Annotated in this window: 53 protein-coding genes and 6 pseudogenes (2 of these 59 cut by a window edge); 42 read left to right on the top strand and 17 right to left on the bottom strand. The window is 31.8% G+C overall.

The features are described 5' to 3' along the window. The 5 genes and pseudogenes from ACZDYH_RS23750 to ACZDYH_RS23730 all read left to right on the top strand — a co-directional run. Window positions 1-334: the 3' portion of a hypothetical protein gene (locus tag ACZDYH_RS23750; protein ID WP_000535577.1), read on the top strand. It extends 23 nt beyond the left edge of the window; 334 of the gene's 357 nt are visible here — the last part of the coding sequence; its start codon lies off the left edge, out of view; its stop codon occupies window positions 332-334. 105 nt (window positions 335-439) lie between these two features. Then, on the top strand, window positions 440-973 hold the full coding sequence (locus ACZDYH_RS23745; RefSeq protein WP_000990082.1) for a GNAT family N-acetyltransferase: 534 nt from the start codon (window positions 440-442) through the stop codon (window positions 971-973). A 45-nt stretch (window positions 974-1,018) separates the two neighbouring features. Then, on the top strand, window positions 1,019-1,588 hold the full coding sequence (locus tag ACZDYH_RS23740) for a nucleoside/nucleotide kinase family protein (RefSeq protein ID WP_000513268.1): 570 nt from the start codon (window positions 1,019-1,021) through the stop codon (window positions 1,586-1,588). Continuing rightward, window positions 1,581-2,357 carry an alpha/beta fold hydrolase gene (locus tag ACZDYH_RS23735; RefSeq protein WP_000237651.1) on the top strand — a complete coding sequence of 259 codons (777 nt, stop codon included), beginning with the start codon at window positions 1,581-1,583 and terminating at the stop codon, window positions 2,355-2,357. Before ACZDYH_RS23740 ends, ACZDYH_RS23735 begins: the two co-directional genes overlap by 8 nt. Next, window positions 2,324-2,572: pseudogene (locus tag ACZDYH_RS23730) on the top strand (DinB family protein); the annotation flags it as partial. The gene ACZDYH_RS23735 and the pseudogene ACZDYH_RS23730, both read left to right, overlap by 34 nt. A 350-nt stretch (window positions 2,573-2,922) precedes the next feature. On the opposite strand, the gene ACZDYH_RS23725 reads toward ACZDYH_RS23730, so the two are convergent. Next, the gene (locus ACZDYH_RS23725; protein ID WP_000376554.1) at window positions 2,923-3,060 is read right to left on the bottom strand and encodes a DUF3956 domain-containing protein; all 138 of its coding nucleotides are present in this window, start codon (window positions 3,058-3,060) and stop codon (window positions 2,923-2,925) included. A gap of 165 nt (window positions 3,061-3,225) precedes the next feature. On the opposite strand from ACZDYH_RS23725, the pseudogene ACZDYH_RS23720 reads away from it, so the two are divergent. Continuing rightward, window positions 3,226-3,336, top strand: a pseudogene (locus ACZDYH_RS23720) (DinB family protein); the annotation flags it as partial. Window positions 3,337-3,398: 62 nt separating this feature from the next. Here the strand turns inward: ACZDYH_RS23720 and ACZDYH_RS23715 are convergent. The 3 genes from ACZDYH_RS23715 to ACZDYH_RS23705 all read right to left on the bottom strand — a co-directional run bounded on the left by ACZDYH_RS23715 (window position 3,399) and on the right by ACZDYH_RS23705 (window position 6,433). After that, window positions 3,399-4,415: a D-alanyl-D-alanine carboxypeptidase family protein gene (locus ACZDYH_RS23715; RefSeq protein ID WP_197324116.1), complete on the bottom strand. Its 1,017-nt coding sequence runs from the start codon at window positions 4,413-4,415 to the stop codon at window positions 3,399-3,401. Between the two features lie 175 nt (window positions 4,416-4,590). Next, the gene (locus tag ACZDYH_RS23710) at window positions 4,591-5,748 is read right to left on the bottom strand and encodes a sensor histidine kinase (RefSeq protein ID WP_001243307.1); all 1,158 of its coding nucleotides are present in this window, start codon (window positions 5,746-5,748) and stop codon (window positions 4,591-4,593) included. Further along, a complete protein-coding gene (locus tag ACZDYH_RS23705; RefSeq protein WP_001038807.1) occupies window positions 5,738-6,433 on the bottom strand; it encodes a response regulator transcription factor in 696 nt (231 codons plus the stop codon). The genes ACZDYH_RS23710 and ACZDYH_RS23705 overlap by 11 nt, the downstream gene beginning before the upstream one ends. Before the next feature lie 192 nt (window positions 6,434-6,625). Here ACZDYH_RS23705 and yqeK point away from each other — a divergent pair, with 192 nt between their 5' ends. The 6 genes from yqeK (at window position 6,626) to ACZDYH_RS23675 (ending at window position 13,071) form a co-directional block, all read left to right on the top strand. Continuing rightward, window positions 6,626-7,234: a bis(5'-nucleosyl)-tetraphosphatase (symmetrical) YqeK gene (gene yqeK / locus ACZDYH_RS23700; protein WP_000882449.1), complete on the top strand. Its 609-nt coding sequence runs from the start codon at window positions 6,626-6,628 to the stop codon at window positions 7,232-7,234. Window positions 7,235-7,247: 13 nt separating this feature from the next. Further along, on the top strand, window positions 7,248-7,922 hold the full coding sequence (locus ACZDYH_RS23695) for a DUF3885 domain-containing protein (RefSeq protein WP_001176116.1): 675 nt from the start codon (window positions 7,248-7,250) through the stop codon (window positions 7,920-7,922). Continuing rightward, window positions 7,919-8,656: a 5'-methylthioadenosine/S-adenosylhomocysteine nucleosidase gene (mtnN, locus tag ACZDYH_RS23690; protein WP_001987381.1), complete on the top strand. Its 738-nt coding sequence runs from the start codon at window positions 7,919-7,921 to the stop codon at window positions 8,654-8,656. The genes ACZDYH_RS23695 and mtnN overlap by 4 nt, the downstream gene beginning before the upstream one ends. Window positions 8,657-8,799: 143 nt before the next feature. Beyond that, window positions 8,800-9,648 carry a GNAT family N-acetyltransferase gene (locus tag ACZDYH_RS23685; RefSeq protein ID WP_474887308.1) on the top strand — a complete coding sequence of 283 codons (849 nt, stop codon included), beginning with the start codon at window positions 8,800-8,802 and terminating at the stop codon, window positions 9,646-9,648. A 191-nt stretch (window positions 9,649-9,839) separates the two neighbouring features. Beyond that, window positions 9,840-10,214, top strand: a complete 375-nt coding sequence (locus ACZDYH_RS23680) for a hypothetical protein (protein WP_474887306.1) — start codon at window positions 9,840-9,842, stop codon at window positions 10,212-10,214. A gap of 175 nt (window positions 10,215-10,389) precedes the next feature. Beyond that, window positions 10,390-13,071, top strand: coding sequence for a M4 family metallopeptidase (locus tag ACZDYH_RS23675; protein ID WP_474887304.1), 2,682 nt, complete (start codon window positions 10,390-10,392; stop codon window positions 13,069-13,071). A gap of 332 nt (window positions 13,072-13,403) precedes the next feature. Here ACZDYH_RS23675 and ACZDYH_RS23670 read toward each other — a convergent pair whose 3' ends face one another. After that, complete coding sequence (locus tag ACZDYH_RS23670) at window positions 13,404-14,630, bottom strand: AraC family transcriptional regulator (RefSeq protein ID WP_474887302.1); 1,227 nt, start codon at window positions 14,628-14,630, stop codon at window positions 13,404-13,406. Between the two features lie 591 nt (window positions 14,631-15,221). Between ACZDYH_RS23670 and ACZDYH_RS23665 the strand changes: the two genes are divergently transcribed. The 7 genes from ACZDYH_RS23665 to ACZDYH_RS23635 all read left to right on the top strand — a co-directional run bounded on the left by ACZDYH_RS23665 (window position 15,222) and on the right by ACZDYH_RS23635 (window position 25,868). Then, complete coding sequence (locus ACZDYH_RS23665; protein ID WP_000719304.1) at window positions 15,222-16,883, top strand: SpaA isopeptide-forming pilin-related protein; 1,662 nt, start codon at window positions 15,222-15,224, stop codon at window positions 16,881-16,883. Window positions 16,884-16,970: 87 nt separating this feature from the next. After that, a complete protein-coding gene (locus ACZDYH_RS23660; RefSeq protein ID WP_204311123.1) occupies window positions 16,971-17,774 on the top strand; it encodes a class C sortase in 804 nt (267 codons plus the stop codon). Window positions 17,775-17,952: 178 nt separating this feature from the next. Further along, window positions 17,953-20,190 (top strand): SpaA isopeptide-forming pilin-related protein, encoded by a 2,238-nt coding sequence (locus ACZDYH_RS23655; protein WP_458869523.1) that lies wholly within the window; start codon window positions 17,953-17,955, stop codon window positions 20,188-20,190. Between the two features lie 159 nt (window positions 20,191-20,349). After that, window positions 20,350-20,910 carry a class I SAM-dependent methyltransferase gene (locus tag ACZDYH_RS23650; RefSeq protein WP_006929239.1) on the top strand — a complete coding sequence of 187 codons (561 nt, stop codon included), beginning with the start codon at window positions 20,350-20,352 and terminating at the stop codon, window positions 20,908-20,910. Window positions 20,911-21,150: 240 nt separating this feature from the next. After that, window positions 21,151-21,630: an SRPBCC family protein gene (locus ACZDYH_RS23645; RefSeq protein WP_000559843.1), complete on the top strand. Its 480-nt coding sequence runs from the start codon at window positions 21,151-21,153 to the stop codon at window positions 21,628-21,630. A 79-nt stretch (window positions 21,631-21,709) separates the two neighbouring features. Further along, entirely contained in the window at window positions 21,710-24,880 is a 3,171-nt protein-coding gene (locus tag ACZDYH_RS23640) for an ATP-binding cassette domain-containing protein (protein WP_163093424.1), read from the top strand. A gap of 175 nt (window positions 24,881-25,055) precedes the next feature. After that, window positions 25,056-25,868, top strand: coding sequence for a MerR family transcriptional regulator (locus tag ACZDYH_RS23635; protein WP_139849657.1), 813 nt, complete (start codon window positions 25,056-25,058; stop codon window positions 25,866-25,868). A gap of 71 nt (window positions 25,869-25,939) precedes the next feature. Here the strand turns inward: ACZDYH_RS23635 and ACZDYH_RS23630 are convergent, their stop codons facing one another. Then, complete coding sequence (locus ACZDYH_RS23630) at window positions 25,940-27,166, bottom strand: MFS transporter (protein WP_163093423.1); 1,227 nt, start codon at window positions 27,164-27,166, stop codon at window positions 25,940-25,942. Between the two features lie 341 nt (window positions 27,167-27,507). Then, window positions 27,508-28,224, bottom strand: coding sequence for an SDR family oxidoreductase (locus tag ACZDYH_RS23625; RefSeq protein ID WP_139849659.1), 717 nt, complete (start codon window positions 28,222-28,224; stop codon window positions 27,508-27,510). A gap of 350 nt (window positions 28,225-28,574) precedes the next feature. Here ACZDYH_RS23625 and ACZDYH_RS23620 point away from each other — a divergent pair, with 350 nt between their 5' ends. The 5 genes from ACZDYH_RS23620 (at window position 28,575) to ACZDYH_RS23600 (ending at window position 32,550) form a co-directional block, all read left to right on the top strand. Further along, on the top strand, window positions 28,575-28,913 hold the full coding sequence (locus ACZDYH_RS23620; protein ID WP_000365529.1) for a winged helix-turn-helix transcriptional regulator: 339 nt from the start codon (window positions 28,575-28,577) through the stop codon (window positions 28,911-28,913). A gap of 133 nt (window positions 28,914-29,046) precedes the next feature. Next, window positions 29,047-29,799 carry a class I SAM-dependent methyltransferase gene (locus tag ACZDYH_RS23615; RefSeq protein WP_139849660.1) on the top strand — a complete coding sequence of 251 codons (753 nt, stop codon included), beginning with the start codon at window positions 29,047-29,049 and terminating at the stop codon, window positions 29,797-29,799. Between the two features lie 136 nt (window positions 29,800-29,935). Further along, on the top strand, window positions 29,936-30,769 hold the full coding sequence (locus tag ACZDYH_RS23610) for an alpha/beta fold hydrolase (protein ID WP_474887295.1): 834 nt from the start codon (window positions 29,936-29,938) through the stop codon (window positions 30,767-30,769). A 117-nt stretch (window positions 30,770-30,886) separates the two neighbouring features. Continuing rightward, the gene (locus ACZDYH_RS23605; RefSeq protein WP_233936370.1) at window positions 30,887-31,681 is read left to right on the top strand and encodes a VOC family protein; all 795 of its coding nucleotides are present in this window, start codon (window positions 30,887-30,889) and stop codon (window positions 31,679-31,681) included. 116 nt (window positions 31,682-31,797) lie between these two features. After that, the gene (locus tag ACZDYH_RS23600) at window positions 31,798-32,550 is read left to right on the top strand and encodes an aminoglycoside phosphotransferase family protein (protein ID WP_409531979.1); all 753 of its coding nucleotides are present in this window, start codon (window positions 31,798-31,800) and stop codon (window positions 32,548-32,550) included. A 78-nt stretch (window positions 32,551-32,628) separates the two neighbouring features. On the opposite strand, the gene ACZDYH_RS23595 is transcribed toward ACZDYH_RS23600, so the two are convergent. Further along, a complete protein-coding gene (locus ACZDYH_RS23595; protein WP_002006075.1) occupies window positions 32,629-32,955 on the bottom strand; it encodes a hypothetical protein in 327 nt (108 codons plus the stop codon). Here ACZDYH_RS23595 and ACZDYH_RS23590 point away from each other — a divergent pair. Then, on the top strand, window positions 32,946-33,758 hold the full coding sequence (locus ACZDYH_RS23590) for an AraC family transcriptional regulator (RefSeq protein ID WP_231691984.1): 813 nt from the start codon (window positions 32,946-32,948) through the stop codon (window positions 33,756-33,758). The two genes, ACZDYH_RS23595 and ACZDYH_RS23590, sit on opposite strands and share 10 nt — an antisense overlap. Window positions 33,759-33,772: 14 nt before the next feature. Here ACZDYH_RS23590 and ACZDYH_RS23585 read toward each other — a convergent pair whose 3' ends face one another. Beyond that, window positions 33,773-35,464: a M3 family oligoendopeptidase gene (locus tag ACZDYH_RS23585; protein WP_474887291.1), complete on the bottom strand. Its 1,692-nt coding sequence runs from the start codon at window positions 35,462-35,464 to the stop codon at window positions 33,773-33,775. Window positions 35,465-35,634: 170 nt separating this feature from the next. Here ACZDYH_RS23585 and ACZDYH_RS23580 point away from each other — a divergent pair. The 3 genes and pseudogenes from ACZDYH_RS23580 to ACZDYH_RS23570 all read left to right on the top strand — a co-directional run bounded on the left by ACZDYH_RS23580 (window position 35,635) and on the right by ACZDYH_RS23570 (window position 38,006). Next, window positions 35,635-36,227 (top strand): annotated as a pseudogene (locus ACZDYH_RS23580) (DUF4030 domain-containing protein). A 70-nt stretch (window positions 36,228-36,297) separates the two neighbouring features. Next, window positions 36,298-37,668 carry an aminotransferase-like domain-containing protein gene (locus ACZDYH_RS23575; protein ID WP_071740587.1) on the top strand — a complete coding sequence of 457 codons (1,371 nt, stop codon included), beginning with the start codon at window positions 36,298-36,300 and terminating at the stop codon, window positions 37,666-37,668. A gap of 20 nt (window positions 37,669-37,688) precedes the next feature. Further along, window positions 37,689-38,006 (top strand): annotated as a pseudogene (locus ACZDYH_RS23570) (hypothetical protein). A 132-nt stretch (window positions 38,007-38,138) separates the two neighbouring features. Here the strand turns inward: ACZDYH_RS23570 and ACZDYH_RS23565 are convergent. Together ACZDYH_RS23565 and ACZDYH_RS23560 are read right to left on the bottom strand one after the other, a co-directional pair. Next, a complete protein-coding gene (locus ACZDYH_RS23565) occupies window positions 38,139-39,572 on the bottom strand; it encodes a 4-hydroxyphenylacetate 3-hydroxylase family protein (RefSeq protein ID WP_086403826.1) in 1,434 nt (477 codons plus the stop codon). A gap of 18 nt (window positions 39,573-39,590) precedes the next feature. After that, entirely contained in the window at window positions 39,591-40,034 is a 444-nt protein-coding gene (locus ACZDYH_RS23560) for a cysteine dioxygenase (protein ID WP_474887289.1), read from the bottom strand. 210 nt (window positions 40,035-40,244) lie between these two features. On the opposite strand from ACZDYH_RS23560, the gene ACZDYH_RS23555 reads away from it, so the two are divergent. From ACZDYH_RS23555 to ACZDYH_RS23535, 5 genes and pseudogenes are all read left to right on the top strand, one after another. Beyond that, window positions 40,245-40,445, top strand: coding sequence for a hypothetical protein (locus ACZDYH_RS23555; RefSeq protein WP_000279689.1), 201 nt, complete (start codon window positions 40,245-40,247; stop codon window positions 40,443-40,445). Between the two features lie 160 nt (window positions 40,446-40,605). Next, a pseudogene (locus tag ACZDYH_RS23550) lies at window positions 40,606-41,533 on the top strand (zinc-binding dehydrogenase). Window positions 41,534-41,614: 81 nt separating this feature from the next. Continuing rightward, window positions 41,615-42,472 (top strand): NAD-dependent epimerase/dehydratase family protein, encoded by an 858-nt coding sequence (locus tag ACZDYH_RS23545; RefSeq protein ID WP_006929510.1) that lies wholly within the window; start codon window positions 41,615-41,617, stop codon window positions 42,470-42,472. A gap of 55 nt (window positions 42,473-42,527) precedes the next feature. Continuing rightward, window positions 42,528-43,025, top strand: coding sequence for a DUF421 domain-containing protein (locus ACZDYH_RS23540; RefSeq protein WP_001021411.1), 498 nt, complete (start codon window positions 42,528-42,530; stop codon window positions 43,023-43,025). 256 nt (window positions 43,026-43,281) lie between these two features. Continuing rightward, the gene (locus tag ACZDYH_RS23535; protein ID WP_086388502.1) at window positions 43,282-43,911 is read left to right on the top strand and encodes a class I SAM-dependent methyltransferase; all 630 of its coding nucleotides are present in this window, start codon (window positions 43,282-43,284) and stop codon (window positions 43,909-43,911) included. 253 nt (window positions 43,912-44,164) lie between these two features. On the opposite strand, the gene ACZDYH_RS23530 is transcribed toward ACZDYH_RS23535, so the two are convergent. Both ACZDYH_RS23530 and ACZDYH_RS23525 read right to left on the bottom strand, forming a co-directional pair. Then, window positions 44,165-44,866, bottom strand: a complete 702-nt coding sequence (locus ACZDYH_RS23530) for a class I SAM-dependent methyltransferase (RefSeq protein WP_088363929.1) — start codon at window positions 44,864-44,866, stop codon at window positions 44,165-44,167. Continuing rightward, window positions 44,863-45,765, bottom strand: a complete 903-nt coding sequence (locus ACZDYH_RS23525; protein ID WP_088363930.1) for an SMP-30/gluconolactonase/LRE family protein — start codon at window positions 45,763-45,765, stop codon at window positions 44,863-44,865. Before ACZDYH_RS23525 ends, ACZDYH_RS23530 begins: the two co-directional genes overlap by 4 nt. A gap of 144 nt (window positions 45,766-45,909) precedes the next feature. On the opposite strand from ACZDYH_RS23525, the gene ACZDYH_RS23520 reads away from it, so the two are divergent. After that, the gene (locus ACZDYH_RS23520) at window positions 45,910-46,080 is read left to right on the top strand and encodes a DUF2197 domain-containing protein (RefSeq protein WP_000551048.1); all 171 of its coding nucleotides are present in this window, start codon (window positions 45,910-45,912) and stop codon (window positions 46,078-46,080) included. A 187-nt stretch (window positions 46,081-46,267) separates the two neighbouring features. Here the strand turns inward: ACZDYH_RS23520 and ACZDYH_RS23515 are convergent, their stop codons facing one another. Both ACZDYH_RS23515 and ACZDYH_RS23510 read right to left on the bottom strand, forming a co-directional pair. Next, window positions 46,268-46,651: a BA_1872 family lipoprotein gene (locus ACZDYH_RS23515; protein WP_000771814.1), complete on the bottom strand. Its 384-nt coding sequence runs from the start codon at window positions 46,649-46,651 to the stop codon at window positions 46,268-46,270. Window positions 46,652-46,935: 284 nt separating this feature from the next. Then, window positions 46,936-47,364, bottom strand: a complete 429-nt coding sequence (locus ACZDYH_RS23510; RefSeq protein WP_001128398.1) for a cell wall hydrolase — start codon at window positions 47,362-47,364, stop codon at window positions 46,936-46,938. Between the two features lie 150 nt (window positions 47,365-47,514). On the opposite strand from ACZDYH_RS23510, the gene ACZDYH_RS23505 reads away from it, so the two are divergent. From ACZDYH_RS23505 to ACZDYH_RS23495, 3 genes are all read left to right on the top strand, one after another. After that, window positions 47,515-48,429, top strand: a complete 915-nt coding sequence (locus ACZDYH_RS23505) for an acetamidase/formamidase family protein (RefSeq protein ID WP_000285661.1) — start codon at window positions 47,515-47,517, stop codon at window positions 48,427-48,429. 127 nt (window positions 48,430-48,556) lie between these two features. Then, a complete protein-coding gene (locus ACZDYH_RS23500) occupies window positions 48,557-49,264 on the top strand; it encodes a response regulator transcription factor (protein ID WP_000239007.1) in 708 nt (235 codons plus the stop codon). Beyond that, window positions 49,261-50,235, top strand: a complete 975-nt coding sequence (locus tag ACZDYH_RS23495) for a sensor histidine kinase (protein ID WP_002164532.1) — start codon at window positions 49,261-49,263, stop codon at window positions 50,233-50,235. The genes ACZDYH_RS23500 and ACZDYH_RS23495 overlap by 4 nt, the downstream gene beginning before the upstream one ends. 245 nt (window positions 50,236-50,480) lie before the next feature. On the opposite strand, the gene ACZDYH_RS23490 is transcribed toward ACZDYH_RS23495, so the two are convergent. Beyond that, complete coding sequence (locus tag ACZDYH_RS23490) at window positions 50,481-51,107, bottom strand: DUF6518 family protein (protein WP_000376271.1); 627 nt, start codon at window positions 51,105-51,107, stop codon at window positions 50,481-50,483. Between the two features lie 708 nt (window positions 51,108-51,815). On the opposite strand from ACZDYH_RS23490, the gene abc-f reads away from it, so the two are divergent. After that, window positions 51,816-53,444: a ribosomal protection-like ABC-F family protein gene (gene abc-f / locus ACZDYH_RS23485; RefSeq protein WP_139849666.1), complete on the top strand. Its 1,629-nt coding sequence runs from the start codon at window positions 51,816-51,818 to the stop codon at window positions 53,442-53,444. Between the two features lie 149 nt (window positions 53,445-53,593). On the opposite strand, the pseudogene ACZDYH_RS23480 reads toward abc-f, so the two are convergent. Then, window positions 53,594-54,328: pseudogene (locus ACZDYH_RS23480) on the bottom strand (transposase); the annotation flags it as partial. Between the two features lie 83 nt (window positions 54,329-54,411). On the opposite strand from ACZDYH_RS23480, the gene ACZDYH_RS23475 reads away from it, so the two are divergent. The 4 genes from ACZDYH_RS23475 to ACZDYH_RS23460 form a co-directional block, all read left to right on the top strand. Next, window positions 54,412-54,858, top strand: coding sequence for a MarR family winged helix-turn-helix transcriptional regulator (locus ACZDYH_RS23475; RefSeq protein WP_016122572.1), 447 nt, complete (start codon window positions 54,412-54,414; stop codon window positions 54,856-54,858). A gap of 32 nt (window positions 54,859-54,890) precedes the next feature. Next, window positions 54,891-55,835 carry an acetyl-CoA carboxylase carboxyltransferase subunit alpha gene (locus ACZDYH_RS23470; protein WP_000050722.1) on the top strand — a complete coding sequence of 315 codons (945 nt, stop codon included), beginning with the start codon at window positions 54,891-54,893 and terminating at the stop codon, window positions 55,833-55,835. Between the two features lie 299 nt (window positions 55,836-56,134). Beyond that, window positions 56,135-56,719 carry a GNAT family N-acetyltransferase gene (locus ACZDYH_RS23465; RefSeq protein WP_000402112.1) on the top strand — a complete coding sequence of 195 codons (585 nt, stop codon included), beginning with the start codon at window positions 56,135-56,137 and terminating at the stop codon, window positions 56,717-56,719. 259 nt (window positions 56,720-56,978) lie between these two features. Further along, window positions 56,979-57,671 carry the 5' portion of an ABC transporter ATP-binding protein gene (locus ACZDYH_RS23460; protein WP_000404283.1) on the top strand. Its footprint extends 78 nt past the window's final position, so the window shows 693 of its 771 coding nt (coding positions 1-693); its start codon is at window positions 56,979-56,981; the stop codon falls past the right edge of the window.

The raw sequence follows: 57,671 nt of genomic DNA, 5'->3' as shown, positions 1-57,671 counted from the left end.
TAAAAAGAAGTGTACATGTAAACAAGATGATTGTTGGGAAGTATTCGAAGAGTGTAAAAAAGAACAGCATGAGAAATGTGATAATTCTTGTGTACAAGGAATTAGAGATGAACTTAAGAAATTAATTAATCGAACAGTTCAAATTAATACAGAGGGACGTACTTATGTAGGTACTGTTTCGTCTGTAAGTTGTGATGTAGTTAGGCTTGCGGCTATTCCTGGATCGGTTGGAGTAATTATTTCCATTTGCAAAATTGAAGCAATTTTCCCACCGGTTACAACGGTTACTGCTGACTTTGATTTTAATGGTATTGATGTAGCAAACAAAGCATAATTATGCTGCTTTTTTGTAAAGCCATTCACATGAATGGCTTTATTTTAATTTTATATAAAAGGAGAATATATTCTTTATATAGAAATAAGTTTGAGGTTATAAAGCATGATGTACGAAAGGAGCAAGGAAGTGATTAAACTAGAAAGCTTTAAGAAATCTGATTTTAAACAATTAATAAATTGGATTAATTCCGAAGAATTTCTAATACAGTGGTCAGGAAATGCATTCACATTTCCTTTAGACGAACAGCAATTAGAGAAGTATATAGAAAGTGCAAATACACTCGCTTTCAAAGTGGTAGATGAAGAGACTTCAGACGTTATTGGACATATTTCGCTTGGGCAAATAGATAATATTAATAAGTCCGCTAGAATTGGAAAAGTATTAGTTGGTAATACGAAGATGAGAGGACGTTCTATAGGAAAACATATGATGAAAGCAGTACTTCATATTGCTTTTGACGAATTAAAACTACATAGAGTAACTCTTGGTGTGTATGATTTTAATACATCGGCCATTTCATGTTACGAAAAAATAGGGTTTGTAAAAGAAGGCTTATTAAGAGAGTCAAAAAGAGTAGGAGAAACGTATTGGAATTTATGGGAAATGAGTATGTTAGAATATGAATGGAAGAAGTAGCAACGATAGTAATTTATAATTATATTATGTTAACAAAGGGGTTTGGTGGGTATAGTGGATAATAAAACAAAAATAATTTCAATTGCAGCTGTTTCGGGAGGAGGTAAAACTACAATTACAGAAAGATTAAAGCATAAGTTTAAAAACTCAAAAGCTCTATATTTTGATAGTTATACATTTGATAACTCTCCTGCTGATATTTGTAAATGGATTGATGATGGGGCGAATTACGACGAGTGGGTATTAACACCATTAATTCATGATATTGAGCAACTTATACAAAATAATACCTTAGACTATATTATTGTAGATTATCCTTTTGCATACTTAAATAGTGAGATGCGAAAATTCATTGATGTAACTATATTTATTGATACGCCTTTAGATATTGCGATGGCTAGAAGGATTTTGCGAGATTTTAAGGAAGGTACAATAGATGAAATACATAATGATTTGGAACATTACATGACATATGCGAGAAAAGCTTATTTAGAGGCAATTCATACTGTTAAGCCGAATTCAGATATCATATTGGATGGTTCTTTATCTGTAAGTGAAATAATTAATCACGCTGTAGAGGAACTTGGCCGAAGAGAAGTGATTGTCAATGGTTAAATGTATAGAGGAATATATACAAGTTGCTGATTTTAAAATGTATACGAAAATATTCCAAGGAAAGAAGAAGCAGCCTGTTATTATATTGGAATCAGGCTATGGTGATTATTCGAAGGCATGGAATCAAACTGCTGAAGAACTGACGGAATATGGTACGGTACTTACATACGATCGGGCTGGATTAGGCAAAAGCGGGAAGAGTTCCAAGAAACGTATTAGTTCTGAAATGGTAAAAGATTTGAGAACATGCTTAAATCTTTTACAACTGAAGCCACCTTATATTTTTGTAGGACATTCTTTTGGTGGTATAAATGCACGTTTATTTACTGATTTTTATCCTGAAGATATGTTGGGAATAGTTTTGGTTGATTCGACACCAGAAAATTATAAAGAAGCATTTTTGCCAATCATGTCTCCAGAATTTCAAGAAGCTTACTATAAACAATTTGTACATGAAAGTTCTTATGAAGAGTTTATGTTTAGTCTGGGTGAAGCAGATAAATATTGTCAGTCGACGAGAGATATTCCACTCGTCGTGTTAGCTGCTGGTAAAAAAGCTTTTTATTCGCAAGATGCACAAATAAAATGGTTACAATTGCAAGAAGAATTATTAAGATTATCAAACAAAAATAAACTAATAATTGCAGAACAAAGTGGTCATTATATTCAAAAAGATGAACCACATTATATAACAGATGCTGTTAGGTGGATAATTGAAGTAAGGGAGAGAGAAATGTGTACACTTTATTTCAATATAATTGGCAAGTAAGAGATGATTGGTTTAAGTGGTGTGAACAACTTTGAGAGGAAGATTTACTTTGCAAACTGGGGGTATGTTAGAAACATGATTTCAAGTATAGTTGGATTAGTGCTCTTCAAGGAGAAGAAGATAGCGAACCGCAATTTAAAGATTATCAATCGATTCAAAAAGTGAAAGCGTTATCTGATTTATATAAACGAGAACTTGAAGTTTTTTTTGCAGTCATGATCATCTAGCCTAGAATGCTAGCACACTTAAAATAAGCCGTATAAAAAGTTAATCATTGGTGCTTTGATTATATAACGTCTGCGAAATAAATAGTGTGAAGGACAGCTATTCTAACAAGTATTTTATGTAACGTTCGTATATTTAAATTTTTTTGTAATTAATCGAATTCTAATTTTTTAGAAACGGATAATGAGGTATGGGTGGTGCTCTTTTTATTGAATAAAATGAGTTTATTTTTCGGAATTTCCTTACAATATAAAAATTAAAATTTTATTTGTTGTTAAGAAAATATATGAGGAAAATAAAAAAAGAGGGCTAATGCCCTCTTTTTCTTTTAATTTGGTAATTAATCACAGATTGGTATCCCAAGCACTCTTAGAGCTAATGCTACTTGAAGGGAAATCTCTAATCTAGCAATTTCAATACCAGCTACTGAAAGAACTAAAAAAGGTTGTCCGTTTACAAATACAACGCAACTATCCATAGTTAAGCCTCCTTTCTAGTAATCTACTATAGTATATGAGTAGAACTTTAAAGTGTAATAGTTCAATTGTTGGATTTAATAGAATTAATAGATTAACCCATTTAAACTAAACAAACGAACACAACGAAAGGAAACAGAGATGGATGTATGCCTCAAAAAACATAGGTTTTAAGACATGTAATGGGATATTAAATTTATCATATTGGTCAGCTATCTATATGGGCGAGAGAGTTAAGCTTGCAACCAGTTTCAGCAAATTTGCTTGGAAGAGGATGATAGAATTAAAAACCGACTTGCATCTCAAGCGCAAGTCGGTTTTATATATATAAGAAGATTTCTTAATTGAAATCCTCGGATTTTTTCTGACGTATATGTAAAAACATTAAGGTGGTAATGATTAAAAAAATCATTATAGTTTGTATAATTAAATTTTTAAACTGAAGCAATATTGTCCAAGATGTAAGGGCGTCTTTAAAAGCTTGGAGTGCAGAGTACGAGGAAGGATCAAAACCATACTGGAGCAACTTTTTTGTTTCAATAAATGAAATGTTTTCTTCATCTGCATCTAATATTACTGAAATTAGTCTAGTATCTCCAAGTTTTGCTGTACTGACAAAACTATAATTACCGTTAGTTGAAAAACTAGTTTGTAAGCCATCAACACCTTGAAGTTTAATGTTTTCATTAAGGGAATATATCATTTTATTCGTATTGAAAACCTGGGAATCTTTGAAGGTAAATTGGTAAGAGGTTAGTTTCGTAATATTCAATACATCTGGAAAATCTTTTACTAATCGTGCTGCTAGTTTAGCTGAGTCTATCGCTGTTGTAGTTGATTGTTTATTTGTATTATTATTAATTCCAGTAGAGTTTAGAAATGGAGATGGTTGTAATAACTTTAGTTCTTTTGCTTTTTTATTCATTAATACTGTAAAGTTATCTTCATTTCCAGCAATGTGTTCTGCTAGGGCGAGTGCAGAACGATTATTCCCTGCCAGTAGCAATGCATGAAGTAAATCACGAACCGTTGTTTTATCATTCGATGTTACTTGTATAGGGCTTGTTTCTACTCGGAAAACTTCGTTACTTATTTGTACGAAGTCATCTAACTGTATTTTTCTATCATTTAGTTGCTCCAATACGATATATTCTGTCATTAATTTAGATAAAGCAGCTGATTGTACTGGAGTTTCTTCATTTTTTTTATAAACAATTTCACCTGAATTAGCATTTATTAAAATAGCTGATTTAGCTTGAATAATCGGACCATTTACATAAAGATAAAAATATAAAACGATAAGTGCAGTAATAAAAAAAGATAATAATAAAATAGCGAATTTCTTTAAGAATTGCATAAGCGATCCTCCTATTATGACATCAATAATAGTATTGTAAAAAGGAATGCTTAATTAGGAAGAAAGAAAAGGTAAAGAATTTCTAAAGAATTATAAAGGATTATTAAATTGAGGGTAATTATGGAAAAAGTTCAATTTCTTATATGGTAAGAAATTGAACTTTTTATTTGTAATATTAACATTTGTATGGGAGTAGTTTTACAGTGAATGTTGTTTTTTCGTCATCACTATATACTTCAATTGTTCCTTTATGCAATTCGACTATACTTTTTGCAATTGCTAATCCAAGTCCAGATCCACCAGTGTTTGTAGAGCGAGATTTCTCAACGCGATAAAAACGTTCAAAAATATGAGGTAAATCCGTACTAGGAATAGGTTGTCCGTAATTTGTTATATCAATTGTAATCATATTATTGCTTTCATAAGCAGTAAGGTCAATATAGCGACCTTCGCTTCCATAAGCGATAGCGTTTATAATAAGATTTTCAAACACACGCACTAATTTGTCACCATCAGCTAATACCATGAGCTTTTGAGACGGGAAAGAAGGCCGACATTCTATATTAGCTTCTTGAAATTGTATACGGAATTGAACAGTTAATTGTCCAAGTAACTCTACAATATCAATAGGAACAGAATACAAGCTTAATTCTTTATTTTGAACACGTGTATATTCGAACAAGTCATTCATTAATGCATTAAGACGAGTTACCTTATCGTAAATGACTTGAATATAGTATCGCAATTCCACTTCATCTCTATAATTATCATGATGGATTAAATTTACGTATCCAACTATAGAGGTAAGGGGAGTGCGTAAGTCATGTGATACATTTGTAATAAGTTCACTTTTTGCTTGTTCAGCTTGTCTTTCTTCATCAATGGAGACTTTTAATTGTTCAACAATTTCATTGACCCCGATTGCTAATTCTTCTAGATAATTATGATTTACAATAGAAACTTTATGATTGAAGTTTCCATTTGCAATATAACGAATTTCTTCTATCATTTTTTTTATACAAGTTTCATAATAAAGTTTTTTCTCGTGACGATAAAAAATGTAAAGATAGGATGAAAAAATAGAAAATAAAAACAAATAAGATACAATCATCATCCATAAAGACTCTTTAATCCCTTTATACTTTTCATAACCAAAAATTCGAATGAATTCTTTACCGAGTTCGGTTAGAGTAAGTGAACTTTCAATTACACTCGTAACGAGGCGATAAATAATTAATTCAGTAATAGGAGTGAGTGTGATAGCTAATAAAAGCCAAAAAATAAGTTTCCATTTAGGAATATCTTTTAATATATCAAATGCTTCATTTCTCAATTTTATAGCCAACTCCCCAAACAGTATGAATAAATTTTTCTCCATTTATTACTGTTTCAAGTTTATCTCGTAAGTTGCTAATATGGACCATTACCGTCTTATTTGAACCATAACCATCTTCATTCCAAACGCGTTCGAAAATTTCTTCTGAACTAAATACTCTTCCTGTATTACTCGCAAGTAAATATAAAATATCGAATTCAATAGAGGTTAGTTTAATGTACTCTCCATTTACTTTAACTGTATGATTATGTTTGTGTATTTCAACAGAGCGAATACGAATAATACCATCTTCATTCTTTTGCGAAGTAGCATTTTGGAAAGAGGATCTTCGTAATAAAGCTTTCACTCTAGCTACTAATTCTAATGGATTGAATGGTTTGATCATATAATCATCGGCACCTGTCATAAGGCCTAATATTTTATCCATATCTTCTGCTTTTGCACTAAGCATTAGAATTGGTACAGTATTATTTTCACGCACTTCCTGACAAACTTCTAATCCGTTTCGTTTTGGCATCATAATATCCAAAATCATAAGGTCAACTTCATATGTAGAAACCTTTTGCAATGCTTCATCGCCATCATAAGCTTTATAAATGTTATAGCCTTCATTTCGCAAATAAACAGCAAGTAATTCAACAATTTCTTTATCATCATCAATAATTAATATGTTTTTATTCATTGTGTAGTTCCTTTCCTTACAAATCATCAACATTACTATAATATCAAACATTTATGTACTTGTAGCGATGATTCTGTATAAAATTTCATGTAACGTATTAAAAAGGAGTAAAAAGATTAATATCGAATATAAAATAACAAAGATATTTAGATTCTACATTATAATGAAAGGTAGTTATAAGGGGGATTTTCTATGTTATGTAATGATAAATATTCATTTACTCCAACTGGAAAAATAGAAAATGATATTAAAGCTTTTCTACTAAAATATAATAAAGAGTTTACATATAAACATTCAATTCGTGTGGCAAATGAGGCAAAAAAGATTGCAGAAAAGTTTCACGTAGATAAAGAAAAAGCAGCAATTGCAGGATATTTACATGATATTAGTGGCATTTTTCCAAACGAGGAGCGGATTGCAGTTGCTGAAGAATTTGGTGTAGAAATAGTGGAAGCGGAAAGAAAGTTTCCTATGATTATTCATCAAAAATTATCGAGGGTAATCGCAAAAGAAATATTTAAAGTCGAAGATGAAGAGATTTTAAATGCAATTTGTTGCCATACAACGTTGCGTAAACATGCAACGAAGATGGATTTAGTATTATTTGTTGCAGATAAAATAGAATGGGATCAAAAAGGGACACCACCATATTTAATAGAAATAAAAAAAGGATTGGGAAAATCTTTGGAAAAAGCAGCTTTTGTATATATTTCATATTTGTGGGAAAGGAAAGATACATTGAAAGTTATACACCCGTGGCTAGAAGAAGCATATTGGGATTTAAAAAGAATTGTACAGTAGAAAGGACAAGGAAATGCAATTAAAAGAATATATGAATCAAACATTTCCAGAAGTTACATTAGGACCCTACTTATTATCTCAGTGGGAAAATCATTTGCATTTTGATTTCGGAAAAGATAAATATCAAATTGTAGAAGGAACCAACGATTTAAATATGGAATACTTTTCTCAACTATATACATATAATAAATTCTTATTTGAAGACATATTTTCAAAAGAAGATGTAGTGTTTGTAGTGACAAATGTTTATAGATTTAAAAAGGAAAACATAAAAACTCCACAGAAAATAAATGTATACAATAAATATATTAAGAAAAGAGATTTAAGATTTCATATAAGACAAGAAACATTACCGTTTCTATTTGAAGATGAAGAAGCAGATTTATATTGTACATATCAATTTTCTTTAAAATGTCTCGTAGAAGATATTAAGTATGAATCGCTTATACAAGCTGCTAATCATGAGGATTTTTCTGATTTGTATCCTCGATTTGGACGAAAAAAAGAAATTTTTTATCCAGATGTATTTCTCATTAATGCAACGAAAGATATTGTCATGTTTATGTATGATGATAGAGGATGTGAAGTAATTGCGAAGAATAAAGAAATAATACGAGATTTATATAAGAAATACAAAGAATGGATTCCAGATTATGAACGAGAAAGTATAGATAACATATTTAAATGACAATAGGGGAAGTGAAGCGTGTAATGAAACGTATTGCAATAGTATCTGCATGGGAACCAGAACTGACGTATTTGCATCAACATTATCCGAGTGAACGTGTTGAAAAAAGAGCAGCTTGGGAATTTCATTTTCATACTATTAATGAGCTGGAAATTATATCAGTTGTTACTGGTGTCGGTAAAGTAAGCTGCGCTAGTTGTGTACAATTGTTAATTAGTGAGTTTCAGCCAGATGAGTTGTTTATGACAGGAATATGCGGAAGTTTATCAAACAAGGTGAAAAACGGTCATATTGTAGTCGCACTAAACGCAATACAACATGATGTTACTGCTGCTGGTTCAGGGGAAGATGTTTTTAATTTATATAACGGTAGAACAGCACCTATTGAAACAACAAAATCACTTGTAAGAAGAATAAAAAAAATACGATCGTATGATCCGATACATTTCGGTACATTTTTATCAGGAGATCAACGTATTCGTAGTTCGGAAATGAGATATTTACTCCATACTGTATATGGAGCATTGGCAGTTGATCAAGAAGTAGCAGCTTTCGCCTATGTATGCCAAATAAATAAAAAACCATTTCTCTGTTTAAAAGCTGCTTCAGATCAAGCAAATGATAAAACGAAAGAAGAACAAAAAATCTTTAAAATGCTAGCATGTGAAAGAGCATGTGAGCATTTAATTGCTTTTTTACGTGTTTATGAGGTTAATGTAGTAAATAATAGATAGTTTGTTATAAAACAAATCAATAGTGAGTTATATGTAGGGAAATGTCCGCTTATTTCAAATTAAGAGCTGAAATTTATAATAGATGGAATATATTATATGGGTACACGTTGAGTTTAATATAAGCAGTTGGAGGGCAATTTTATATGATTCAATATAAAAGGTGTAGTGAAGTAAATATTGATTTAGTATATGAAGCTTTTAAAGATGGATTTTCAGATTACATTATTAAGATGGAGGTTTCAAAAGAGGATTTTATACAACGTTTTTTGGGACCAGAAGGTAATTTGCTAGAACATTCTTTTCTTGCTTTAGAAGAAGGCAAACCTGTTGGCGTAATACTAGGTGGTATAAAGGATTATGAAAGTATAAAGACTATGCACTGTGGAACATTAGCGGTTCATCCTAATTACCGCGGTATTGGTGTAAGTCAAAAATTATTTGAACTGCATAAAGAAGAGGCGATTCAACATGGATGTAAGCAACTTTTTCTCGAAGTCATTGTAGGAAATGACCGAGCGATTCATTTTTATAATAAGTTGGGCTATGAAAAAGTGTACGATCTTTCTTATTATAATTTAAATGATTTGACTAAAATAATGAATAAAGATTGTAAGGATAGTGAAGTAAAACAATTAGAATTTCCAATTTTTAAAGATGAAATTCAGAAATGGTTAAACTTCCATATAAATTGGCAAAATGATATTGATTATATCAAAAAAACAAATAATGTATTTTATGGTGCATATGTCGATAATGACTTAAAAGGCTCTCTATGTGTAAATAAACAAGGTAAAATTAGTTTTATTTTCGTAGACAAAGATTATAGAAATATTGGTGTTGGGATGAAATTATTACAAGTAGCAAGAGAAGAATTAAATTTATCAAGTTTATCAATTGGGTTTCCTAACAATAATTTACTGGAAGGTTTTCTTAAGAAATGTGGATTTGAAAAGAATTCTTTAGCGCAATATGAAATGTATTTATTACTCTAAGAGCGGAAAGATTTATTCTTTTCGCTTTTTATTTTGCTGTTATGTTGGTAAATGCTCCGCAACTATAATTTATAATGAGAGGGATTTTGTTTATCCTTAAGTTATTTTTTAAATTGTCAATTTCATGCTAATAATTTTCTTTGTATAATATTCTAATTTTATGTAGAATAGATACGATGGGAGGGGATGAAATGAATAATGGATTAAAGTTTAAGATTTTTGAATTGCATTGTCTCGTTCAAAAGACTTATTCTGATATTAAAATAGCGTGTAATATTGCTATTTATCAAGAAAACACTTCTAAATATTTAATTTCATTAGGATTTTTAAATAAATCATATATGACTTATATAGAAGTAAAAAGATTCTATCGCGAAAATGAAGAGCTTGTAAGTGTAGAATTTGATAATTTCTTTGATATGTATGATAAATTAGAAAACGAATTAAAACAAGTTATTTCAACTGAAGATAAAAATCCTTCATTGCTACATAGCAGACTTGATCAGTTTCAACAGAAAGTTGAAAATATAAATGACCTAATAAAAGTATTGCAAAATGCTCGTTAATGAATGCTTTTTTCTTTTTTGTATAGAAATTATGTATTAAAAACATTTTAGGGATATTACATATTAAAGAGGTGGCTTTTGTTGATTACAAAAGTCATCTTTTTATGTTAGGAATAGATTGTATACATTTTAGCAGTTTTATATAAATAATAGAAATTTATACGAGGTAAATATCATGGGAAATAAAAAAGAAATAGCTATAGTTGCATTAACTACAGGATTCGTTTTAACAAGTGTAACACTATATGGAGTAGGTCATGCAGAGGAACCTGGTCAAATGCAAGTTGAAATTCAAGATGATTCGTTCCGTACAGGTAATCTGACACAACCATCAAAAAAGGCACCAGAGAATGTAGTGAAAGATGCACTTAAGGAAAATACGGAGCATGCTTTGTCTCCAAAACAAGTTAGTGCAGAAACAGGAGTAGATTACAAAGTTCTTCAAAAACGTGGTTCTTATGATGGAACTACACTTGTGCGCATGCAACAAATATATGAAGGAAAAGAAGTATATGGCCACCAGTTGACTGCTCACGTAGATAAAAAAGGTATTATTAAAAGCATTTCAGGAGCTAGCGCACAAAATTTAACACAAGAAGATTTAAAGAAACCTATTAATTTATCAAAAGAAGAAGCAAAACAATATATTTATAAAAAGTACGGAAACGATACTAAATTTATTTCTGAGCCAGAAGTTAAGGCAGTTATTTTTGTTGATGAAAATCATGGGGAGGCTAGCAATGCATATCAAGTTACATTTGCTGCTACAACACCAAATTATGTATCTGGAACTTATTTAGTGAATGCTCATAATGGTGAAATGTTAAAAGATATGGTACAAGAATCAAGTTTGAAAATAAGTGAAGAGTATGTTGAATCCGTTAAGGAAAATAAAACTAGCAATTTCACATCATTAACTGGAACAGGAAAAGATGATTTAGGCGTAACTCGTACATTTGGTATTTCTAAACAGACCAGTGGGAATTATGCACTTGCTGATTACACAAGAGGACAAGGAATTGAGACATATGATGTAAATTATAGAGATATTACAAATGAAGAAAGTTATTATCCTGGTATACTAGCAACTAGTGTTTCAACAACATTTAATGATCCAAAGGCGGTAAGCGCTCATTTCTTAGCAACAAAGGTATACGATTTTTATAAAGAAAAATATAAGCGTAATAGTTTTGATAATAAAGGAAAAAAAGTAGTTTCAGTTGTACATGCATGGGATTCTGGAGGAACAAATGATCCTGAAAATTGGGAGAATGCATTTAGTACTAATATTAATAACATTAGTATGCTTTTATATGGAGATCCTATGGTAAAAGCGTTCGATATAGCCGGTCATGAATTTACACATGCAGTTACATCAAGTGAATCTAACCTTGAATTTTCAGGAGAATCTGGGGCAATTAACGAGGCATTATCGGATATTATGGGAACGGCTATAGAGAAATACATAAATAATGGGGAATTTAACTGGACAATAGGAGAACAAACTGGATCGACTTTTCGTAATATGAAAAATCCAACTGCAATTAATTTTTCAGAAGGACTACCGTATCCTGATGATTATAGTAAATATAATGATTTAAATGGAGAGGATTATGGAGGCGTTCATTTTAACTCAAGTATTATTAATAAAGTTGCGTATTTAATTGCACAAGGTGGTACTCATAACGGTGTAAATGTAAATGGTATTGGTGAAGATAGAATGTTTGATATTTTCTATTATGCAAATACTGATGAATTAAATATGACTTCTAATTTCTCTGAATTGAAATTGGCATGCCTTAAAGTGGCAACTAATAAATATGGAGCGAACTCAATTGAAGTTCAAGCAGTCCAAAATGCTTTTGATGCGGCAAAAATTACAGGAACGGTGAAAGAAAACGAAAAAACAGCAGAAAACCAAGCTCCAGAGTTAACTGTACCGTTTACGATTACACTACGTGTAGGTGATACGTTTGATCCAATGAGAAATGTAAAAGCTGTTGATAAAGAAGAGGGTGATTTAACAAATAAAGTAAAGCATAAAGGCGATGTAGATACTTCAAAACCAGGTACATACATTGTGGAATACTTGGTCGTTGATTCCCAAGGGAGAAATACAACGGCTAGACAGACTGTAATTGTAGAGGGAAATGGAGAAACATCAGATTTAGAACCTAAATTAACAGTGCCTGTTGGAGCGACAATTCATGTAGGAGATTCATTTGTTCCAATGGCAGAAGTATTAGCTATCGATAAAGAAGACGGTGATCTCACTTCTAAAATCAAAGTTGATGGTGAAGTAGATACAACTAAAGCCGGTACTTACGTATTAACGTACACGGTTACAGATTCTAAAGGTCATGAAGTAACGGCGAAGCAAACTGTAACGGTCAAAGTTAGAGAAGAAGTTAAAAATGATAAACCAATACTAAAAGTACCTGCTACAACTTCAATTACTGAGGGTGATCAATTTGATCCATTGGTAGGGGTATCAGCTACTGATAAAGAGGACGGTGACCTTATTTCTAAAGTAGCGTATGAAGGAACTATAGATACAACTAAAGCTGGTACTTATGAAATAATATATAGTGTTAGAGATTCCGTGGGTAATGAGGTAAATGCAATACAAAAAGTATTAGTGAAAGATAAAGAAACTAGCAAAGCTAATGGCCTTGCTAATAAGGAAAATAAGAGTAATATCTCAAACAACAGTAATAGCGATAAAAAAGAATATACATATAAGGAGCTTCCAAAGACGGGTGTAAGTACAACTAACAGTGCAGCAATCGGCATATTGATGATTATTACAGGCACAGTACTCACTTTTGTTCGCAAATTTAGAAAGATACAAAAATAATAGTAGGGATCATTCGTTTGAAGAAAAGAGTTCATTATTCAAAAGAAATAAAGTAGAAAGTAAGTAAAACAAAATATGGATTTTTTACTTAATAAGATTTTAGTAGTTAAGCGGTGCATTTGGCTTCTATAAAAATTTGTAGTTGGATCATGTTCTGTCTACAAAACTACATTACATAAAAAACACGTTACTATTCTCATTAAAATAAAAGAATAGTAACGTGTTTTTTGGTTTGGAAAAAGCATAAATCCTATAGTTCATGAATCTGGGAGTGCTTCTAATCTGTCATTGATGAGTTACTGAAAACATTTTGTTTTAATGGAAGTTTCACTCTAAATAACAACATGAGATTTTCGATATTTACCAGGTGTTTCATTGGTGAATTTTTTAAAAATTTTAGTGAAATAACTTTGATCGCTAAAATTAAGCGAAGCGCATATGTCTGATAAAGGATAGGTGGTGAAAGTTAATAATTTCTTTGCTTCTTCGATTCGTTCACGTTGAATGTACTCAATTAATGAAATACCGACTTCTTTTTTAAATAATATAGATAAATAATCTGAATTCACATTTGCAAATTTAGCAAGTTGTTTAACAGATATTGGATTGTAAATATTTTTAAAAATGTAGTTTTTACAAATAGCAATAGTCTGTGAATATTGCTGTGTTTTTTGTGCCTTTACACGGTCTGCAAAGGTACAAAAAGCATTTTTTAATAAATCCCAAACAGATTCTTTGTCTTTTGAATCTTCTGTTCTTTGAATATGTAAATCATAAATTTTGTAAGCAATCCCAGATGGAAGTCCCCCTTTTATCGCATATCTAGTAGCGAGCGTGATGGATGAAATACAAATGTTTTTATGACGTCTTAATTGATGGAATGAAGATAAAGATGAAAGAGTCTCTTGTTGGAATTCGTAATAATATTTGAGTACGGTTTCTTTATCCCCTTCTTCTATAGAACTAAGTAGTTGCTGCTCTATATATAAATTATGATAAATAGATTCGTCTTTTTGCATTGAAATATATACATCTTCGTTTAAGATGCTGCTATGACTTATATGAAGTGAGTCACTGTTATTTGAAAAGGTGCTTACATCTGAATTTTTTTTATAGAGAATGTTATAGAACAATATCGCTATATTTACAAAGAAATTTTGATCTTTGACTGACAATGAAAAATAATGGTCTCTTGTTCTTTTATAATTTGGAATAAAATTAAGGTTACTATCCGCTTTATTTGTAGAAAAATTTACATGTGTCAAGGGCCCAATAATAACAGTACCGTTCACCATATAATCGCTCTTTATGTGAATTAAAATAAAGTGCCCTAGATATTCGTGAGTTCTGAAGATGGGGGAATTATATGTATCATTTCTCTGAAAAAGCATATGTAACTGTTCTATTTTTGATGTATATAACGAATGTGAATCATTTTTTGATTTAAATTCTAAAAGAATATTTTTGTTACAATCTAAAAAATAAACTGGAATTTCTAAAGATTGAAAAAACATATTGCAAATGTACTCTATCTCAACTAGACTGAGTTTTTTAGTCATATTCTTCCTCCTTACAGTTATGCGTAATAGTTAAATAAACATATATTCCTTTTTCATAAGTAGATACGGAAAACCTTTATCAATAAAAAATATAAATAAAAGTTATAAACTTCTAAGAATAATACCATAATTTAACATGGATAGCACATATTATTTGAATATACAGGTAATAGTTTTGGACGGTAACGTAAAATATGAATCGTCACACTTATTTGTTGGTTATTACTTATATGTATTAAAAAATGATTAAGATTGGATTTTAAATAGGGATAGGAAGTGAGAAATGAATAGATTGACAGTAAGTGACTAGTCGAAATTAGCAGTGAAAGCTATTATGTAACAAATGTAATGATTCTTGAAATAGGGATATACGTGTAATTTAGGGGAGAAAATTACATATATCATGTGGAGAGACAACGTAATAATAGAAGATAAGAAAAGTGAATAAGTGATTGTAAACAATGGATTGTTGGACGACTATGTTTTATGTTATTCGTTTAAATCTGATACTTGGCACACTATTGCTTTTAAGAAGGTAATAGTAATAAAGAAATTTTTAAAATGATAGAAGTAGTAAAGGGGATAAGAGAAATGAAAAAAATATTTAGTGTGCTTTTAGTGTTATTCTTAACATTTTCTACATGGTCTAGTGTATTAGTAAAGGCAGATTCACCATCTAAAGGTACTTTAACGATTCATAAGTATGAACAAGAAAAAGATGGAGCGCAGGGACTAGAAGGTGACGGTTCTGCAAATCAAGAGGTGCCAAAAGATGTGAAACCATTAAAAGGTGTAACGTTTGAAGTGAAAAGGGTTGCTTCTTTTGAAAAAATTTCAAACGATGGGAAAATCGTAAAAGAAGACGTGAAACCTGTAATGGGAGCCACTCCAAATCAAGTAGTAACAGATGATAACGGACAAGCTGTATTAAAAGATCTTCCGCTAGGACGTTATGAGGTGAAAGAAGTGGCAGGACCTCCACATGTTAATCTAAATCCCAATACGTATACAGTGGATATCCCATTAACGAATAAAGAGGGTAAGGTGCTAAACTATGATGTTCACATGTATCCCAAAAATGAGATTAAACGTGGTGCAGTGGATTTAATAAAAACTGGTGTAAATGAAAAAGCATTAGCAGGTGCAGTATTCTCTTTATTTAAAAAAGACGGTACAGAAGTGAAAAAAGAGTTAGCAACAGATGCTAATGGCCATATCCGAGTGCAAGGATTGGAGTATGGAGAATACTATTTCCAAGAAACAAAAGCTCCGAAAGGCTATGTAATAGATCCAACTAAACGTGAGTTTTTTGTTAAGAACTCCGGAACAATTAATGAAGATGGAACTATTACTTCTGGTACAGTAGTTAAAATAGAAGTGAAAAACTATGAAGAACCAACAATTGATAAAAAAATTAACGGAAAATTGGAAGCGTTACCAATAAATCCGTTAACTAATTATAATTATGATATTAAAACATTAATTCCAGAAGACATTAAGGAATACAAAAAATATGTGGTAACAGATACTTTGGATAATCGTTTAGTGATTCAAGGAAAGCCAATCGTGAAAATTGATGGAGCAGAAGTAAATGCAAACGTTGTTGAGGTAGCTATAGAAGGTCAAAAAGTAACAGCTACAGTAAAAGATTTCACAAAATTAGATGGTAAAAAAGAATTTCATTTGCAAATTAAATCCCAAGTAAAAGAAGGAGTACCATCTGGTTCGGAAATTTTAAATACAGCAAAAATACATTTTACAAATAAAAATGATGTAATTGGAGAAAAGGAATCTAAACCTGTAGTTGTTATTCCGACAACTGGAATAATTGAGTTAACAAAAATTGATAGTGCTAATAAGAATAAATTAAAAGGTGCAGAGTTTGTACTTAAAGATAATAATGGAAAAATAGTTGTCGTAGCAGGAAAAGAAGTAACAGGTGTATCAGATGAAAATGGTGTTATTAAATGGTCTAACATTCCATATGGAGACTATCAAATTTTTGAAACGAAAGCACCAACATATACAAAAGAAGATGGTACAAAAGCATCTTATCAATTATTAAAAGACCCCATTGATGTAAAGATTAGTGAAAATAATCAAACGGTTAAATTGACGATTGAAAATAATAAAAGTGGATGGATTCTTCCGGTAACGGGTGGCATAGGAACGACTCTTTTTACTGTAATAGGCCTTACGTTAATGCTTACAGCGGCATTTGTTTTCTTTAGAAAAAAGTTTGCTAGAAATTAAGATTTTAGGAACATGTAACTATGGGAAAAGGGGAGAAGCAAAATGCTTCCCTCTTTTCGATATTTAAGCATATACAGAGGTGGAAATATGAAACGAAATCTTGTTTTGGTGGGTATTTTTTTATTTGGATTAGGTATTTTTTTATATCCTACTATTAGTAATTGGTTGGCGACTCGTGCACATTATTCTGAGATTAGCTCTTACGATAAGAAGATCAAAGCGCTACAAAAGAAAGAAGTCGAACGTAGGGAAAAAGAAGCAGCCGAATATAATAAACAAGTTCAAACTTCTGCGAAAACATTTACAGATCCATTTTCTGAAAAAAAAAGTAATTATCAAGCGTATGCTGATGTGTTAAATTTAGGAGATGTAATGGGGTATATTGAAATATCGAAAATTAATATAAAACTGCCAATCTATCAAGGGACCTCTGAGGAAGTATTGGGTCGCGGGATAGGTCATTTAGATTTTTCTTCGCTCCCGGTAGGTGGAGAAAGTACGCATACTATTTTAACAGGGCATCGTGGTTTACCATCAGCAAAATTATTTACAGATTTAGATAAGTTGAGCAAAGGAGATCTTTTTTATATTCATTCTTTAGACAAAGTTCTTGCTTATAAAGTAGATCAAATTAAAGTAGTGTTACCACACGAAACGGACGATCTACAAATTGTACAAAAAAAAGATTATACAACTTTAATTACGTGTACGCCTTATGGAGTAAACACCAATAGATTGCTAGTTCGAGGTGTGCGTGTGGAGTTAAACGAGAAAGAAAAACAAAAAGTGAGTACAGAGATATTTATATTTAATAAGTGGACTGTAATAGTTCCAATCCTATTGTTATGTGTGTTTCTAGTCGTAATTTATAAGAAAAGGTTAACTAGATAGAATGTATTTATTTATTTATTTATTTATTTATTTATTTATCCTGCATTAATGGGAAGTGGGACCGGAAATTCAGAGATAAGTAAAGAAGGTATATAGGGGATTGAAGTAAATCATCATTAATAAAAATTTCATTTTATTCGACTATAGAAAAAATACGGTAAAGGTGGGAACAAAGGAATTGAGGCTACGATTAAAGCTGGTAAGTATTCATTTTATTGTTTTGTTAATGTTAAGTGTAAGTTTTGTCGTATATGTACCAAAAGAAGCATATGGATCCACGATAAACCTAGAAAGTCTAGGTGATATATCGCGTTATAATGCTGTTGTTTTTGGTAACCATAAAGCAGTAGGTGGCGACATTGAAGGGGCAATTGCAGTTCAAGGTGACATGGATGCATCGGGGTATACGATTGTAGGTGCTGCAGCGGGAACATCTAATATAGTAGGTGAAAAATGGGTTGATGAGGGATATCCGTCTTTGTTATTGTCTGGAAAATTTAAGAAATCAAGAGAAGAATCTTTTATCATTCAAAACGGAATAGTTGTAATGACAAAAGAGAGTGATCCAGATCGCATCATACAATCTTCTTATGATCGTATCGTTTATAAAGAAAAACTAGAAATTGACGCGAAATTTAATGAATTTCGCAATATAGTGAACCAAGTCAGTAAAAATGCAGGTCAATATAAAACGAATACCCCTATTCCAAATATGAGTCATGGAATCGGAAAAGATATAAACAATCCTAATATTTATGTTTCATCAGAATTGACAGGGAAAATCAATTTAGATATAAGAGATGTATTTTTACCGAGTGCTAAGGACAAAGATTTTATTGTTATGTATTCGGATGCGATAGAGGTTACATTTAAAAATGGGGCTATTCTATATGACAAGAACAATATTGGAAGGGCTACGGATATAATTCCCACATCACAACCCTATTCTCCTAATTCACCATTTACTGAGCTATACAGTAAAATGATTTGGGTTTTTCCTAATGCGAAAAAGATCACAACAGAAGGATATGGTGTTGTTGGAAGTGTGTTTGCTCCCAATGCTGTATTAGAAACAAAAGGCGGTTCGATTAATGGACAAGCATTTGTCGGTGCGGTACAACAAACTGGTGGATTTGAGTTTCACAATTTCAAATTTAACTGGAAACATTGGAACAAGCCTAGTACAGGAAAAGTAAAAATAAAAAAGGTTGATAGTAATAATGATAATAAAAAATTGGTGGGAGCAAAGTTTAAAATTGAAGATTTAAATGGGAAAATAGTTGGAGAACTAGTAACAAATGAAGAAGGAGAAGCGATATCAAAAGACTTATCAATAGGAAACTATACTTTAGTGGAAAAAGAAGCACCTAAAGGTTACGAATTATTAAAAGATAAAATAGCTGTAAAAGTAGAGAAAGATGCAGTAGTAGAAATTAAAATAGGAAATAAGAAATTGCCAGATCCAATGGGGAAAATGAAGCTTGTGAAAGTAGACATAAGTGATAAAAATAAAAAGCTAGCAGGAGCAAAGTTTAAAATTGAAGATTCAAAAGGAAAAATAGTTGGAGAACTAGTAACAAATGAAGAAGGAGAAGCGATATCAAAAGACTTACCAACAGGAAACTATACCGTAGTGGAAGTAGAAGCACCTAAAGGTTACGAATTATTAAAAGATAACATAACTGTAAAAATAGAAAAAGATGCAGTAGTAGAAATTAAAATAGGAAATAAGAAATTGCCAGATCCAATGGGGAAAATGAAGCTTGTGAAAGTAGACATAAGTGATAAAAATAAAAAACTAGCAGGGGCAAAGTTTCATATAGAAGATTTAAATAAAAAAGTAGTTGGAGAACTAGTAACAAATGAAGAAGGAGAAGTAATATCAAAAGACTTACCAATAGGAAACTATACCGTAGTGGAAATAGAGGCGCCTAAAGGTTATGAATTATTAAAAGATAAAATAGCTGTAAAAATAGAAAAAGATACAGTAGTAGAAATTAAAATAGGAAATAAGAAATTGCCAGATCCGAATGGGCAATTTGAAATTGAAAAAGTTGATGATACGGATAGTGAATTAAAGCTAAAAGGCGCTGTATTTCAAGTGTTAGATAAAGAAGGGAAAGAAGTTAGTAGATTAATAACGGATGAAAAAGGAAAGGTAATTTCCAACCAATTAGCAATTGGAAAGTATACGATTAAAGAAATAAAAGCACCGAACGGATACATGTTACTTAGAGATCCAATAGAAATAGAAATTACAGAAGCAGTAAAGACACAAAAAATAACAGTGAAAAATGCGAAGAATAATTGGGTAATTCCTAATACTGGTGGGAGCGGAACAACAATTTTTTACGTGATTGGTATTATGCTAATGTTTGGTGTGCTATATTTCTGTAAGAAAAATCGTATATTATGAACTAATTTTATAGAGTTAGACAGATTGTTGCGTTAGAGAGTTTTTAGGGCATGAGTTCGGTATTGTACTGGACTCATGTTACTAAATTTGTTGAAGGAGGAAGCATAATAGTAAACATAGAATATATTAATGAATTAAAATATTTAAGAGGTGAAAATGGTGGTAATAAAACAAGACGAAATTAAAGTAGTTGTCGGAGCTGGAGTGTTTAATAATAATCCAGGCTGGATTCAAACACAAGAAGATGAACTTAACTTACTAGATAAAGCTACGTGGGAAGAAAGATTTGAATACAACTCTATTTCAGCTATTTTAGCTGAGCATGTATGGGAACACCTTACTTTTGAAGAAGGTGTAAGAGCAGCTGAAATTTGTTATGAATTTTTAAAACCATCTGGTCATATTCGGTGCGGAGTCCCTGATGCATTCTTTCAGGATGAGGCATATCAAAATATAGTTCAAATAGGGGGCCCCGGTCCGAAAGATCATCCAGCAGCAAGTCATAAAATCGTTCATAATTATAAAACATTAACGAAAATGTTTGAAACTGCTGGATTCGAGGTAGTTTTACTTGAATATTGTGATGAAAATGGTCGGTTTTATTACAACGAATGGGATGCAAACGACGGTGTTATTTTCCGTTCGAAAAGGTATGATTCTAGAAATAAAGGCGATAAACTTGGTTTTCCATCGCTAATTGTCGATGCGATTAAGCGCTAATCATTCAACAAAAAAAGGAGTTAATCCTATGATTTCATAAGTCGCAAATGCGGCTTTTTTATTTGTACGTAAATCTATATTTAATTTTCAATACTATATAACTCGATTTAGAAAATATTTAAGTTTTTCTCAGCGTCATTCGCTTTAAATTAACACTTCGTTGACATAAATATTTATTTTATATTTATATTCGTGTAAAATGAAATAAGAACATATATTCTATATAAGGAGGCAATCAAAATGATAGCTGAAATTGGGAAACTAACTGATGGATATATTGTAAAATTTGAACGTGAATTTCCATATACGGTAGAGGAAGTTTGGTCTGTATTAACAGAAAACAGTAAGCTGAAAAAATGGATGTCCAATTTACAGATTGAAAGCCTTAAAACTGGTGGAATAATAAAGTTCGACATGATGGACGGTTCATTCATAAATATTGATATTTTAGAGTGTCAACTAAACTCAGTACTTGAATTTACTTGGGATAAAGACCGTGTCCGATTTGAAATACATAAAGAGGAAAATGGTACTCTTTTACTTCTTAAAGAGTACATTCATGAATTAACAGATCATACACCGAGAGATGTAGCTGGTTGGCATATTTGTTTAAATCTTTTTTCTTGCGTTTTAGAAGGAGAAGAGAAAGAATTTTCTAAAGATGAATGGCAACAATGGTTTGAAATATACAAGGGTAAGATTCATGAAGTTAGAGGATAATTACATAATAGGTAATATTCATTATGTAATTATTATATTATAAAAATGCTTTTATGGATAAATAAGAATAGAGGTTAATATGAAAGTAAATCAATTAATTGCTAATAACATAAATAAATTAGATGCAACTATACCGTTTAATAAATCGTTTGGAATTGCTGGGTTATCTGGATCGGGTAAAACAACTTTTTGCCAAACAATTGGTGAAGAGTCAAAAAAACGATTAGTTTCTTTATTACCAAAGGCTGAATATCAATATTTATTTCCTAACATTATGGAAACAAATTTTAGTGCTATTAAGATGGAAGAAATGCCATTAGTACTTTTTTTAGGGAAATCATCGATTTCGTCTAATCCACGTTCAACGATTGGTACTCATACTGGTGTTTTTACAGAGGTTCGGGAAAAACTTGCTGAAGTATTTAATCTTTCTCCAGAGGTCTTTTCATTTAATAATCAATTAGGCTGGTGTACTGGTTGTAAAGGCCGTGGTACTACAAAAAATGTTGAGTGTAAAAAATGTAAGGGAAAACGTTATAGTGAAGAAATTGAAAAACATGAAATTGATTTGTTGGCCAAGCCACATTCAATTTCAAATATTAATGATTTAAGTGTTGAATCTATTCTTTCAATAGCAAAAGAATTAAATATTAGTGAAGAAAAACAGCATATACTGCAAAATATTATTAATATGAACATTGGTTATTTAACATTAAATCGAATTATGGGTACGTTGTCAGGTGGAGAGTTAACACGACTTTATTTGGCTGAATTCATGGCAGTAAGTGAAAATGCTGTAATTATTATTGATGAGATTTCAGTTGGACTTGATCATGAAACATTATTGAAAATTTTGGAAGAGATTAAACGATTAGGGTGTAAAAATCAAATTTGGCTTATTGATCATTCAGATACGGTACTAGATACAACTGATGAGCAATTGTTCTTTGGACCTGGTAGCGGAAAATATGGCGGGAAAATTGTGAAAGAATCACCAAGACCAAAGTCAATACTGTGGGATCGAAATAAAGAAATACCAACAGAATATTATACATTCTATGATTTATATTGCCGTAATATCCAAATGGAGGAGTTTCAAATTCCTAAAAACAGGCTTGTAACGGTTACAGGAGAATCAGGATGTGGGAAATCTACACTTGTCAATGAATGTCTAGCTACAGATTTCTTGAAAAGATATCCAAAAGATAAATTAGTTATGGTGGGACAAGACCGAAATCAATCAATTACAAGTCGATCAACTGTAGCAACTTTCCTAGATATTAAAAAGAAACTAACAAAGTATAGTGAAGACATTGATGATATTTTTGAGCGCTCGATTGAGGATATTATTGATGAACTTCCAAATGAAGATATCGCTTATAAACGTTTGAGCCTACTAATTAAATTAGGACTTGGCTATTTAACATTAGAGAGAAAAACACAAACATTATCGACAGGTGAGTTTCAATGTGTTCATTTAGTTTCGGAATTATTTGCAAACACTAGAAATCCACATACATTATTCATTTTTGATGAGCCTTCAAAAGGTTTATCACAAAATATTTTAAATCAATTTATCGATAGTATTAGAGGTATTCTGCAAGATGAATCAGTTTCTATCATTATGATTGAGCATAATCGTTACATGTTAGAAAGCTCTGATTATATAGTTGATTTTGGAAAAAGGCAGAATGAATCTGTAGAGCATTTGGATGTTGTTAATCATGAGGATTACTATCGTCAAAAAAGTAATGTGAATAGCACAGAGAAAATAAATATCTCTTCAATGCTTAAGCAGAAAAAAGGAGTTCACTATTTAGAAGAAAATCATATTAACTATTTTAAAAATGCTGAAAATGTTTATAAGGGCGGTATTTTAAAAAGTTTATCATCAATGGCTAGGTTAATTTATGGTGAATATGAATCTGATACAATCGCACCTGTTATTGCTATTGATCTTGAAAGACATTTATATAGTCAATATAGTTTCTTATATGAGATTGGTGGATTAATTAATCATATTGTAGCTGCTCATCCAATTAATAAAGATACGAGAAGTTTTGATTTCTATTCACAGGACAATCATTGTCCATCCTGTTCTGGACGTCTTCAGATTGAAGTTTTTGATAAAGATATTGCCATTCAAGATAAAAGTGTTCCATTTTGGGATGGGCTATTCGATCCAGAAATCATGAAGGTATTAAAATTTTATCAGCATGAAAAAATAGAATTTCTATTCGAAGAAATAAAAAATGAGATTGGTCACGATTTGTCAAAGAGCTATAATGATATGTCAGAAGAAGAAAAGCATACGTTTTGGTACGGATATTTTGAAAAATCATTTTATGATAAAAAAGGAAAGACACGCAGAACATGGGTAGGGTTTAATACAATTATTGGTGGATATATTGTTATTTCAAAAGCACCTATTAAAGAAGAAATTAAGAGTTCAAAAAAAATGATGAAATGTCCAATTTGTGAGGGGACGGTTTTAAATCATCATAAACCACTTAAATTTGGTAACGTAGATATTCGTGAAATAATCAATCAGCCTATTAATAAAGTATTGAAAACAGTTGGTGATTTACCGGCACTTGTTAAATTGAAGTCTATTGTTGGTGGCGATATGGTATTGACGGAAGATGTTTCTTTATTGCCAAGAAAAGCACAAGTTGCATTGAAAATGTTTGAATTAGAACAAGCAAGCTTTTCAAACTATGAAATGGTGTTACAAAATGTCTTACCATTCTGGGGCGAAATAAAAGGAAATATCGAATCCATTAGTGTTAATAATCAAGTAACTGTTTGTGATTTCCCTAATGTTTATGAAACGAGAGAAACCATTATAGATAAGTATTTCACAAATGGTAAATATAAAAAACTTACGTATGTATACGAAGCATTTGGATACAAAAAATTAGTTACCCAAATTAATAAAATTAAAAAAAGTAATCCATGTCCATTTTGTAAAGGTAAGAAAGTGATAACCGAAGATAATCTACATGATGGTGTCTTTAAACTAACAATTCCATGTGTAACTTGTAATGCAAGTGGTATTAATGACGAAGGGTTAAAAGAAGTTGTCGAGGGCGTGGATGTACAAACGTGGTTAACTGGAAAAGCAAGTGATGTTGTGAATGAAAGCTTATTAACAGAAGCTGTTGGAAAAATACCAATTTTTAATCGCATACGTGAGTTGGATAAACGAGATATGATGGCGGTTTATGAATGTTTAGAGAAAAATAACTAATGATGGATTTGTCAATTGTAGTAGTCATAAAATAGGAATATAGATTTTTAATTATGTAAATATAACATGTTAAATTATCGTTTAAATCGTCAAAAAAAACGATTGACCCTCACACAATGTCATTGTTTAAGATAAAGTTGAGCTTCAAAGTAGATGTAACTTATAGGAGGAAATCATGTTTAAAATAGGGGATTTTTCAAAACTATCTTCCATTAGTATACGAATGTTGAGACACTACGATAAAGTGGAATTACTACAACCAGTAAAAGTCGATGAGCAGAGTGGATATCGATTTTATTCAGCAGACCAATTAAAAAAAGTAAATCAAATTCAAACGTTAAAAGCTATGGGGTTTAATATTGCTACCATCAAAGAAATAATAGAATGCGATAATATAGATACCATAAAAGAGCAATTTTTAAATCGTAGTGCTCAAATTAAAGAAGACATGAATAACCTCCAAAAACAATTACGTCTCCTTGAAGACTCAATGAAAACGATGAGAGAGGATGTTGTTGAGATGAATTATCATGTTTCAATAAAAGAAATTCCAGAAAGAACTGTAGCTAGTGTTAGAAAGATTATTCCATCGTATAATTGCGAAGGTGATTTATGGAGTGTATTAATGCAAGAAATTCAAATGAAAAATATTAGTATTGCCCAACCGAGTTATAGTATTGCGGTTTTCCATGATCGTGAATACAAAGAAAATGATGTAGATATAGAAATACAGCTAAGTATTCTAGGTAAGCACGAAAATACAAAAGACGTTACATTTAAAAATATGGAATCGACTAATGTAGCTTCTATAACAGTTAATGGAAGTTATGGACAGATGACAGCTGTAAATGAGGCTGCGGCAAAATGGATTGAGACAGAGGGTTACAAATTAGCAGGCCCGATGTTTAATATTTATCATGTGAGCCCAGCGATGGAATCCGATCCTAATAAGTGGGTTACAGAAGTTTGTTATCCAATAAACAAATAAGTAATAAAAAAAGGCATGTTTTATGCCTTTTTTTATTTTATTAATATCTCAAAATATATAATTTTTCCTCTTTACAGTTTTCGTATCGGACTACATAAGGCAATAAAGACTTCAATTATTTTAGTAAAAACAGCTAAAGCAAATATAAATACAGGATTGTAGGCTGAAATAATTCCACCTACTAATGCCCCCAATGGCATAGATAATCGTGTAAGTACACGAGAAAAACCTAAAACACGTCCTTGCAAATTGGATGGAACAGTTTCCTGCCGAATTGATGTAACAATCGTATTCCATGTGATATTACATGTCATCGCGATACCGAAAGCAATTCCGGGAGCAAGCCAATATGTACTCCATAAAGCAAATGTTAATCCAAGCGCTCCACAAAATAGGAGTAAAGGAATAAGTATACCACGTCGAAATTTCTTTTCTAAAGGAACGGCAATTAAGCTTCCTAAAAGCCCACCTATTCCTATTAAAGTATAATTATAACCACTTTGTGCGGAGGTAAGATTTAATGTCGATAATAAATAATACATAAGTAGACCTAAAACAGCACTTGCTCCAAAGTTACCTACCATAGCTTGAAGTGACAAAGCTATATTTAACCGATCATTTTTGAGCCATTTAAATCCATCAAACAAATCATTTAGTACATTTTGCAATATTTTTTTATCAGTATTCTTTTTATTTAAGTTTTTCATAGAAGGTAATATAATCACAGCAATTAATGTAGCAATAAATGAAAGAGCATTAATCCAAAGTACTTGAAAGCCGCCAATAAAAGATATGAAAAGCCCAGCTATGATTGGACCAAACAAACTAGCCAATTGATTAACCATTTGATATAAAGAATTAGCCTTCGTTAATGATGCACCTGCGATGTGTGGAATGACTGTAACTGTTGTTACATCAAAAAGCATGGACATAACTGCTAAGATAAAAGTAATTACGTATAAATGCCAGACTTCTAATAGATGTAATGCATGTAGAATTGGTACGAGACTTACTAAAATAATATTGATAATATCCGCCATCCAAAGTAACTTTTTTCGATCATATCGATCAACTAGTACACCAACTAAAGGGCCAAATAAAACGATTGGCAATACGTTAACAGCAAATAAAGAACTCATAATTACAGCTGAACCAGTTAATTGATAGGCAATCCAAGGCATTGCAAAAGTATATAGTGAATCCCCGATTCGTGAAATGAGTAAACCAAAAATAAAAATCTTGTATTCTTTTGAAAAAGTTGTCTTGCCAGTTAATCTTCGTTCTTGTACAAATTTCACAATTGTATGAACCACCTTTAGTAAAGAGGAATTTGAAAATAATCCGTCCAATACGTATTAAATATAGAATTCTGTAAGAAGTTGTTGAATCCTACCTTTATAAGGTTAATTTTATATAAAAGTGTAGGGAATAGAAATTAGGGCGGCTTTTATTGGATGAGGCGGTATGATTCGAGAACAAAAGGGGTTGCTGGATAAAGAGTTAATCTTATGACCTTTTCCGCAATTATTGTTGTTAGCAGAACTTTTGAAAGAAGATCCTACATTAATATATCCCTTTTTTAGTTAATAATAGCCTCCTTAATACTAGTTAATACAAGGAGGCATTAAATTTTTAATAATTAATGATATGTGTACCCTCCATCAGGAAATAATACATTACCCGTAGTAAAACTATTTTGCATTAAATATAGGACAGTATGTGCAATTTCATCATTATATCCAGCTCGTTGTACAAGTGAAAGAGATTTATAAGCTTCGTAAGCAACTAGTCTATTTTCATTTTGTTCATTTTCTCTTTGTATTGTTCCAGGAGAAACCACATTAACTCTAATAGGAGCTAATTCCACAGCTAAGGCCTTCCCTAAACTTTCAATAGCACCATTGCAAGCTCCATAAGCAGGCGCACCTTTAAGTGGTCTTTGACTAAAGGCACCGGACATTAACACGATCGATCCAGAGTTTGAAAGAAAAGGAATTGCATATTTTACGGCATAATATTGAGGCCAAAACTTTCCGATGAAGCTACTTTCAGCAATTTCCTCTGTAGAGGTAATTGGTCCAAGTGTATAAGAGGCTCCCGGTGTGAATAAATGATCAAAGTTCCCAACTGTCTTGAAAAAATTTTGTAATTGCTCTTTATTTTGATTATCCAATATATAAGTTTGAAGATGATTGTTATTTATTACTTCTCGAGCAACTTTTAATTTTTCTTCCGAGCGTCCGGTAATAATAACATGTGCGCCTTGTTTAATTGCTTGAGTTGCTGTTGCTAATCCAATACCAGAACTCCCGCCAATGATAACAATACGGCTATTTTCTAATGTAGTAATAGACATATTTTAGCCACTCCTTTAATAAAAAACTTTAGAATATAACTGTGCTATGCTTTTATTATTCGCTAAAAGGGAGCAAGTGAAAAGTACGCACTTTATATGTACATAGTCGCAAATTTCGTACTAATTGCTATTTATGCGGATAAGTAATACGAAAAATTTCTACATATTGTTTATCCCGCATTAACGGGCAGTAAAACTCTCACCTCAAAGTTAGGAAAATGCAAGGAAGTTAGGTAAGAGATCAACTGCCCGTAAAAGCCCGATTGGTTCAACTAATAATCAGTGTGGGATGAACAAAACCCCCACTGATTAAAGTTTCACTTTATGATATCTGAGGAGAGGTGAGAAAAATGGATTTACAAGAACCGAAGTTAAAAGGGGTAATAGCAACATTACAAATAATCGGTGGGAAATGGAAGCCGCTCATTTTATTTATTTTGCTAACAGATGGAACGAAACGTTTTGGTGAATTAAAGAGATTAATACCAGATATATCTCAAGGGACGTTAGCAAAGCAATTACGTGAATTAGAGCAAGATCAACTAATAAAACGCGAAATTTATCAAGAAATACCACCTAAAGTAGAATATAGCTTAACTGAACATGGAAAAACAGTCAGTACTGTTTTGGATAGTATGTGTAGTTGGGGAAGAGGGCATTTAGAATATATAGATAAAGATAAACCATAAAAATATTATGTAAACTTATTGTAGTTTGAAGGGAAATGTTGTTTTAATAATTTGTATTTTATAATATATAATTAAGGAGTGTCGTAGGTTATTATACATATTTAATTTATTTTTACAAAGGGGAAGTAATAAGATGAACGAATTAGAGTATAAAAGCTTCTATGATAAAGTAGGAAGATTAAATGGATGGGATTTTAGTAAAATAAAATGTGAAACTGTAGGAGATACATGGGACTTTTATAGTGAGGTAAAAGAAAGGTGTAAACCATCACATATTTTACTTGATGTTGGTACAGGCGGAGGAGAAAATGTACTTAACATAGCATCATCAGCTAAAGTGTTGATTGGAATTGATAATTCTAACGGCATGATTGAAACGGCACATTCCAACTTGAAAAAATCAGGTGTACAAAATGTTGAGTTTCTTCAAATGGGTTCTGAAGCGTTAACGTTTCAGAATGCCCATTTTGATATCGCTTCAAGTTGTCACGCACCGTTTATAGCATCTGAGTTAGCGAAAGTAATGAAACGAGGTGCTTTTTTCTTAACGCAACAAGTAAGTGAGAATGATAAATTAAACCTGAAAGAAGCATTTGGCAGAGGACAATGCTTAGATGAACGAGATGGCACTTTAAAAGAAAAGTATATGGATGAACTTATTAGTGCAGGATTTGATCTCGTGCAAGTACGTGAATATGATGTTACTGATTATTACAGTACGTCTGAAGATCTCATTTTCTTATTAAAACATACGCCTATTATTCCTAGATTTGGAGAAGAGGAAGAAGATTTTACTATTTTACAAAAGTTCATTGAAACGAATAGTTCTGAAAAAGGGATTCGTACGAATTCAAAAAGATTTATGATTATCGCTGTTAAATTATAATATATTTTAGTGTAAAAGCTGCTTTTCTTTAAATGAAAAGCAGCTTTTTGTGTGGAAAAGAATACAGGAAATACTTGAAAATAATAGAAATAAATAAAGTATAAATTAAAAAATCAAAATATGGAGGATAAATGTTTTGAAACGTTACTATATTAGCAATGAAAAAATAAATGTACATATTACTGAATGGGGGAATAATGACAAGCCCGTTATCTTTTGTTTACATGGATTAGGTAGTACGAGTTTAAGTTTTATAGAAATTGCTGAAGAATTAAAAGAAGAGTATAGATTTATCTCCGTTGATGCACCTGGACACGGTAAAACCCCGCCATTTGAAAGAACAGAAGATTATGAGATGCAAAATTTAGCAAATTGGTTAAATGAAATAATAAATGAATTGAGAATCGAACACTTCTATTTTCTATCACATTCATGGGGAAGTTTTGTAGCGTTATTTTATTTGTTAAATCATCCAGAAAAAGTACAAGGAAGTATTCTTATTGATGGTGGATATCAAACAAAAAGGCTTCAAGAAGAAGCGTTGGAAGAAGAAATTGCTTATTATGAAAAAGACTTTGATGAATACGTTTTTAATAATTGGGACGAATTTTTCAAAAGTGAAAAAGAAGCTTATACTAGGTGGTCTTCATTGTTAGAAGTTGCTGTAAAGGATCTAGGGATCGAAATGGATAATAAAGTATGGTGGCATGCCAGGGGAAATACAGCTAGTAATATAATAAGAGATATGCATAAAGATGAAACAATAGATATATATGAGAAGCTACCGGCTAATATTGTATTACTTCGAGCTAAAGTCCCACAAGTTTGGGCGGATTATAGAGATAAGACAGCAAATGTTTTTAAAGAGAAAACGGACAGTATAGTAAAAGTAATTCCTGATACTACACACATGTTGCACTGGGATAAACCAGAAATTGTTATAGCGGAAATAAAAAATAATTGGAGCTAACATATTCATACTAAAGTTGTAGTTTCTATATGAAAAATCCATCCTTCCGTTTGATTTTATCTATTTATAAGTGTAATACAATACGAATAGATAATAAGAAATGAGGGGGAATGTAAAATGATTACACATATATCAGATATAAAACTACAAACGGTTTCCATAGAAGGGGTAAAACAAGTTTATAAGGACATATTATCTTTTCCAATAAAAAAAGAAACAGCATCCTTCATTCAATTTGAAGTAACACCTTATACAACAATTAGTTTTCAAGAAGTGTATGAACCAATCGCACCTGCACATTTTGCTTTTGAAATCCTATATTCAAAATTCCATGAAACAGCAAAATGGTTAAAGGACTCTGGATTACTCATTGTAAAATGGCAAAATGGAAATGTAATTGGTGAAGAGAATGGTCTATTCAATTTATACTTTAAAGACGGAGATGGAAATCTACTCGAAATTATCGCACATAGTTATGTTAAAGAGGATGTATTAGTACCACACTCACCTTTAAACATTTTATACGTAAGGGAAATTGGTCTTCCTGTTAAAAGTGTACCTGTTTTTACGGAATGGTTAAAATCAAATCTAAATATGAAAACGATGGAAGATGGGGATATTTTTAACTTTGTTATAGGTGGCACTGCATATATCGTCGCGACTTGGTGGCAGCGACCTTGGATTCCAATCGCGATGAAAGCTCTATCACCGAAAGTATACGTTTCTTTCGGAACACCAGACGTCGCATTTTTACAGCGAATCCAAAATAACTTTAAGAAAAATAGTGTATCATTTGAATGTAAACGTAATGAAGTATCATTTATTGAGCAAGGATATACATTTTCAATCGTGCATACATCAGAGTTTCATTCTGATATTCCTAAACAATTAAACTTACCGCTTTCTATTTAAGGATGAAAAGCGGTAAGTTTTTTGTATATTCGTGAAGAAGGTTTTAGCTAGGGTTACAGTGAATTTAAAGAGAAGTACAAGGTGTTATTTTAATTTATGTTAAGGGGAGAAATGAAGTGGTTTTAGGTAATCCAATTGCAAAAGGGAATACTGCAGAAATTTATTTAACTGATGATAAGGTTGTAAAATTATTTAAAGATTACCTCCCAGATACAGAGTCTATGAATGAAGCAAAAAAACAAAAATATGCGTATTCATGCGGGCTGCCAGTTCCAAACGTATTTGAAGTAATAAAGATACAAAATAGACAGGCAATTATTATGGAACATGTAAAAGGGGACAACATTGGTGATCTTCTGCTTAATAATTTAAATGAGGCAGAGCGTTATATCGGCCTTTGTGTTAATGAGCAAAAAAAAATCCATGCTATACATGTAAATACAGATGAAATGGAGTTAATGAGGGAAAGGTTAGAGAGTCAAATTAAATCTGTACATAAATTGGATGAAAACAAAAAGAAAAACATATTACTAAAATTAGATTCTATTACATTTGATTTTAGGCTATGTCATGGAGATTTCCATCCATTTAATTTAATTTTGAGTAAGGAAGAGAAAGTGAAAGTTATAGACTGGGTAGATGCTAGTTCAGGGGATATTCGCGCAGATGTATTTCGAACATATTTGTTGTACTCACAATCTTCGGTAGAATTAGCTGAGATGTATTTACATATATATTGCAGTCGTACCGGCTTATCAAGAGATGAAGTTTTTCAATGGGCTCCTATAATTATTGCAGCTAGATTTTCTGAAAAAGTATCACCGCAAAATGAAGTGTATTTGAGAAGATTATTGAATCAGTATTTATAAGTCATAAAAAAGGTTGTCAGCTAATTAATAAATGCTGTTGTTTAACCAAAGTTTCCTTGCAGTTAAACAACGGCATTCTTAAATATTGATATAGGTATTCTTATTTTCGATCTTCATCCTATAAAGGTTCATAATCCGTACTTGTTCCTCCGTTAATTCTTCTTTATCCCAATACATATGCATTAAGCTATATTCAAAAATCTCCTTTAATTTAATAAATAACGGAAACTTGTCTTTCATCTCTTTTGGTAGCTCATTTTCCTCTTGGTAGCCTTCAAATAGTGCTTTTGTAATAGAATACTCATAGTCAACGATATTCCCATTTCCAGCAAATGAATATTCTATCGCACTATAAATAGGAACGGCTAAATCGAATATGTAAAAATGTTTTTGGAATGAATCCAAGAGAATACCAACTTAACAAAATGCCTATTCAATCATTTGTTAAACTAAATTTAAATAAAGAAGGGGCGTTTAAAATGAATATTTCTAGAAAAATAGAGGTTGAACAGTTACGAGATAGGAAGAGTGAGCTATTTGATAAAGAGGTACTTAACATATTAAATGGTCAAGTTATGTATGAAGAATTTAAAAACGAAAAGCTAATGGGTGATTCTGATTATGCACCATTTAATGAGGCAATGTGTGTGAACTCGGCTACTACTCAAGTTTTTAATGAAGAGTTTATTAAAACAAGAGCGAAAGGACATAACAGTTCAGTAGAAAGTTATATAAAAAAGGTTATAGATCCGTTAGAAAACCTTTTTACGAAAAAGTATAAATGTATTGTTCTATGGTTTGGTGAAGATATGTTTTGCCAAATGAACCTACTTACCATACTTTCTCACCTTGAACAGTCTGCTTATGAAGGGAAGGTATACTTAAATAGCTTTAGAGAGGATGAATTTAAAGTAAATCAAATTGAACTTGAATTGGGGAATTATTCTTCTATATACAATGAAGTATTAGTAAACCATAAAAAGACCTCTCATAAGGTACCACCTGTAATGTATCAGGCTATAGACTTATTTTTAGAAATGTTAACAGAAGATAATGCAGTAATGAAATTCATCTCTAAAAATAAAGATTTATCAACTCGTGAATTATTAATAAAGTTGTTTTATCTTTTTCCAACAATCGGATATGGAGATACTCAGTACATAGAGCTGATTAATAAAATAAAGAAGAAAGCTACACCAAAAATATAGGTGCAGCTTTCTTCTTATAATTGCTCAAGTAATTCTAATTCTTTTTCTACAAATAGCATTAGTTCTTTAATTGTTTCACCAGAAAAATCAAAACGAATACCGGCTGCATCATACACTTCTTTTATAGATTGCGAGCTTCCTAGTGATAATGCCTTTTTATAATTTTCTAGCGCTTGCTTAGGATCCTCTTTATATTGTTTATACATTTGTAATGCACCAAGTTGGGCGATCGCATATTCAATATAATAAAATGGTACTTCAAAAATATGGAGTACAGGTAACCAACTCGTTGCTATCCAGTTTTCGTAGCCATCAATATGTATGACGCTAGACTGATAATGTTTTTGAAGTTGTAAGTATTTTTCATTTCTTTCTTCAGAAGTATGACTTGGATTTTCATACAGCCAGTGTTGAAATTGATCGACAATAAGCATAATAGGTAAATATGAAATAACATCTTTAAAGAAGTTAATTTTTGCTTGTTTTAAATCTTTTTTGTCTGTATAGAAGGTATCCCAATAATTAAGCGAGAATAACTCCATTGTCATACTGGCTAGCTCAGCTGTTTCAGCTGGAATTTCTATATACTGTCGTAATTTTAATGGTTTTATGAGTTCGTTATGAATACTATGACCCATTTCATGTATAAAAGTGACAATATCATCTTGTGTATAATTTAAGTTCATAAAAATATAAGATAATTGTGAAGCTGGTAAGTACTCACAAAAGCCACCAGCTGCTTTTCCTTTGCGGCTTGTTAAATCAAGACAATTGTGTTTATACATTCGGTTTAAAAGTGCTGAAAATTCAACATCTAGTTTATTAAAGATATGAGTGCTCTTTTCAATTAAATCATTTTCATTTGCAATAGGTTTAAGTACTTTTTGATCTGGAGTTACAGCTGATACATCCCACGGGCAAAGCGTATCCAATTGCAGTTTATCTTTTTTCTCTAACAATATTTTATCTTTAAGAGGCACAACATACTTACGTATGGATTCAGCTAGTTCATAGCAATCTATCGCTGAATAATCAAAACGCTCGTATTTTTTGAACATATAATCGCGATAATTCTCTAGTTGAATATTTTTTGCTTTTTGATGGCGAATTTCAATTAATTGATTTAATATGTTTTGGAGTTCTTTTTCAACAGATAAAAATTGTTCAGAAATAATGGTTTTTGCCTTTTTACGGGTGTCACGATTCGAATCTTGTAAATAGGATTGTAATTCTGTTATCGTTTTTTCTTCTCCGTCCCAAATTCCACTTAATCCTCCAGTGATTTCAAAGTACTCTGTGACTAATTTGTCTTCCTGTATTTCTAATTCGATATTTTCCTCACAAAATAACTTTTGAGCATTTTTTATTTTTGTATCTAATAAACCATATACATTAGAATCTAATTCCATTCGAAAAGGTGACTCTAAATATTTATTATCCAATAAATTTTGGTACCGCTTTAAAAGTGGCTTTACAAATTGTTGATCATGTTCAAAAGTATCTTTTATTTCTTCATCATCCGTATTACATTGAAAGGCGATATAATGTGATCTTAATTGTTCTTCGATTTCCCAAATCACTTTTGACTGCTCTTTTAACCAATTTTCAAGGTCTAGTTTTGAAGAAATCATTTTGTTTAATAAAGACGAAAGAGTTTTTTCTAATTGTAGTACATTACTAATATCAATCGTATGTACACGTTGCATTATATATCCCTCACTTTTTATTTATTCATAGAGATATTCTATTTATTAATTGTAATTCCCTTGTTAAGTGGGGTAAATGTGAAATAATGTTAAATTTAATAATTAAAGAAGGTATTTATATGTCAAAGTAAAAAGTTTATCGTAAATGAAAATATATGGAGGGGTGCTGCATGAGAAAGGGAAAGAAGTTACTTGTATTTTTATTTCCACTTGCTTTATTATGTGCCTGTGAGAATGACATTGAAGATGCTAAAAGTGAAGAGTCTATAGTGATGGATATTGCTACAGCCGCGGTAAAGGAGGAATCTTTTTTAGTGCTGCTATAAGAGATAAAAAAGAAAGAATATTAGATTTAGAGATTGCTGATAGCGAAGATAGTAACGAAATAAAAAATGATATTAATAAAAGATTGGTGATACAAGGTGTAACGTCTTACAAAATCAATATAACTCAAAGAAATAGAGAAGTTGTAAAGGCAGAGAGTAGATGGAATCAAGTTTTTGGACATATATTTGATGACGTATTCAGAAAAAATGGATATGAAGGGTTTGGTATTCAGCAAATAAATTATAAAAAGAATCAACCTGTTACCATTGATATAAAAACTAAGATTAGCGATGATGAAGTAGGGGCGAGAGAACTTGGACAGAAAATAGAAAAAGAAGTTGAAGGGGTACTTAAAACAGAAGCAGTAAAGAAATGGATTGAAAATGATTCATATGCTATTGGGATTTACGATATAGATGATCGGAAAATTAACTAATTGAGGAATGAATGCTATATGAATGAAAAATCGATATAATTAAATATAGAATTACTGAAGGAGGTGTAAGATGTATAAGTATTTACATATTTTAAATGACATAGAAAATATGATTCAAAATGGAGAAATAAGAGAAGGAAAGAAATTACCGTCTATACGGTCACTCGTTACGCAATACGAATGTAATAAGGCAACAGTTATACGTGCTCTTCATGAATTAGAAAAGCGTCACATTATATATTCTGTCCCTCAAAGTGGATACTACGTTGTTAAAAAATCAGAGAGTACTATAGAAAATAACGAGATAATTGATTTTGCCTCCTCAGCACCAGATCCAGATGTTTTTCCGTATTTAGATTTTCAACATTGTATTAATAAGGCTATTGATACGTATAAAAATGATTTGTTTGTATATGGAACGCCGAAAGGCTTACCATCTTTAATACCAGTTATTCAAAAACAACTAGCAAATTATCAAGTCTTTACAAAAGAAGAAAATATTTTTATAACATCAGGTGTTCAGCAGGCACTTGCTATATTAACTTCTATACCATTTCCGAATGGAAATGAAACTGTATTAATTGAACAACCAACATATCATCTATATATTGATTATCTAGAAATAAATAAAGTTCCTGTAATCGGTATTAAACGTACGAATGAAGGTATCGATTTGAATGAATTGGAGCAAATATTTCAAACCGGAAAAATAAAATTCTTCTATACGATACCGAGATATCATCATCCGCTTGGAACGTCTTATTCTAAAGATGAGAAAGAAAAAATCACACTATTGGCTAAGAAATACAATGTATTTATAGTGGAAGATGATTATTTAGCAGATTTAGAAACTGATTCAAAAGCAGATCCATTATATAGCTTGGATAATTGTAGTCATGTCATATATTTGAAAAGTTATTCGAAGATTATTTTTCCAGGTTTACGGGTTGGAGTTGCGGTCATTCCACCATCCATTGCAAATGCGTTCTATACATACAAAAAGATACTAGATATTGATAGTCCGATGATTTCTCAAGCGGCTTTAGAAATTTATATAAAGAGCGGTATGTTTGAACGTCATAAAAGTAAAATTAATTCTTCCTACTATAATAGATCAATAAAACTAGCAGAAACATTAGAAAAAGTGCAAAATGAAGATCCATCATTATTTACATATAATAGACAAAACACATTTGGAATACACACTTGTTTAGAAATGCAGAAAAACACAGTTACAGAAACACTTATACAAAAATTAGGTGACAGGCAAATAAGTGTCGATACTATTGATAAGAATTATATGAGGAATTTTCCTAAAGAAAAACTGTTAAAGTTAAATGTTTCGAATGTAAAAGAAGATAAGATTGAAGAAGGTATTCGTAAAGTAATTGAGGAAATCAAGCAATTAAGACAGTTTAATTTTCAGTTTAGAAAAGAATAATTTGAATTAGGAGGTTCGTTGTGAGGCGCAAAATCATTCTCTTGTTTGTATGTAGCGCTATAGTGGCAGGTGCAATTGTTGTGATTACATATTATAAAAAAGAGGATCAATGCATAGCAGTTGCAAAGTATTCAAGAGGTATTATCGTAGATTAAAATAACGAACCTATAACTAATGTGAAAATTTATGAAGATTCAATTGAAAGTAAGATGCGTAGTATTTCAAATGCACAAGGTGAATTTGAAATACCACATGGAGTTTGTGGTGAAATTGCATTAAAATTAGTTACTCAGAATGGGGAAGTCTATACGAGAAAATATGATAAGAATCATGTGTAAGAAGAAAACTAAAGGTGAATAAAATGAAACCATTACAGAGAAAAGTAGCAGTTGTGGACGGAGCAACTATATATGTAACTGAATAACTATATGTTTTTTAAGAGCGCTCTTAGAAAAGAGTGCTCTTTTTCATTAATGTAAATATTTACTTAGCATCTTTTTAAAATGATTTTTATCATAATTTACATATTGCGTAGCTGTATTTCGTATTGGATCTCCGGCATAAAATCTTTCATACAATTCGTGTCTAGATCCTAATGGACTTCCAATGATATCCCAGGCTAACTTAAATAATTTTGTGCGTTGTTCGGCATCTATATTCGTTCCTTTAAAGTGCTTTTTCAATAAATTAGCTATCGGACTTTGGAAGTCATTCGAGCTCGAAGGAAGTTGAATGAACCCACCTGCTCCAATTAATTGTAAAATTTCTATTGCACGGGGATAATATTTGGAACCAAGATTCCTTGCAGTTTCGATATATTTAAAATTCGGCAAATAAGTTTTCGTTTCATTTGTAGTACCTTCAACTTCTGCAGCAATTAAAAGTGCGCGAATTGTTTCGATTTGCATAATTAATTCCCCAAGCTTCTCTTGAACATGCAAATAAGTAGTAGCACCGATCGCTTCAGCAATTTCACAAGCAATTGCAGTTATAAATTCTAGCTTTACTACTAATCGTACAATTGCTTGGTGATAAGCTAAACTACTAGAAGCTACATCTGACTTTATTGCCCATAACGCTTCAGGGTTGTTATATAGTAAGACTCGTTCCCATGGTACAAATACATTATCAAAGATTAATAGTGCATCCATTTCATCGTACTGTGAGCTAAGAGGGGAATCAACTGTAATTGAATGTGTATTCGCAAATGGTTCTCTACAAACCATATGTAATCCAGGGGAATTGGCTGCCACGATGAGAAAGTGAGCTAAATCTTTTTGAGTATCAGTCAGTTTTGCTAATGGATAGATTAATAAATCATTTGAATAAGGAGAAGCAGTACCAATCATTTTAGCACCACTTAAATAAATTCCATCAGAAGTTTTTTTCGTAACTCTTAGTAATCCTAAGTCGTTTGTATTCAACATTGATTCTGTAGATCGATTTATTTGTGGATCACGTTGAACTACGCTTAAGAATAAGTGATTATCTCTTGCTTCTTCATAATAAGATGTAATTTTATCTGGAAACTGTGCATCGAATTTTTTATAAAAATATTTTGATACGTACCAGCCAGTAAGTCTCGATCTTGCGTAATCAGATAGTCTACTCATTACACCGTCTGTAGCATAACTCCACGTTTCAAAAGCGGTTCTCCTCATTAATAATTCGTTATAGGAATTCGGAACTAAAAAGGCTGTATGGACAAATTCTTTCGTTTTTGGACTAACATATCCAACAGAATTTCTTCGTATTGGATCATCAAACAATGTAAATAAATTAGAAATGGTACTTAATGTTCCTGCAAAATGTTTGTCTGTAGTTACATCTACTTTTTGTCCATAGAGCCAAACGTTACGACCATCTTGTAAGCTCTTTATATAGTAATCTTTCAAATTTTGCATATTTCCTCCTTCTAAAGACTATTCATATATTTGGACATCTTTTAATGGTGGGGAATATACGTGGAAAGTTATTACTGCTGAATCTGTAGCATTATACATTTTATGCACAGTATCTTTTTTTACTGTGAAAATATTTCCCTCTGTAAACTCTTCAATCCACTCGCTATTATTTTCGTACGTTATATTTTGTAACGTACCATTGACTATTAGTATACATCCTACAGATATTCCATGATCGTGCACAAAGGTCTTTGCTTTGCTGGGGAAATTTAATACTAAAATCTCTACAAATTCAGACTGATAGATAACGTTCCTTCCGTATTCAAGATTAACTGGTGAAGTAATAAAAGGAGCTATTTTATGAAGTGAAATATTTAATGATTGAATAGTGTGTATTAAATTGAACGTATCGTAGTTACATAGGTTATTAAATGCCTTTCTTATGTTATGAATCAATTGCATGTACAACTTCCTCCTAAGCATTTGCAGTGAAAGAAAGTAATCTCCTATTATATCGTGTGTAGTCGATTACATAACATTGTATTGAATAAATTCAAAAAGGTGACTGGTTTTAATTGGGTAATATTTGCTCTGGACTACATGGTAATTAATTCCTTTTTTATGGTATGCTTGAACTATAGCCCGCTTTCTATTGGAAAGGTGATGAAATAAATGGCAGTTCTTTTAGTGGATAATCTATATCAAATGTCTATTGTTTTACTGATCTTATGTTCATTTTGTTTTTATAGATATTTAAAGAAAATAAAAAGGGAAAGAAAGCTTACAGGTTTTGAAATTACGATGTATATCGTGACGCAACTTGCGTATTTCATTTGGGCGGCAACGACTTTTCTTAAAATGTTATCAGAATAGTAATCTTAAAGTATTAGACGCTGAACAGAAAGGTACAGGAGCATTAAAGGTATAAACGTGGGCAAGGGTAATTTATCATCTATTAGGTAAATAAATTTAGTCGAAATCTAGATGGATAACAATATTACTTATAACATCTTTATAAAAAGAGAGGATATAAATGGAACAATATAAGTTAATTGTAAAAGGGCCTAAACAACTTGAGTGGGAAACAAATGAAATTAAGGATATACAGGACGATGAAATTATCGTTAAAACAATCGCAGGAGCGATAAGCATTGGGGCCGAGTTACCACAGTATAATGGATCCGATATTACGGAAACGAATCCTTCTTATCCAAGAAAAACTGGATATGAAAGTTATGGTGAAGTAATTCAAATTGGTAATCAAGTAACACATGTAAACGTAGGTGATAAAGTAGTTTCTTTTTATGGACATGAAACGATAGGGATAGTTAAGGTACATAAAGTAATTCGAGTGCCTAGTTCTATAACAACCTAAAGTTGCTTTATTATCCATTCTTTCATGTGATGCTGCTAAAGGAGTATTGAAACTAAACCCGCGACATGATGAAAAAGTACTTATAACTGGAATGGGAGTTATTGGTTTGTTCGCTTGTTATTTCTTAAAATACTATGTAGGCATTGAGCACGTGGATGTTGTTGAGCCTAATAAAAATAGAAGAGATTTTGCAAAGAAGTTTGGTCCGAAAAACATATATGATTCAGAAGAGAAAATAATAGAAACATATAATTATGGTTTCGAATGTTCTGCTACAAATAGTGGGTTCCATACTTTGCAAAAAGCTCTTAAAACTAATGGTAAAATATGTATACTATCTGATGGTAATATAGAAGAACTAACATTAACTGCTAACTTTTATCAGAAAGAATTGCAAATCATTGGATCAAGTGATGGATACGATTATCAAAAGCATGCAGATTGGTTTTTTGAAGAAATAGGAAAAACACCATTTATAGAAGAGATCTTTCAACATGAAATACATTATACTTCACTCATACAATGCTTTGATGAATTGAGTTTAGGGATAATTAAACCATTAAAAGTATATGTTTCATATGAATAACGAAAAAAATGAGCAAATATTTGTCACATACCTTACAAATGTTTCGTCACATTTATGATTACTAAATGAGGAGGAACATATATGAAAATATTTGTAGCAGGTGCAACGGGTGTAATAGGACGTTCTTTATTGCCAATGTTAATAAAAAATGGGCATACAGTTTTTGCGATGATCCGTAATACTTCGCAAGTAGAAGCAATGAAAAAGGTTGGTGCCATACCAGTAATAGCTGATGTATTTAATAGAAAGGCTGTATTTTCTGTATTAGAAGAAACAAATCCCGATGTAGTTATTCATCAATTAACGTCATTATCTTCATGGGATTTTGAGGATAATGCAAAAATTAGAACAAAAGGCACTCGTAACCTTGTCGATGCAGCTAAAAATGTAGGGGTACAGAAAATAATCGCTCAAAGTATTTCATGGGCGTATGAACCAGGGGATACATTTGCGACTGAAAAAGATTCACTACATATTACTGCTTCCATGCCTCGACAAGTCACTGTTAATGGCATATTGAAATTAGAAGAAGCTGTTACTGAGTTACCTGAATCGGTAATACTTCGTTATGGCACATTATACGGACCAGGAACATGGTATGCGGAAAACGGATTAATAGCAAATCAAGTTCGTAATAATGAGATTATTGCATCAGATGGGATAATCTCGTTTATACATGTCGAAGATGCTGCAAGAGCTACTATGCTAGCCCTTAATTGGCCTTCAGGAATCGTAAATATTGTAGATAATTATCCAGCAACTAGTAAAGAATGGTTACCAATATATGCAGCAGCGATAGGGGCACCTAAGCCTAAAGTTCAAGATGGGAAAGATAGTTGGGAAAGAGGAGCTTCTAATAATAAGGCGCGTAAAGAGTATGGTTGGATACCTTTATTTCCATCATGGTCTGAAGGGTTTAACAACTTAATAGGTAAGTAAAACACAACTTTAATGGGAATGATAGTAAAATACACCATTAAAGGATTGGGTTATTATGAATATAATTTTGGAAAGTATTATATTAACTTTTACTGGAATAATTGTTTTGAAAATGACAGGTAGTGCATCTGTCAGCCAAATGACAAGAGCTGAAATCATTATAGTTGTATCAATCGGCCGTATTATTGTGGAACCTGTATTAAGTAGAAAAGTAGTCCCATCTATATTTGCGGCTATCATATTTGCAAGCATACTACTTATCATTCATTTCTTTGAATTGAAATCAAGGAAGGTGGAACAATTTCTAAATGGAAGTAGCATTATAATTGTTGAAAACGGAGAGATTGTAAAAGAGAATTTGATGCAGGCAAAAATGTCGGAGCAACAACTATATATGCAATTAAGAGAAAAAGGAATCCATGATGTAAAGAGTTTACAGCAAGTTACAGCGGAACCGAATGGTCGTATTGGTTATCAATTAATAAAAGAAGCACAACCAATAACTTTAGAAATGTTAGAAAAAGTATTAGATCGGTACAATATAAAAAGATAATTTCTCGTGAGAAAAAGCCAATACTATAACGGAAGTATTGGCTTTTTTATTTTTCTACAAATGTAAGGATTAATAAAATAGGGTGGATTTTAAACCAATCATTATAATAGATATAGGCTTATAATTGTGCTATATTCAATGGACTTATAGTGAATGTGGTAAAAAATTAATTTGGCATAGGTAGACGCAGCGTTAAAATTTATAAGTTTTTAATGTGATACTAAAAATGGATTGAAAATAAGGAGATAGATACATAATGGAATTTTGGGAATCAAGTTTTATCGAAAAACAAACGATGTGGGGATTTGAATCTACAGAATCTGCAATTTTGACAAAAGATTTTTTTCTTGAAAAGAACGTTAAAGACATATTAATTCCGGGTATTGGATATGGAAGAAATGCAAAGGTTTTTATCGATAATGGTATAAATGTAACAGGTATTGAAATTTCAAAAACAGCCATTGATTTAGCAAAGCAAAATGGACTAGAAGATATTAGTATCTATCACGGTTCGGTAAATGAGATGCCTTTTAATAACGAACTGTATGATGGGATATTTAGTCATGCACTTCTTCATTTGTTGAATGAACAGGAAAGAGAGAAATTTATTGAAGATTGTTATAATCAGTTAAAACCAGGCGGATATATGGTTTTTACAACTGTTTCTCAAAAAGCCCCAATGTACGGAAAAGGAAAACAGCTGGAGCAAGACTATTATGAAATAATGGAAGGCGTAAAAATGTTCTTCTATGATTCTGAATCTATAAAACGAGATTTTAATCAATATGGATTAGTACAAGTTTCGGAAATTGATGAACCAAATAAGAACGTGGTAAATAAACCTTCAATCAATTTTTTTACGATAAAATGTAAGAGAGAACTATAATTAAAAGTTATTAAGAATGATTAAAGATGTTTATATATTGATTATGCACAAATAAAAAGGACAAGCATATAATAGAAGTACCTATTAACTTTAAGTAACCTTAACTTTCTTTAATAGGATATCTCAAAATCCCCAAAAAGAGCACTTGCGGAAACAAGTGCTCTTTTATTTTTTGTTTCATAAATATTTATAGTTGCAAATTTCGTGCAATAAAAATAAATCTGAGAGAAATAATCATATCTTTATTATACGATTATTTTTGAACTACAAACGTTATAGCATTTGTTTTTAATTGAATGTGTCTTTCATTACGAACTATATTATAAGCTAATTCTTTTATTTCAACTTTTACTTCTTTCCATCCTTTATAAATGCTTTTTAATAGACGTATTATTTCTTCGGTTGGGAGATTAATTTCAATTAAAGCTTCTAATTCTTCATTCGTTTTTAAATCAATTTCTTGTATGTTAGAGTTAATAATCAAACAATTAATACCGCCGTTTTTTGTCCCTTTTTTCATAGAATGAAGCACGTTTTTAAAATCTTCTTCTGATTTGACATGTTCTAAACTTGATACTGCAACGATATAATCATAAGCGTTAGAGTCAATATGATAGTTTTCAATTGCTGCTTCTTCTGTTTTTATAACCTCGAATACATCATGTTCTTTGCTATAAATTTGTAGTTTTGTTAAAGCGGAATTAAGTAAATCAACACATGTAACAGTGCCGCTAGTATTTTTTATTTTTTTTGCAATTGGAATGCTATTTCTCCCAACGCCAGAGCCAAGATCAAGTACTTGCAAATTGTTTTGTCCTTCAAAGTGATCCATCAAGTCCATAACTGTTTTAACCGGTTTGTACAGCCAAGAGCCAATTTCAAATAGTTTATATTGTTCATAGCAAAGGTCGTGATATTTCTTTTCTTCTTGTCTTATGTAATCGATACGGTTCACATTGTTTCAGCTCCAATATTTTTATTACAAAATGAATAGGTGGGACAGCCTTTAACATTTGTTTGAATTCGAAAAATACCACCAGCATGTGGATACTCTTTTAATTCGTCATCCGTCATTCTTGTTCTGGCTGTTGTAACATATAAATCAGTTAAGTTAGGCCCACCAAATGTACATGATGTTACATATAACGCAGGAATTGGAATACTTAATATTTGTTCTCCAGTAGAGGGATTCCATCTAGTTATTTTTGAACCTCCCCAATGTGCAATCCATAAACAACCTTCTTCGTCAATTGTCATACCATCAGGTAGACCATCATTTTCAGAGAAAATGATTACATCACTTGGATTATGAATTTCTCCAGTACGTATATTATATTGATAGCGAACCACTTTTTTAGTAGGTGTATCTATAAAGTAAAGGTATGTATGATCAGGTGACCAAGCGATTCCGTTTGAAGTATTTACATGTGAAACTTTTTTCTCTACACTCAAATTATGATGTAAACAATATAAGGAACCTGCAGCATTCATACCGTATGTATCTGTAGAACCTGCCCAGAAACGACCAGCTGGATCACATTTTCCATCATTGAAACGATTTTCTATTAAATGTGGTTCAGGGTCAAAAATATGTGTCAGTTTTTCGGTATTTACATTAATAGAATAAAAGCCTTTTTCCATAGCTAAGAGTAGTACATCCTCTAAATATGGAACAACACAGCCAATTTGTTGATTGAGAGCAATTACTCGGTTCGTATTAGCGGTAGGATTGTATATGCATAATTTTCTCTCCATAATATCAACCCAATATAAAAGTTGCTTTTTTCCATTCCAACATGGTCCTTCAGCTAAACTTGCTTTAGCATCTAAAACTAATTCTATATTACTGAACAAGATGTTCACCTCGCGTTATAAGATATTAATATAATTCGATAAGAATAGAGGTAAACCTTTTAGTCAAAGGATATTAAAATTTATACTGTAGAAAAATGACCTTCTCACAAGTGATTAAAAAAGTGTATAAACAAGGAGAGGAAAATGCATATGATGTTTTATGAGATTGTTTGCTTTTCTTGTAAGAATATATTTCGTGTTTACGAAGGCAGTGAAAAATATAAGCGATTTAAAGAGAAACCAAACGGGGTATATTGTTGTGATGAGTGTAGTCATAAAATTCAATTAGAAGCGATAAAGAATTTTTTTAGGTAATTAAACTAAAATTCCGGAAATCATAATTTAATTTTTATTTTAGAAGATTTTTTAAGAATAATGTCTAAATATAGAATGTAAATAAAGATGAAGTATACACAAAACAATTCGTTTAATCGATAAGTATATATTATGAAAATTGAGTTAGAAATAAAAACGGCAAGCTAGAATTCGCTTGCCGTTTTTTTTATAGTTTTGTATGTATTTGTATACCTTTTGCTTTTTCTTTTTCGTTCTTTACGCGTACAATTAAATTATAAGATCCAGATTTTGGTGCTTCAAAAGAAAGTAAACCTTCTTTTTGAGAAGTGACTTCTTCTTCGTAAATGACCTTATCGTCTTTAGTGATTTGTAATAAAATTGTACCCTCTTCAACGGTTGCATCAAAAGGAAATTGTACATTTCCTTGTTCAGTTTTGATCGTTTGTACATCGTAATACCCTTTCAGGGAGCCAATGTTTAAAGTTGTTTCGCCGTTTTTTTGAACCTTGGTGACTTTTACTGCTGTATTACCACATGCGCTTAATAATACAACAAGAGTTAGAATGAGAAATAAACGTAGTAATTTCATAGTGATCCCCTTTTTATCATTATAAAATTTTTCCAATGCGTAAATTAGTTTATCATTTTTTTATAAACAAATATATACATTAAAACTAAAAGTTGTTATTTAGTGATAATCTCTTATATACCATTTGGTTTCTATTAGTCTAAGAAACTTCAGTACATGTTGAATATTCGATTAATAAAATGTTATAGGAGTTAAATATTTTATCTTACTATTAGATTACTTGAATAAAAAGAAAACACCGAAAGTATATATAAAAGCAGGTACTTTCGGTGTTTTCTTTTTTACTATCGTGAATACATTTTTGGACATTCATCACCACTTGGCTCATAAAAACAATGGCTTTTAAACTGTCCTACAAATGGCTGATTATACCATTCAGGTGGACAAGCTCCGACTGGACGGAAATACCAAAGAGCCCATCGTGCAGGCCAGCGCCATTCACCTTGTAAAACTTTTCGTGCGATTTCTTTTTCTGATTCACGAGCGCGTTGGTAAAAATATCCATATTGTACTGCTTCAAATCCGCCGGGGCTTTGATATACAGCGTCGCGTACGGTACGGAGTTGTTTAAAATCTAAGCAATCACAAAATACACGGTTTACTACAACGCATCCAACTAACTCCTCACCTTGGCGACCTTCGCCTTCAGCTTCAGCACGAATTAAACGAGCTAGTAAATCAACATCACTTTCGTTGTATGGAATAAGGGGCATAGTGATACCACCTTTCTGTTATAGTAAAGAGTGTATGTTATAAAACAATCTGCGTGCTTTTTTACATAAAAATAACATTTAATTTTAAGAGGAGCTTGTATAAAAAGAGCTAATTAGTAATAGTAGATAAATATAAAAGGGAGAGGTATTATGTATCGAATTCATAAAGACCATATCATTTACTCAATGTCACCAGAAAATAAGCCTTGTATGGAAGTGGAAATTGGGAGCAGTCTTGTATTTGAAACATATGATTGCTTTGAAAATCAAATCGATTCTGAAGATGTTGTGTTTCAAGAATTAGATTGGAACCGAATTAATCCAGCCACTGGACCTGTATATGTTAAAGGAGCAGAACCTGGCGATATATTAGCCGTAACGATTGAAAAGATTAAAATTGCAGAGCAGGGCGTTTTGACTACAGGTGCAAACCTTGGTGTAATAGGTGATGAGTTAAATGAAAATACAGTGAAAATTGTCCCAATACATAATGAACATGTTTTGTTTTCAAGTGAACTACAAATCCCGATTAATCCAATGATTGGGGTAATTGGTACTGCACCGAAAGAAGAGAGCATTTCATGTGGCACACCGCATGATCACGGCGGGAATATGGACTGTAAAGAGATTAAAGAAGGAACAACATTACTACTACCAGTTAATGTCCCAGGAGCACTATTAGCGTTAGGTGATTTACACGCAGCGATGGGTGATGGTGAAATTGGTGTTAGTGGTGTAGAGGTTGCTGGTGAGGTAACGGTGACAGTTCAAATTATAAAAGAAAAGAAATGGCCGTTACCAATGGCTATTCAAAAAGGAAAAATGATGACGATTGCTTCAGAGAAATTGTTAGATGATGCAGCAAGTCGTGCTGTACATAATATGGTAACATTTTTACATGAAGAATTAGCAGTGTCTAAAGCTGATGCAACTCTTTTATTATCGGCAGCAGGTAATTTAAAAGTTTGCCAAGTTGTGGATCCGTTGAAAACGGCGCGTATGGAATTAGGGATGGATTATGTGGAGAAACTAGGATTTACTTTTAGTAAATTTCATATTAAATAGATAAGGGACGAAAAAGGATACTTTTGTATAAAAGCATCCTTTTTTTAATTTACGGATTTTGTGAAAAGAGGTAGTATTTATTTTATATAAGTATATTTGAGATTGTGGATTAAAAAGGAGTTCAATAATGGTCAAAATTATGATTGTAGAAGACGATATGAAAATTGCAGAACTATTATCAACATATGTTGCGAAATATGGTTATCAAGGAGTTATTGTATCGGACTTTCAAAATGTATTAGACATTTTTTTAGATGAACAACCAGAGTTAGTTTTATTAGATATTAATTTACCGAGTTTTGATGGTTACTTTTGGTGTCGTCAAATTCGTGGTGTTTCTACATGTCCGATACTATTCATTTCGGCTCGTGAAGGTACGATGGATCAAGTTATGGCGTTAGAAAACGGTGGCGATGATTTTATTCCGAAGCCTTTTCATTATGAAGTTGTAGTGGCGAAAATTCGTAGTCATTTAAGACGTGCATATGGAGATTATGCACCGAAACTAGAAGAGCGAATGATTGAGCAACAAGGCCTTTGTTTATATCCTGAAAGACTTGTATTGAAACTTAGAAACGAAGAGATTGATATAACGAGAAATGAAGCTATTTTATTAGAGACATTAATGAAAAATTATCCGCGTGTTGTGAGTAGGGAAGTGTTGTTAAATAAATTATGGGATAGCGAATCTTATGTTGATGATAATACATTAAGTGTAAATACAACACGTGTGCGTAAAAAGTTACAAACGTTACATATAGAAGGTGCGATTGAAACGATTCGTAGTGTTGGATATAGATTGCATATTACTTGGGATACTGGTATAGAAAAATGATAAGGTTGTTTATACGTGATCATATACCACTTATTTGCTTTACTATAATTCAACTACTAGCTATATTTCTCGTATATTGGTTTGATGGGCATAATCATATTACAACGGCGTTATATGCAATGTTTCTAGGTGTTTTCTTTATGGGAAGTTATTTAGTGTTTCGTTATTTTACACATCGTTCTTTTTATGAGCGCTTAGCAAACCCGATGCAATCTTTGGATGAATCTGTTCAAAAATCTGATTTTGCAGCTGTATCGGCTGCTCTTCAAGAACTACTTGAGGTGCAATATCGACATTATCAAAATCAGCTGCAAATGCAAGAGAGAAAAAATAATGACCATTTAACCTTTATGAATCAGTGGATTCATCAAATGAAAACACCTTTATCTGTAATAGAATTAATTACACAGGATGAAGTAGATTCACGTTTTGAAAGTATAAATGAGGAAACTGATCGATTAAAAAAGGGATTAGAAATGGCTCTGTATGTCGCACGTTTAGAAGCATTTACACAAGATTTTTATGTAGAAAGAGTACAACTATATAAAATAGTGAATGATTCGGTACATGAGCATAAACGGTTCTTTATCCGGAATTTTGTATATCCAGAGCTTGAAATTGATAAGGACATTACAGTAGAAAGTGATGCGAAATGGTTACAATTTTTAATTGGACAAATACTATCGAATGCGATTAAATATTCATCTGGTAGTAGAGAGAAGATTAAAGTGAAAGCTTGTAAGGAAGGTAATAATGTTATACTTGAAATTGCTGATAATGGTGTAGGAATACCGAAGCAAGATTTACCAAGAGTGTTTAAACCTTTCTTTACAGGAGAAAATGGTAGAGATTTTAAAGAATCAACTGGAATGGGGCTATATCTCGTACATGAAATTACGAAGCAATTAGGACATAGTGTAGAAATCCATTCAGAAGTTGGTAAAGGTACCGTTGTACGTATTAAATTTTAAATGTGTAAAAATGACTCAGGCTAAAGAACTTTTGAAATAAGTTTTTTAGCCTTACTTTATATGGATTAAATAAAATGATATAAAAGACTGGTATGATCCTAATAAAAGGTCGTGTAAGTATGTGTAATGACACAATAATAAATAAGGCTGTTAAATGAGAGGTTTTTAATAATTTATTAATATTTAAATAGTTTTTTGTAAGAAAAAAGCTCGCCCTTTGAAAGAGCTAGCTTCATGAATTTTAATTAAGTAAACAAACTTAATAATTTATATCCAATTAATCCTAAAATAGTGATAGGAACCATCATTAAGAAAGAAGAAATTCGATTAGCATTAGAGCGTTCTAATACAAGAATCAAGATAATCCCGACTATGACTTCGGTATATCCAACAGGTAACATGTGACTATAGTCTTCAAAATTTAAAAGAATGTGAAGTCCATCCGTTACAAAAACGCCACTAATAAGCGCGCTTCCGAATTTATGAAGTGGATCCGTAGTATCTTTCCATAGAAAACCTGCAACTCCAAAGATAGTTCCTCCTATACATGCACATACAATCCATACGGATATAAAATAAATAGAGTGAGCTACATTTTTAATAACTATTGCATAACCATAGTAGCCTAATACCATACCGAGTAGTGCAAGGATACCAGAAAGTATAGCTGTACGCTTAGAATAACTAAAGCTAGCCACAAAAAAGGATGGAACTAACCAAACGCTTCCTAGATTAGCTAATGAATTCCAATGTCCAGGAAGTATACCTTGCCCCAATTTAGTTAGTATACCAACAATTATCCCTACTATAATCGGGACGAGAAAAATCCTTAAAAACATATTTAACTTTGTGATTTTTAATGTCCTGTCCATAAATTCAATCCTTACATTAATATTTTCTGTAAAGATATAATAGCTTATTACAAGGGAGTAATCAATAAAAATTTATCGAAAAACAATAAGTTGTTATTGGATAATGAATAACATTTTGTTTTTATACAAAATTTATCCCGCTTTAATGGGCAGTAAGACCCCCACCTCAAAATTCAGCGAAAGCAAAGAAGTTAGGTGGGGGTCGGGCTGCCCATTAAAGTCCGATTGATTCAACTAATAATCAGTGGGGATGAAGAAAACCCCCACTGATTAAAGTTTCACTTTATATAATAGAGAGTGCTTAGAAGTTTACTACTGGGGAAATCTAAAGGACGTATTACAATCAATGTAACTTGTGCTTATTCAACATGAAGTTAAGGAATGATAAATAAACCTAAAAGAAAGCAATCTTTTTAACAGCACATATAATTGCATTTACTCATACAGTACTAGTATGGTACAATATGGTTATTAACGACGGAAAGGAATGATGGGTGGACGATGATTAACTAATCTTATTTTTAAATGTTGAAATTCAATAAATTTCAATTTCTAAAAAATAGGATTAGTCTGCCCAATTTCCATACAACGGTATTGCTATTTATATTGCGCAATAGCTTATTTGGGTATAAATAATGTAATGACTAATCCTGCCAAATTTATTTGGGAGGATTTTTTATTCTCCCTTAATGAAAGGGATCGGTATTTATGAAAGAACTATTAAAATTAAATGATGTTTATGTTGAAATAAAAGAAAATATGTTGTTAGAGAAAATGAATGTGACAGTAAAACAAGGGGATGTTATCGGATTAATCGGTAAAAATGGTGCTGGTAAATCAACGTTACTTCAATTAATAAATGGGAAGATTGAACCTTCAAAAGGTACTGTTGAATGGATGCAAATGAATATGACAACAGCATATGTTGAGCAAGAAATAGAATCTTTTATTAGTAATGATGTAATTGCAAAAGAAGCAGAACTTCTTGCGAAATGGGGTGTGCCAACGAACGATTTTCATACTTTAAGTGGTGGTGAAAAGCTGAAAATTCGATTAGCAAAAGGATTTGCTGAAAATCCTAATGTCTTAATATTAGACGAACCGACAAATCATTTAGATGAGATCAGTACGGGATTTCTCATTAAACAAATAAAAAACATGAAAGGTACAGTTATCGTTGTATCGCATGATCGATATCTTTTAGATGTTGTCGCAACAAAAATATGGTCAATTGAGGACAAAAAATTAATTGAGCATAGTGGTAATTATACGAGCTACATGAAAGCACGTGAGCAAAAAAGAAAGTCGCAGCAGCGTGAATATGAAAAGCAGCAAAAAAAGATAGAACAAGTAGAAACACATATAAAAGAATTGAGTTCATGGTCACAAAAGGCACACGCGCAGTCTACAAAACAAGAAGGTGTGAAAGAATTCTATCGTGTAAAAGCGAAGCGAATGGATGCACAAGTGAAGTCAAAACGAAAACGACTTGAAAAAGAGCTGGAGAAAGCGAAAGTAGAACGTGTGAAAGAAGAGTATTCAGTTGAGTTTTCTATTCAAGCGAACAAAAAAGTAGGAAAACGTTTTTTAGAAGTGAAGCAATTAAAAAAAGACTTTCATGGGAAAGTATTATTTGAAAACGTTAATTTTACAATTCAGCACGGTGAGAAAGTTGCGATTGTTGGACCAAACGGTAGTGGGAAAACAACATTACTGAAGATGATTATGGGAACGGAAACTGCTGAAGGAGAAATATGGATTTCACCATCTGCGAACATCGGCTATTTAACACAAGAAGTTTTTGATTTACCGCTTGATAAAACACCAGAAAATTTATTTTTTAAAGAGACGTTTGAAGAAAGAGGAAAAGTCCAAAATTTAATGAAACATTTAGGGTTCCAAGCTTCTCAATGGAAAGAGCCGATTGAGCATATGAGTATGGGAGAAAGAGTAAAATGTAAGCTAATGGCTTATATTTTAGATGAAAAAGATGTACTCATTTTAGACGAACCGACGAATCACTTGGATCTACCTTCACGTGAACAACTTGAAAATACATTAGCTGAGTATAACGGAACATTAGTAATTGTATCTCACGATCGATATTTTTTGGAGAAAACAACTAACACAAAACTCGTGTTTTCAAACAATACGATACAAAAGCAGCTAGAAGAACCTACGAAAACAAGAGATGATATTGAAGAGCTACGTTTAACGTTAGAAACAGAGAGACAAGAAGTATTAGGGAAATTAAGCTTTTTAACTTCTAACGACAAAGAATATAAAGCACTGGATGAACGGTTTATGGAACTTACGAAGCAGATTAAGGCACTATAATGTATTTGTAAGCGTGATTAAGGGGGATGGTTACATTCCCATCAAGCTAATCAAGTAAATTACTAGATACGAAATGCTTCTTGTTTCAAAACTAGTAAGTGATAAAAAAGTAGGCATGCTAAAGAAGCCTATTAAAAAGTGATTTTTCGCTAGGCAGCTTGTCTATGCTTCACCGTCGTGTTATACACAATCCCTAGAATATCAAAGACGGTCATATTCTTATGTCTATGACATTTACGACCGTTCTTTTTGAGCAGTTGATAAAGGCGATGCAGAATTTTTAAAAGTTCTTCTGTGCCAACCGCTATCGCTTGAAACAGTAAAGGAAAGTAATCTTTAATCATATAAATCGCTTTGTATTCACTCAGTTCCTGCTTTTTCTTTTCAAGCAGAAACTGTCGCATTTGAAACATTGTAGAAGAACAAAGGAGAATGCCTATGAGTTGCCCATATAAATGACACTCTAGGTGTTCTCTTTTTATATTTTTACATTCATCAATTTCAAAGAATGACTTCCGCGTTTTAAACAAAATTTCAATCTGCCAACGAAGTGAATATAATGAATGCACGTAGTTCGTCGGTACTTCTTCTAGCGACGTGTTCGTGATATATACATTCATGCATGCTCATTAAACGTTTACTTTTATCCTTCATGACAATGCCTTTCTTCTTTTAACGTATTTCTTGGTTTTTCAGACGTATTTGCGTTTGATCATCGGTTAAACGATGGATAATAACACGTGCTGGAAGTTTCTGATTTTGACCAATGTGTATGCCTCGGGGATTTCCATCGTTTCACCAGGGATTAGACCAGACAGCATTTGTGTCATATCAAGCTGGATGTATTCCGTTTGCTTTTTTAACGTACCATTGTTGTAATATTGGCTTAGGTTAAGCTTGTGAAAAAAATATATTCATGTATAATACAATTGATGTATGATACATTAGTTGTAGGAGGGTGACCTATTTGAAAAGAGAAGATGCCTTAAAACTAAGAACAGATATTAAGAAAATGATTATAATAACTGGGGTTTTTGAATCTCAAAATTTGCCCAATGGGCCATTTGAAAAACCTTTACCAACTTCTCAAATGATGGCGTTAGAGGAACTAGAGGTGGAAAAATTAACTGTTTGGCAACTATCCAATAAACTTAGATTAGAGACTTCAACTGTAAGTAGATTGGTAGATAAGTTAGTAAAAAAGGGGCTTATTTATCGTGAAGTAAATGAAAAAAATAGAAGAGAACTTTTTCTGCACCTCACAGAAAAAGGTCACATAACTGTTAATTGCTTAAGAGAGCAATCCATTACATTTTATCAAAGTATTCTCAATAATTTATCAGAATCAGAACAAAAAATAGTTGTGGATGGTTTTGAATTATTTATTGATTCTATTTCTAAGTCTTTTGATTAGAGTGAGGTAAATCATAACATTTGGAGGGTAAAATGAGTTTGGATTTTGAACGTCCTATTATTGAATTAAAAGAGAAATTTGATGAATTAAAGAAAATTATGAAAGAAAATAATGTAGATTTATCGCCAGAAATTCATGTATTAGAAAAACGTTTAAATAAAATGCAAGATAAAATTCATTCTAATATTACACCTTTTCAACGAGTTCAAATTGCAAGGCTACGTAACCGGCCCACGACATTGGACTATATACCTTTATTGTTTACAAACTTTCTCGAACTTCATGGTGATCGATTATATGGTGATGATAAAGCAATGATAGGTGGTATTGCAAAATTTAAAGGGATGCCCGTTACGGTTATTGGTCATCAAAGAGGTAGAAATACAAAGGAAAATATAGAAAGAAATTTTGGAATGGCACATCCAGAAGGTTATAGAAAAGCGCTAAGACTTATGAAACAAGCTGATAAATTTAATCGCCCTATTATTACATTTATTGATACAATAGGCGCCTATCCAGGGAAAGGGTCTGAAGAACGTGGAATTTCTGAAGCGATAGCTCGAAATCTATTTGAAATGGCTACACTTAAAGTGCCAATTGTTTGTATTGTAATTGGAGAGGCATCAAGTGGTGGAGCTCTTGGCATTAGTGTCGGTAACCATATCCATATGTTAGAGTATTCATGGTACTCGGTAATTTCGCCAGAAGGAGCAGCATCTATCCTATGGAAGGACGCTAAGTATGCTCCAGAAGCTGCTGAACATATGAAAATTTCAGCAAAAGATTTAAAACATTTAGGAATTATTGATGAAATCATTCCTGAAATTAAAGGTGGAGCACAAAATGATATAAAATCACAGGCAAAAGTGATTGAATCTGTAATCGAATCATCTCTGAAAAAATTGATACTATTATCCTCGGAAGAGCTTATACAACAGCGGTATGAAAAGTATAGACAAATAGAGAATTATAAATGAAAATATTTAAAGTCCGTATTACATTTCGGAGGATTCTCGCGAAAAAATTCTAAATATTTCGTAATCAGCTTCTTAAACTGGGATATGCTGATACTATTACTCTACAAAAGGTGTGTGATCGGTATGGAAAAGGAAAATTTGTTCAAATGGATGCATTATCACATACCCATCAACTTAAGAAATTGATTGTTCCCGAAAACGAAAAAATGAGCTGAATTCTCATAAATAACTGTAAAAAGGTGAAAATTTCGGTATGGGGGTATCTCAAAAGCTTAGGTTGATGGCAATGGGGGATGGTCATGGAAATAGAAAATTCCGCTAAGTTATTTAGGCTAGATTGTGGTGAAATTTACTTACAAGAGTTTTCCACTAAAGATGCAGAGAGTATTTATAACATATCCAATCAACCGGAAATAGAAAAGTTTTTACCGGACTGGAAATCGACGAAAGAACAAAGGGTTAATTGGGTTGTAAATTATGAAATACCAGAAAATAAAGCGTTTCTTCATGCAGTGAGAACTACGACTAACATAGATGATCACATATTAAGACTAGGAATATTTAAGAAAACCACAAATGAATTTATTGGATGGTGCTGCACAGGTATGAAAGAAGAACTCCCTTCACCAAACAGAGAGATAATGTATGCTATCTCAAATGAACATCAAAATCATGGCTATGCTACAAAAGCGACTAAAGGTTTAATTGACTTTTTGTTTAAAGAAACAAATTTAAATGTCCTTAACGCAATTGCTTTAATTAACAATGTAGCATCAAATAAAGTTATTGAAAAATGTGGGTTTATTTATAAGAGCCAACAGAGGATAGAAAATCAAATATATAATCATTATATATTGAGAAGATCTGAGTGGATAAAAATATAACGTTGGGTAGTAAAAGACCGATAAAGCAATCGGTCTTTTCTCATTTATATAATAAAGGTTTCATATACTTTGTATTTCCTGCTACTATACAATTATTATAAGATAGTTATGCGTTAATTTCAGTTAAAAAAAAGTTTTATTATCAGTTTTTTTAGAAATCTTACAAGCGTGTAAGATAAATGAAAGACGAATCAATATGAGCTGTAAGACAATTCATTTACACTCTGTTATGAGACGTGCAAATGAAGGGAGAATATACATGGAAATTTTACATGCAAAAAGTATTAGTAAAGTATATAAAGGGAAAGTACCTTATAAAGCATTAGTTGATATTGATTTATCAATTCAAGAAGGTGAATTTGTAGGGATTATGGGGCCATCTGGTAGTGGAAAAACAACGTTATTAAATATGGTATCTACTATTGATTCTCCATCATCGGGAGAAATTTTAATAAATGGCACAAATCCTTTCCAATTATCATCAGAAGATTTAGCGTTATTCCGCAGAAAACAATTAGGATTTGTTTTTCAATCATTTAATCTTCTTAGCACACTTACTGTAAAAGAAAACATCGTATTGCCGATGACTTTAGATGGTGTTTCCGTGCAAGAAATGAACAAGCGATTGGAAGAGATTGCAGAGAAGTTAAATATTACAGATATCTTGAATAAAAGAACATTTGAAATATCAGGGGGACAAGCTCAAAGAACAGCAATCGCTCGTGCGATCGTTCATAAGCCGCAATTATTACTTGCAGATGAACCAACAGGGAACTTGGACTCTAAATCTTCAAATGATGTAATGGAGATGCTTGATACTCTAAATAAAGAAGAAAAAGCAACGATGATGTTAGTTACACATGATCCGTATGCAGCGAGCTTTTGCAGCCGAGTAATCTTTATTAAAGATGGTCAACTATATAACGAAATTTATTGTGGTGAAAGTAGGCAA

Source organism: Bacillus sp. EB V-12 (assembly GCF_056158125.1).
Note: the sequence above shows the minus strand (reverse complement) of the source record. Positions and strands in the feature narration are given on the sequence as shown.

What these genes read in the sequence shown, in the direction of transcription:
- ACZDYH_RS23745 (WP_000990082.1), top strand. Translation starts at nt 440, where the DNA reads ATGATGTACGAAAGGAGCAAGGAAGTGATTAAACTAGAAAGCTTTAAG.
- ACZDYH_RS23735 (WP_000237651.1), top strand. Translation starts at nt 1,581, where the DNA reads ATGGTTAAATGTATAGAGGAATATATACAAGTTGCTGATTTTAAAATG.
- ACZDYH_RS23725 (WP_000376554.1), bottom strand. Translation starts at nt 3,060, where the DNA reads ATGGATAGTTGCGTTGTATTTGTAAACGGACAACCTTTTTTAGTTCTT.
- ACZDYH_RS23715 (WP_197324116.1), bottom strand. Translation starts at nt 4,415, where the DNA reads ATGCAATTCTTAAAGAAATTCGCTATTTTATTATTATCTTTTTTTATT.
- ACZDYH_RS23705 (WP_001038807.1), bottom strand. Translation starts at nt 6,433, where the DNA reads ATGAATAAAAACATATTAATTATTGATGATGATAAAGAAATTGTTGAA.
- yqeK (WP_000882449.1), top strand. Translation starts at nt 6,626, where the DNA reads ATGTTATGTAATGATAAATATTCATTTACTCCAACTGGAAAAATAGAA.
- ACZDYH_RS23695 (WP_001176116.1), top strand. Translation starts at nt 7,248, where the DNA reads ATGCAATTAAAAGAATATATGAATCAAACATTTCCAGAAGTTACATTA.
- mtnN (WP_001987381.1), top strand. Translation starts at nt 7,919, where the DNA reads ATGACAATAGGGGAAGTGAAGCGTGTAATGAAACGTATTGCAATAGTA.
- ACZDYH_RS23685 (WP_474887308.1), top strand. Translation starts at nt 8,800, where the DNA reads ATGATTCAATATAAAAGGTGTAGTGAAGTAAATATTGATTTAGTATAT.
- ACZDYH_RS23680 (WP_474887306.1), top strand. Translation starts at nt 9,840, where the DNA reads ATGAATAATGGATTAAAGTTTAAGATTTTTGAATTGCATTGTCTCGTT.
- ACZDYH_RS23675 (WP_474887304.1), top strand. Translation starts at nt 10,390, where the DNA reads ATGGGAAATAAAAAAGAAATAGCTATAGTTGCATTAACTACAGGATTC.
- ACZDYH_RS23670 (WP_474887302.1), bottom strand. Translation starts at nt 14,630, where the DNA reads ATGACTAAAAAACTCAGTCTAGTTGAGATAGAGTACATTTGCAATATG.
- ACZDYH_RS23665 (WP_000719304.1), top strand. Translation starts at nt 15,222, where the DNA reads ATGAAAAAAATATTTAGTGTGCTTTTAGTGTTATTCTTAACATTTTCT.
- ACZDYH_RS23660 (WP_204311123.1), top strand. Translation starts at nt 16,971, where the DNA reads ATGAAACGAAATCTTGTTTTGGTGGGTATTTTTTTATTTGGATTAGGT.
- ACZDYH_RS23645 (WP_000559843.1), top strand. Translation starts at nt 21,151, where the DNA reads ATGATAGCTGAAATTGGGAAACTAACTGATGGATATATTGTAAAATTT.
- ACZDYH_RS23640 (WP_163093424.1), top strand. Translation starts at nt 21,710, where the DNA reads ATGAAAGTAAATCAATTAATTGCTAATAACATAAATAAATTAGATGCA.
- ACZDYH_RS23635 (WP_139849657.1), top strand. Translation starts at nt 25,056, where the DNA reads ATGTTTAAAATAGGGGATTTTTCAAAACTATCTTCCATTAGTATACGA.
- ACZDYH_RS23625 (WP_139849659.1), bottom strand. Translation starts at nt 28,224, where the DNA reads ATGTCTATTACTACATTAGAAAATAGCCGTATTGTTATCATTGGCGGG.
- ACZDYH_RS23620 (WP_000365529.1), top strand. Translation starts at nt 28,575, where the DNA reads ATGGATTTACAAGAACCGAAGTTAAAAGGGGTAATAGCAACATTACAA.
- ACZDYH_RS23615 (WP_139849660.1), top strand. Translation starts at nt 29,047, where the DNA reads ATGAACGAATTAGAGTATAAAAGCTTCTATGATAAAGTAGGAAGATTA.
- ACZDYH_RS23605 (WP_233936370.1), top strand. Translation starts at nt 30,887, where the DNA reads ATGATTACACATATATCAGATATAAAACTACAAACGGTTTCCATAGAA.
- ACZDYH_RS23590 (WP_231691984.1), top strand. Translation starts at nt 32,946, where the DNA reads ATGAATCCAAGAGAATACCAACTTAACAAAATGCCTATTCAATCATTT.
- ACZDYH_RS23585 (WP_474887291.1), bottom strand. Translation starts at nt 35,464, where the DNA reads ATGCAACGTGTACATACGATTGATATTAGTAATGTACTACAATTAGAA.
- ACZDYH_RS23575 (WP_071740587.1), top strand. Translation starts at nt 36,298, where the DNA reads ATGTATAAGTATTTACATATTTTAAATGACATAGAAAATATGATTCAA.
- ACZDYH_RS23565 (WP_086403826.1), bottom strand. Translation starts at nt 39,572, where the DNA reads ATGCAAAATTTGAAAGATTACTATATAAAGAGCTTACAAGATGGTCGT.
- ACZDYH_RS23560 (WP_474887289.1), bottom strand. Translation starts at nt 40,034, where the DNA reads ATGCAATTGATTCATAACATAAGAAAGGCATTTAATAACCTATGTAAC.
- ACZDYH_RS23555 (WP_000279689.1), top strand. Translation starts at nt 40,245, where the DNA reads ATGGCAGTTCTTTTAGTGGATAATCTATATCAAATGTCTATTGTTTTA.
- ACZDYH_RS23545 (WP_006929510.1), top strand. Translation starts at nt 41,615, where the DNA reads ATGAAAATATTTGTAGCAGGTGCAACGGGTGTAATAGGACGTTCTTTA.
- ACZDYH_RS23540 (WP_001021411.1), top strand. Translation starts at nt 42,528, where the DNA reads ATGAATATAATTTTGGAAAGTATTATATTAACTTTTACTGGAATAATT.
- ACZDYH_RS23535 (WP_086388502.1), top strand. Translation starts at nt 43,282, where the DNA reads ATGGAATTTTGGGAATCAAGTTTTATCGAAAAACAAACGATGTGGGGA.
- ACZDYH_RS23520 (WP_000551048.1), top strand. Translation starts at nt 45,910, where the DNA reads ATGCATATGATGTTTTATGAGATTGTTTGCTTTTCTTGTAAGAATATA.
- ACZDYH_RS23515 (WP_000771814.1), bottom strand. Translation starts at nt 46,651, where the DNA reads ATGAAATTACTACGTTTATTTCTCATTCTAACTCTTGTTGTATTATTA.
- ACZDYH_RS23510 (WP_001128398.1), bottom strand. Translation starts at nt 47,364, where the DNA reads ATGCCCCTTATTCCATACAACGAAAGTGATGTTGATTTACTAGCTCGT.
- ACZDYH_RS23505 (WP_000285661.1), top strand. Translation starts at nt 47,515, where the DNA reads ATGTATCGAATTCATAAAGACCATATCATTTACTCAATGTCACCAGAA.
- ACZDYH_RS23500 (WP_000239007.1), top strand. Translation starts at nt 48,557, where the DNA reads ATGGTCAAAATTATGATTGTAGAAGACGATATGAAAATTGCAGAACTA.
- ACZDYH_RS23495 (WP_002164532.1), top strand. Translation starts at nt 49,261, where the DNA reads ATGATAAGGTTGTTTATACGTGATCATATACCACTTATTTGCTTTACT.
- ACZDYH_RS23490 (WP_000376271.1), bottom strand. Translation starts at nt 51,107, where the DNA reads ATGGACAGGACATTAAAAATCACAAAGTTAAATATGTTTTTAAGGATT.
- abc-f (WP_139849666.1), top strand. Translation starts at nt 51,816, where the DNA reads ATGAAAGAACTATTAAAATTAAATGATGTTTATGTTGAAATAAAAGAA.
- ACZDYH_RS23470 (WP_000050722.1), top strand. Translation starts at nt 54,891, where the DNA reads ATGAGTTTGGATTTTGAACGTCCTATTATTGAATTAAAAGAGAAATTT.
- ACZDYH_RS23465 (WP_000402112.1), top strand. Translation starts at nt 56,135, where the DNA reads ATGGAAATAGAAAATTCCGCTAAGTTATTTAGGCTAGATTGTGGTGAA.